Here is a 57671-nt window from a genome sequence, read left to right as displayed (position 1 = left end):
CCGCGCATTGGGTGTGTCTCCTGGGCTTCCAGTTTTTCGGGCCGGTCTCCCTGGCGACATCTGAAGATTAGCACGTCGCGGACCGTCGATTCACATCCGTTTGTTTGGACCCCGTCTCCGCCGAACAGGACCAGCGTCAGGAGGGGCTGCGGGACACTGTCCTGAGGCCGCCTCTACGATCCGTGTGAGAGGTGACACTCGTCCACAGGGCAGAGAAGGGGAACCAGCCGATTTCCCGACGCGTGGATACGATCAGTAAGCAGTACCAGGACGGCAACGACGGAGGAGGTGCCCCATGGGAGTCCTGAAGCGGTTCGAACAGCGACTCGAAGGTCTGGTCAACGGCACCTTCGCCAAGGTCTTCAAGTCCGAGGTCCAGCCCGTCGAGATCGCCGGCGCCCTCCAGCGCGAGTGCGACAACAACGCGACGATCTGGAACCGCGAGCGGACGGTCGTCCCCAACGACTTCATCGTGGAGCTGAGCGCGCCCGACTACGAGCGCCTCAGCCCTTACTCCGGCCAGCTCGGCGACGAGCTCTCCGGCCTGGTCCGCGACTACGCCAAGCAGCAGCGGTACACCTTCATGGGCCCGATCAAGGTCCACCTGGAGAAGGCCGAGGACCTCGACACCGGCCTGTACCGGGTCCGTAGCCGTACCCTTGCTTCCAGCACCTCGCAGCCGCAGCCGCCCCAGGGCGGCCCGGGCCACGGCCAGACGCCGCCCGGCCAGCAGCCGGCGCGCCCCGGCTACGGCTATCCGCCGACCGGCGCGCCGCCGATGCCGGCCGGTCCGCCGCCCGGCGGACGCCCGGCCGGTCCCGGTCCGGGCGCGCTGCCCGGCGCGCAGGTGCGCCGCTGGATCGAGATCAACGGCACCCGCCATCAGATCTCCCGTCCGACGCTGGTGCTGGGCCGCAGCACCGACGCCGACGTGCGGATCGACGACCCCGGCGTATCCCGCCGGCACTGTGAGATCCGGACCGGAACGCCCTCGACGATCCAGGATCTCGGATCCACCAACGGCATCGTGGTAGACGGGCAGCACACCACCCGCGCTACGCTCCGCGACGGCTCGCGGATCGTCGTGGGCAGCACCACCATCGTTTACCGGCAAGCCGAAGGGTGAAGCGGGGGCAATGTCAGAGCTGACCCTCACGGTCATGCGGCTGGGTTTCCTGGCCGTACTGTGGCTGTTCGTGATCGTGGCCGTGCAGGTCATCCGTAGCGACCTGTTCGGCACGCGTGTCACGCAGCGCGGCTCCCGCAGGGGAGAGGCGCGGTCGCAGCAGGCCGCCGCCGGCCGTCAGGCCGCCGCGCCGCCGCCGCAGCGCGGCCAGCAGGCCGGCGGGCGGCAGCGCCGTGGCGCCCCCACGAAGCTGGTCGTGTCCGAGGGCACTCTCACCGGCACCACGGTCGCGCTGCAGGGCCAGACCATCACCCTGGGCCGTGCGCACGACTCCACGATCGTGCTGGACGACGACTACGCCTCCAGCCGGCACGCCAGGATCTACCCGGACCGGGACGGTCAGTGGATCGTCGAGGACCTCGGGTCCACCAACGGCACGTATCTCGACCGGACCCGCCTCACCACTCCGACGCCGATTCCGCTGGGCGCGCCGATCCGCATCGGCAAGACCGTCATCGAGCTGCGGAAGTAGTGCTACATCATGATTAGGCGCGAGCGGAGCGAGCGGGACCGGCTCCCGACCGGAGGGTGGGCAGTGTGGCTCGAGACCGGCTGTACCCCGAGGCAGCAGCGACAGGGCAGGTCGGCATGACACTGTCACTGCGTTTCGCCGCGGGCTCGCACAAGGGCATGATCCGCGAGGGCAACGAGGATTCCGGTTACGCCGGGCCGCGGCTGCTCGCCATCGCCGACGGCATGGGCGGCCAGGCCGCCGGCGAGGTCGCCTCCTCCGAGGTGATCTCGACCCTCGTGCAGCTCGACGACGACATCCCCGGCTCCGACATCCTCACCTCCCTCGGCACCGCGGTGCAGCGCGCCAACGACCAGCTGCGCATGATGGTCGAGGAGGACCCGCAGCTGGAGGGCATGGGCACCACGCTCACCGCCCTGCTGTGGACCGGCCAGCGCCTCGGCCTGGTCCACGTCGGCGACTCGCGCGCGTATCTGCTGCGCGACGGCGTCCTCACCCAGATCACGCAGGACCACACCTGGGTGCAGCGGCTCGTCGACGAGGGCCGGATCACCGAGGAGGAGGCGACGACGCATCCGCAGCGCTCGCTGCTGATGCGCGCGCTGGGCAGCGGCGACCACGTCGAGCCCGATCTCTCCATCCGCGAGGTGCGGGCCGGCGACCGGTACATGGTCTGCTCCGACGGCCTGTCGGGCGTGGTGTCCCACCAGACTCTGGAGGACACCCTCGCCAGCTACCAGGGCCCGCAGGAGACCGTGCAGGAGCTGATCCAGCTCGCGCTGCGCGGCGGCGGCCCCGACAACATCACGTGCATCGTCGCCGACGTCCTCGACACCGACTCGGGCGACACCCTGGCGGGCCAGATCAGCGACACCCCGGTCGTCGTCGGCGCGGTCGCCGAGAACCAGGTGCAGCTCGGCGACGGCGGCGCCATGCAGACGCCGGCCGGCCGCGCCTCCGGTCTGGGCCGCCCGCAGGCCGCGCAGCCGCCGGCCGGCGGCTTCGGCCCGCCCGGCAGCGGCGACCACCAGTACGGCGGCATGCCGCCGCAGGGCTCCTTCGGCGCGTACACCGACGAGGACTTCGTCAAGCCCCGCACGGGCCGCAAGTGGCTCAAGCGGTCGTTCCTGTTCGTCCTCACCCTGGGTGTGGTGGGCGGCGCGCTGTACGGTGGCTGGCGCTGGACACAGACCCAGTTCTACGTGGGCTCCAAGGACGAGCACGTGGCGCTGTACCGGGGCATCAGCCAGGACCTGGCCTGGGTGAAGCTTTCGGCGGTCGAGAAGGACCACCCCGAGATCGAACTCAAGTACCTGCCGCCTTACCAGCGCAAGCAGGTCGAGGAGACCATCGCGGGCGGCAGCCGCGGCAAGGCCGAGACCAAGATCCAGCAGTTCGCGACGCAGGCGGCGGCCTGCAAGAAGCAGGAGCAGCGCAAGGCTGCCGCCGACGGCGCGGCCGACAAGGCTCCGCAGCCCGCCAAGGGCACCGCCACCCCCGAATCCAAGCCCACCACAGCCGCTCCCTCCCCGGGCCCCACCCTCTCCGAGGAGGAGCAGAAGCTGGCGTCGAACTGCGGCAAGCAGTAACCGGCCCGTAGGGGGGCCTTCACCACCATGAGCGTTGTCACCAACACGACCACCATCGGCGCCATCGAGGCGCCGAGCCGCCGCAACACCGAGCTGTGGCTGCTCGGCTTCGCCGTCGCCATCCCGGTGTTCGCCTATCTCAACGTCGGCCTGGCCATCGACGGCAAGGTCCCGGCGGGCATGCTCGGCTACGGCGCGGGGCTGACCCTGCTGGCGGGCGTGGCCCACCTCGTGGTGCGCAAGTGGGCGCCGTACGCGGACCCGCTGCTGCTGCCGCTGGCGACCCTGCTGAACGGCCTGGGCCTGGTGCTGATCTGGCGGCTGGACCAGTCGCCGCGGATCATCGCCCGGTATGCCACGTTCACGCCGGACGCGCCGAAGCAGATGATGTACTCGGCGATCGGCATCGCGATGTTCGTCGGCGTGCTGATGCTGCTCAAGGACCACCGTGTCCTGCAGCGCTACACGTACATCTCGATGGCCGCAGCCCTCGTGCTCCTGCTGCTGCCACTGGTGCCGGGCCTCGGCGCGGACGTCTTCGGCGCGAAGATCTGGATCAGCGTCGGCGGCTTCTCGATCCAGCCCGGTGAGTTCGCCAAGCTCGTCCTGGCCGTGTTCTTCTCCGGCTATCTGATGGTGAAACGCGACGCGCTGGCACTCGCCAGCCGACGTTTCATGGGCCTCTACCTGCCCCGCGGCCGCGACCTCGGCCCGATCCTCACCATCTGGGCGATCAGCCTGCTCATCCTCGTCTTCGAGAACGACCTGGGCACCTCGCTGCTGTTCTTCGGCATGTTCGTGATCATGCTGTACGTGGCGACGGAGCGGACCAGCTGGGTCGTCATGGGTCTGCTGATGTCCACGGCGGGCGCGGTCGTGGTCGGCTCGACCGCCAGCCACGTCAAGTCCCGTGTCGCCGCCTGGCTCGACCCCTTCGGCTGTCTGAAGACGGCCCCCGAGGGCTCCAACATGGCCGCCGCGTGCGACCAGATGTCCCAGGTGCTCATGTCGTTCGGCTCCGGCGGCATCCTCGGCACCGGCCTCGGCCAGGGCAACTCCGACCTGATCGGCTTCGCCGCCAACTCCGACTTCATCTTCGCCACCGTCGGCGAGGAGCTCGGCCTGGCCGGCGTGATGGCGTTCCTGCTGCTGTACGGCCTGATCATCGAGCGCGGCGTGCGCACCGCGCTGGCCGCCCGCGACCCGTTCGGCAAGCTGCTCGCCATGGGCCTGTCCGGCGCCTTCGCACTGCAGATCTTCGTCGTCGCCGGCGGCGTCATGGGCCTGATCCCGCTGACCGGTATGACCATGCCGTTCCTCGCGTACGGCGGTTCCTCCGTGATCGCGAACTGGGCCCTGATCGGTGTGCTGATCCGGATCAGCGACACCGCGCGCCGCCCGGCGCCCGCCCCCGCCCCGTCCCCCGACGCCGAGATGACCCAGGTGGTCCGTCCGTGAACAAGCCCCTGCGCCGGGTCGCGATCTTCTGCGGCCTGCTGGTCCTCGCGCTGCTGATCCGCGACAACTGGCTCCAGTACGTCCGCGCCGACGAGCTGAACTCGCACCCGAAGAACAAGCGGGTCACGATCGAGCGGTACGCGCACGAGCGCGGCAACATCATCGTGGACGGCAAGCCGATCACCGGCTCGGTCGACACCAAGGACCCGTACTACGCGTTCAAGCGCACGTACGTCAACGGCCCGATGTGGGCCCCCGTCACCGGGTACGCCTCCCAGGCCTTCGGCGCGACGCAGATCGAGTCGATCGAGGACGGCATCCTCACCGGCAACGACGACCGGCTGTTCTTCGACCGCACCCTGTCGATGTTCACGGGCGAGAAGAAGACCGGCGGCGACGTCATCACCACCCTGAGCGGCGCCGCGCAGAAGGCCGCGTTCGAGGGCCTCGGCGACAAGAAGGGCTCGGTCGTCGCGATCGACCCGCAGACGGGCAAGATCCTGGCGCTGGCCTCCACCCCGTCGTACGACCCGGCGGCCTTCGCCGGCTACCACGACAAGGACGCCAAGGCCTGGCAGGCCCTGGAGAAGGACCCGGACAAGCCGAAGCTGAACCGCGCACTGCGCGAGATCTACCCGCCCGGTTCCGTCTTCAAGGTCGTCACCGCGGCCGCCGCGCTGGAGAACGGCAAGGTCACCAACATCGACGCGGCGACGGACACCCCGGAGCCGTACAAGATCCCGCTCTCCACGAAGAACATGAAGAACCACGCCTCGGGCTGCGAGAACGCCAGCCTGAAGCGGGCTCTCGAGGTCTCCTGCAACTCGGTCTTCGCCAAGCTCGGCGACGAGGTCGGCCGCGACAAGATGGTCGAGATGGCGGAGAAGTTCGGCTTCAACAAGGAGCAGTTCATCCCGGTCCGCGCCGTGGGCTCCGTCTACGACAAGAACATGGACCGCGGCGGAAACGCGCTGTCCTCCATCGGCCAGTTCAACACCGCCACCACACCGCTGCAGATGGCCATGGTCGCGGCCGCCGTCGCCAACGACGGCAAGTTGATGAAGCCGTACATGATCGACCAGCTGCGCGCCCCGAATGTGGACATTGTCACGCAGAACGAGCCGGAAGAGCTGAGCCGGCCGGTCTCGGCGGAGAACGCCCAGCTGCTGCAGACGATGATGGAGAGCGTCGTCAGCGACGGCACCGGCGGCAAGGCCGATGTGAACATGGAGGGCGTGCGGGTCGGCGGCAAGACGGGTACCGCGCAGCACGGCGAGAAGAACAAGGCCCGCCCCTACGCGTGGTTCATCTCCTACGCCAAGACCGACCAGGGCTCGCCGGTGGCCGTCGCCGTCGTCGTCGAGGACGACGCGGGCACCAACCGCGAGGACATCAGCGGTGGCGGCCTGGCCGCCCCGATCGCCCGGGATGTGATGAAGGCGGTCCTGAAGAGCAGGGGCTGACCCGACCGGCCGGCCGGGCACAGTCGGATACCGGTCCTGTATCAGGTACCGGTCACGGGCGGAACGTCTTCCCGAGGCCGGTACCGTATGCGCGAACAGCTATACCGCCGGACCACGCACGGGTGCGGTCGGGACAGACGGAGAGGGCTGGTAAGGCTATGGAAGAGCCGCGTCGCCTCGGCGGCCGGTACGAGCTGGGCTCGGTGCTCGGCCGTGGTGGCATGGCTGAGGTCTACCTCGCGCATGACACCCGGCTCGGCCGCACCGTCGCCGTGAAGACGCTGCGGGCGGATCTCGCCCGTGACCCGTCCTTCCAGGCCCGGTTCCGCCGGGAGGCCCAGTCCGCCGCCTCGCTGAACCACCCGGCGATCGTCGCCGTCTACGACACCGGCGAGGACTACGTCGACGGGGTCTCCATCCCGTACATCGTGATGGAGTACGTCGACGGCTCCACCCTCCGTGAGCTTCTTCACAGCGGCCGCAAGCTGCTGCCCGAGCGCACCCTCGAGATGACCGTCGGCATCCTGCAGGCGCTGGAGTACTCGCACCGCGCCGGCATCGTGCACCGCGACATCAAGCCGGCGAACGTCATGCTGACCCGCACCGGCCAGGTCAAGGTCATGGACTTCGGCATCGCCCGCGCCATGGGCGACTCCGGCATGACCATGACGCAGACCGCCGCGGTGATCGGCACGGCCCAGTACCTCTCCCCGGAGCAGGCCAAGGGCGAGCAGGTCGACGCCCGCTCCGACCTGTACTCCACCGGCTGCCTGCTGTACGAGCTGCTGACCGTGCGGCCGCCGTTCGTCGGCGACTCCCCGGTGGCCGTCGCGTACCAGCACGTGCGCGAGGAGCCGCAGCCGCCGAGCACGTACGACCCCGAGATCACGCCCGAGATGGACGCCATCGTCCTCAAGGCGCTGGTCAAGGACCCCGACTACCGGTACCAGTCCGCCGACGAGATGCGCGCGGACATCGAGGCCTGCCTCGACGGCCAGCCGGTCGCCGCCACCGCGGCGATGGGCGCGGCCGCGTACGGCGCCGGGGCCGGTTACGGCGGCTACGGCGCGGACGACCAGCCGACGACGGCGCTGCGGCAGTCCGACCCGGCCGGGCAGACGTCCATGCTGCCGCCGATGAACCCGGACGACGGCGGCTACGGCTACGACGACCGCCCGGACCGCCGCCGCCAGAAGAAGTCCAACACCTCGACGATATTGCTGGTCGTGGCGGGTGTTCTGGTGCTCGTCGGCGCGATCCTCATCGGACGCTCGGTGTTCGACCAGAACAACGGCTCCGACCAGGTACCGGTGCCGCAGCTCGTCGGCAAGACGCTCCAGGAGGCGAACACCAGCGCCACCAATGTGGGCGTGAAGGTCACGCAGGGCGGCACGGCCCGCTGTGAGCAGCCCAAGGGCGCCATCTGCACGCAGAACCCCGCGGCGGGCGAGGGCGCGAAGATGGCCAAGGGCAACACCATCACCGTCGAGGTCTCCGAGGGCTCCCCGCTGCAGGAGGTCCCGGACGTCACGGAGAAGTCCCAGCAGAGCGCGACGGAGCAGCTGGAGAACAAGGGCTTCAAGGTCGCGGTCAAGGAAGAGGAGTCCGACGAGGACCCGGGCACCGTGCTGCGCCAGGACCCCAAGGGCGGCAGCCAGGCGGAGAAGAACTCCGAGATCACGATCTTCGTGGCGAAGCAGCAGAAGTCGCAGCTTCCGAACGTGACCGGTCGGGACGTGAACCAGGCGATCCAGCAGCTCAGCCAGCTCGGCTTCACGAACGTCGCGCAGCAGCAGGTCGACTCGAACCAGCCCGCGGGCTTCGTCGTCGAGCAGAGCCCCAAGGGCGACACCCGGCAGCCCAAGGAGGTCCAGATCACCCTGAAGGTCTCCAAGGGCCCGGCCCAGCAGCAGACCATCCCGGGTGACATCGCGGGCAAGAAGTTCAAGGACGTGAAGCAGCAGCTGGAGGGCATGGGCCTGGTCGTCCAGCTCGCCCCCGGCTCGTCCGACAAGGACAACGCCACGGTCGTCAACAGCAACCCCGCCCCCGGTTCCCCGGTGACGGCGGGCCAGACGGTCATGCTGTGGACCGTGGGCGGCGACGACGGCGACAACGGCGGCGGCTTCTTCGGCGGCACCAACGGCTAGCCGAACCGACGAAGGAGGGCCCCCGGCATCCGCTGATGCCGGGGGCCCTCTCGTTTCCCTCATGATCAAAAACTCGGGGACGGCTTGGCATGTACCGACTAATCTCGGGAGGAGTTCGATTCATCCATCCCAGGAGTCACATAGATGCGCAAGTTCATCTCCACGCTCGCATGCCTCTCGGCCGTGGCGGCCGGAAGCCTCGCGTTCGCCCAGCCGGCAAGCGCCGGCGGGTACGGCTGCAGCGGATCCGAGATCGGCAAGTACGGAGTGGGACTTCCCATCTCGAGCCCTTCCCCCAACCACGTCGGGGACATCCGCGTCTACTACGACGCCTCCACGGGAATGAACTGCGCTGTCGCCGTGAAGAACGCCAACAGCGGCTACGGCGAAGCGACTTACGTCCAGATCGGCATCGACAGATGCGTGGCGGGAACGCGCCCGGGCACGAGGTGCACGGTCGACGGAACCGACGACTACGACAACGGCTGGTTCAAGTACTACGCCGGCCCTGTGTCGATCAACGCCGCCGGCCGTTGCATCGTGATCTACGCGGAGATCTTCAACACCAAGGGGGAGAGCGGCTACCGCAACACCTACGCGGTCCACTGCGGCTAGGCCCTTAGTGGCTGACCGGGCTCCCGCAAGGAGCTCGGTCAGCGCAGTTCCGCCGGCGGGGTGCGGGTGTTGTCGACCTTCTCGGTGCGCTCCAGTTCGCCCCAGACGATGAAGCGGTAGTCCGAGGTGTACATCGGCGTGCACGTCGTAAGGGTGATGTAGCGGCCGGGCTTCTTCTTGCCGGACTGCTTCGGGACCGGCTGCAGGACCTCGACGTTGTACTTGGTCGTCTGCGGCATGGTCTTGAAGACCTTGTAGACGTACCAGGTGTCCTTGGACTCGAAGACGATCGAGTCGCCCGTCTTCAGCTTGTGGATGTTGTGGAACTTCGCCCCATGGCCGTCGCGGTGGGCGGCGAGCGTGAAGTTGCCCTGCTTGTCCTCGGGGAGGGCCGACTTGACCGGGTCGGTGTAGTAGCCGGCGATGCCGTTGTTCAGGGTCTTGGAGTCGGTGCCCTGCTTGACGAGTATCTCGCCGTTGCCCATCGCGGGGACGTGCAGGAAGCCGATGCCGTCCTTGGTGTCGAGCGCCCCCGGGCCGCCGGCCCAGCGGTCGCGGACCTGGTCGCCCTCCTTGGCCGCCGACTGGTCGGCGAGCACGTTCGTCCACCACAGCGAGTAGACGACGAACAGACCGAGCAACACCCCCGCCGTGATGAGCAGTTCGCCGAAGACGCTGATCGCGGTGGCGATCCGCTCGCGCGCACGTGACACTGTGTCGGTTCCTCTCAGCCTACGAGCGCGTCCGGTTTCCCCTTGCTGCGCGGGCGTTCCTCGACCATCTTCCCCCACACGATCATCCGGTACGTGCTCGTGAACTCGGGGGTGCAGGTGGTCAGTGTGATGTATCGGCCGGGCCGAGTGAAGCCCGACCCCTTCGGAACGGGCTCGATCACGGAGACGTTCGACGGGGAGGTCTGCGGCAGGATGTTCGCCATCTCGTACGTGTAGTACGCGTCCGCCGTCTCCACGACGATCGGGTCGCCGGGTTCCAGCTGGTTGATGTACCGGAACGGTTCGCCGTGGGTGTTCCGATGGCCGGCCACCGCGAAGTTGCCCTGCTTGTCCTGCGGCATCGCGGTCTTCAGGTTGCCCTCGCCGTAGTGGCCGACCATGCCCCGGTCGAGGACCTTCGGCTTGTCGATGCCCTCCGCGATCGGCACCACCACGTCCAGCTTCGGGATGTACATGATCGCGAAGCCCTGTCCGGGCTCGAAGGCGTCCGGCTTGCGGCCCTTGGCCCAGTCCTCCGCGATCTGTTCCTTCGCGGTGTCGGCCTCCTGGCCGGCCCGGACGTTCGTCCACCACAGCTGGTACGCGACGAAGAGCAGCATCACCACGCCGAAGCTGATGAACAGCTCGCCCACCACCCGGCTGGCGACGACGCCCACGCTCTCCTTGCGGGCACGGGCGGCCCTGCGGGCCTCCACCCGGGACATCGGCCGGGACGCGTCCCGTTCGGGCGCGGGAGCGGCCGTGGCGGCCCCTCTGCGGCCGCGCGCCCTCTCCGCCCGGCGGCGCTCCGCCCGGCCCGGTCCGGGGACGGGAGCGGGCCTCGTGGGCGGTTCCTCGACCGTCCGCAGCGCCACCGTCTCGTCGTCGCGAGGGGGCGCGTACGGGCCGGGGCCCGGACCGGGGTCCGGCACCGGGTCCGGTATCGGCTCGTAGACGGCTGTCGGCTCGGGCTCGTACGCGGCCGTGGGCTGCGGCTCGTACGCGGCCGTCGGCTCCGGTTCGTACGCGTAGGCGGCGGGCTGTTGCGCGTACGCCGCGGGCGGCTCGGCGTACGAGGCGTGCTCGTCGTACGGCGCGGCCTGCTCCCCGTACGTCGCCGGCTGCTCCCCGTACCCGTACGGCTCCTGGCCCCGCTCCGCCTCCGGGTCCGGCGTGTTCGCCGCCCGGAACCAGGGCGACCCCTCCGTCACGCGACGGCCTTGCCCACCACCGGCGCGAGCCCTGCCGAGCGTGCCACCGCGCCCGTGTCACCGCACTGCTCCAGCCAGTTGGCGAGCATGAGGTGGCCGTGCTCGGTCAGCACCGACTCGGGGTGGAACTGCACGCCCTCCACCGCGAACTCGCGGTGCCGCAGGCCCATGATGATGCCGTCCTCGGTGCGCGCGGTGACCTCGAGCTCGTCCGGAAGGTCGGCCGGCTCCGCGGCCAGGGAGTGGTACCGGGTCGCCGTGAACGGCGAGGGCAGCCCGGCGAAGACGCCCTTGCCCTCGTGCCTGACCGGGGAGGTCTTGCCGTGCAGCAGCTCGGGCGCGCGGTCGACCACGCCGCCGTAGGCGACGGCCATCGACTGCATGCCCAGGCAGACGCCGAACACGGGAACGCCCGTGGCAGCGCAGTGCTTCACCATGTCGATGCAGACGCCGGCCTGTTCGGGAGCGCCGGGGCCCGGGGAGAGCAGGACGCCGTCGAAGCCGTCCTGGGCGTGCTCCAGGGCCACCTCGTCGTTGCGCAGCACTTCGCACTCCGCGCCGAGCTGGTACAGGTACTGGACGAGGTTGAAGACGAAGCTGTCGTAGTTGTCGACGACGAGAATGCGCGCGCTCACTGTCCGTCCACCGTCACATCGTTGAACGGAAGCAGCGGCTCCGCCCAGGGGAACACGTACTGGAAGAGCACGTAGACGACAGCGAGGACCAGCACGAGCGAGATGAGCGCCCGTACCCACGTGTTGCCCGGCAGATGCCGCCAGATCCAGCCGTACATGACGTCTGCCGGTCCTTCTCTCTCGACTGTGCTCCCGATGCCCGTCGGGGACCAGGGTAAGGGGCGGAGGTGACGTCGTGGGTCAGCTGTTCAAAGCTGCGGGTCTGCCGCTGGTCACGGGCCGGGTGGCGTCCAGGTGCGCCCAGACGATCAGGCGGTGGCTGCTGCCCCACTCCGGCTCGCAGGTGGTGAGCGTGAGATAGCGGCCCGGGCCGTCGAATCCGGACGCGCGCGGCACGGGGTCGATCACGCCGGTGTCGGTGGGCACGGTCCGGTACGGCCTGCCGGTGATCCGGTACGTGTACCAGGTCGTCCCGTCGGTCAGGACGACCGCGTCGCCGCGGCGGAGCTTCGGCACGTCCTTGAACGGGTCCCCGTACGTGCGGCGGTGGCCGGCGACGGCGAAGTTGCCGGTCGCTCCGAGGCGGGCGGTGCCGGCATAGTGGCCGAGGCCCTTCTTGAGCGTGCCGGTGCGCGTGCCCTCCAGGACGGGCCAGTCCCACTCGGGGCCGAAGCGGGGGATGTACATGACGGCGATGCCCTTGCCGTCGCGGTACGGCGGCGGGGGCGGCGCGGACGGCTTTGTGGACGGCTGCGTGGACGGCTGTCCGGGCTGCTGTGCGGGCGCCTCCGCGGGCGGCTGCTCGCGGGCGACCCACTCGTCCTGGAGAAGCCGGATCTCGCCGTCCATGGCGGCCTCGGCCTGCACGCCCGTCCAGAACATCACGTAGCCGACGAAGAGCACGATCAGGGCCCCGGCGGTGATGCACAGCTCGCTGAGCGTCCTGACGACCAGTCGTACCGACAGCACCACTGGCCTCCTCGGCCGCCCCTGCGGCTCAGCTGCTCGGCTTGGCGTAGTGGAGATCCACTGTGCCGGAGTACCCCGGCAGAGTCACCGTCTCGTGCTCGTCGACTTTCCAGCCGAGCCCGTAGGCCTTCACGTACAGCTGGTAGTTCTGCAGCGCCGGGGAGGCCTTCAGCGCCTTCTCCAGCGCACCCCGGTCGCCCACGGCGGTGATCTTGTACGGAGGCGAGTAGACGCGGCCCTGGAGGATCAGGGTGTTGCCGACGCAGCGCACGGCGCTGGTGGAGATCAGCCGCTGGTCCATGACCTTGATGCCGGTCGCGCCGCCCTTCCACAGGGCGTTCACGACGGCCTGGAGGTCCTGCTGGTGGATGACCAGGTCGTTGGCCTGGGGCTCGGGGTAGCCGGGGGCCGCCTGGGCGTTGGGCGGGGCGTCGTCGAGGGTGACGGTCAGGCCCGGTCCGGCGACCTTCGTCGTGCCGGCGGCGGCCTCCAGGGCGCGCAGCTCGGCGTCCTCGGCCTTGGTCGAGCCGTCGTCGCGGCGGGCGAGGGTGTCCACCTGGTCGCGTACGGCCGCGGTCGACTCGTCGAGCTGGGCGTTCTTGTGGCTCCGCTCCTGGATCAGGTCGGAGAGCCGCAGCAGGGAGTCGTCCGTGCGAATGTTCGTGCCCTTGGCGGTGTTGAAACTGGTGACGAAGATCAGCCCGGCGAGCGCGAAGACGGCAGCCGTGAGCACCCGGACGGGGCTCCAGCGTGTGCGTCGCCCAGGTCCGTCGGCGGAGTCGGCAGAATTGCTCAACGTACCCTGATCCCCTTCCGTGCCGCGGAAGCACTACGCTAACGGACGCCCCGGGGGGACGGTGGTCCTCCCACCCCGCCCGGTGCCAGCCCCCGTTCCCTGCGCGGTCACGCAGCGCATCGACAGGAGAGTTCCTCGTGCCGAAGTCACGGATCCGCAAGAAGGCCGACTACACGCCGCCGGCGGCGAAGCAGGCGACCAGCATCAAGCTGTCCAGCAGCAGCTGGGTGGCTCCCGTCATGCTGGCGCTCTTCCTCATCGGCCTGGTGTGGATCGTGGTCTTCTACGTCACCGACGGCACCCTGCCCATCAAGTCGCTGGCGAACTGGAACATCGTCGTCGGCTTCGGCTTCATCGCGGCCGGCTTCGGCGTCTCCACGCAGTGGAAGTGAGGCCCTGAGCGGCCGACGCGCCGCACAGGCAAGCTCACCCCAAAACTTATCCACAGAGTTGTCCACATCGCTGGGGACAAAGTTACGACGATCTGTGGATAACTCACATGAGGTTGACGCCGATGTGACTGGTGAGACCTCGACAGCTTCCGTCCACGCCCCTCGCCCAGCCTGGGAAATCCCAGGTCAGAGGCGAGGGGCGTGGGCTTTTCGCACACCGTGCACAAGATCCGGTACACGCTGTGGACAACTCTGGGGAAAGCTTGCACTGGCGGTGTCCGCCCGTACGGCCCAGCGGCCGGAGCCCCGGCCTCAGACCAGCGCGGCCGACCGGGCCAGCACAATCCCCAGGTCCACCGCGAGCAGCAGCCCGCAGGCCCCGTACTGCACCAGCCGGCGCCGCTCCCGCGGCGCGTGCACCATCGCCAGGGTCACCAGCGCACCGCCGACCAGACCGCCCACGTGCGCCTCCCAGGAGATCCCCTCCCGGGTGAAGGTCAGCAGCAGCGCCAGACCGACGAAGAGCGCCACCGGCCGCATGTCGTACCGGCGCCGCCGGGCCAGCACCGCGAACGCGCCGATCAGGCCGAAGACGATGCCGGAGGCCCCCAGCGACGGCTGGTTCGGCGCGGCCACCAGATAGACCAGCACGGACCCGGAGAGCCCGGAGAGCAGGCAGAGCAGCGCATACCGGGTCCGGCCCAGCTCGGGCTCGACGCTGCCGCCGATGATCCACAGGCCCAGCATGTTGAAGACGAAGTGCGGGATCTCCTGGTGCAGCACCGTGGACGTGAGCAGCCGGTACCACTCCCCGTCCGCGACCCCGACCACCTCGCCGAGCGGCGGGCTGTAGGCGTACCCGATCATCGACAGCTCGTCGACCAGCCGGTCGCCGGCCACCAGGACGGCGATGAACAGGGCCAGGTTGATCCCGATCAGGATCTTGGTCACGAAGCGCCCGTCGGGCGCGACCCGGCCGCCCGTGATGGTGCGCGGCTGGTTGGCCCCGGGCGCGTGGCCGGTGCCGGAGCCGTTGCGGACGCAGTCCGGGCACTGGAAGCCCACGGAGGCGCTGATCATGCACTCCGGGCAGATCGGCTTCTCGCACCGGGCGCAGCGGATGCCGGTCTCCACGTCCGGGTGGCGGTAGCAACGCGACAGACCCGACTCCATTGGAGGTCCCTCCCGAGGACGTGGACGGTGGGGGGTGAGGACAACACACCGCCCCGCCCATCCATACGGACGGGCGGGGCGAAAAGGTTCCCCGGCCGGGCGGGGGAGCCGCGCGCGGCGTCAGCGCGTCTCGATCACCACGGACTGGATGACCACGTCGTTGACCGGACGGTCGGTGCGCGGGTTCGTCTGCGTGGTGGCGATGGCGTCCACGACCTTCTTGCTGGCGTCGTTGGTGACCTCGCCGAAGATGGTGTGCTTGCCGGTCAGCCACGACGTCGGGGAGACGGTGACGAAGAACTGCGAGCCGTTGGTGCCCGGGCCGGCGTTGGCCATGGCCAGCAGGTACGGCTTGGTGAACGCCAGCTCCGGGTGGAACTCGTCGGCGAACTTGTAGCCCGGGCCGCCGGTGCCGTTCCCCAGCGGGTCGCCGCCCTGGATCATGAAGCCCTCGATGACGCGGTGGAAGACCGTGCCGTCGTACAGGGGGGCCGTGGACTTCTGGCCGGTGGCCGGGTCGGTCCACTCCCGCTCGCCCTTGGCGAGCTCGACGAAGTTCTTGACCGTCTTCGGGGCGTGGTTCGGGAACAGCTCGATCTCGATGTCGCCCTGGTTGGTCTTGAGGGTGGCGTAAAGCTTCTCGGCCACGATGTGCCTTCCGTGAGTCTGCGCTTACGTCAACCGATCCTCGCACGGAAGGGGCGCAGAGGCAGAAGCATGACCCGGATGGCTGCCCCGCATGCCGGACGGGGAATCTGCGGGCATGATTTCGCGAAGGGCGGATATGCGAACTGTGCCCTGTTCGGGACGTGCCGACGACCGGCGTGTCCCGGATCCCGCGATTACGCCACCGAGGAGGAGGATCCCGTGACCCGCATGGACAGCGTGCGCGCCGCGACCGGTTCGGCGAAGGACAGCGTGCGTCACGCCGCGGACGTGGTGGCGCCCTACGCAGACACGGCCAAGGAGCAGGCCGCGCATTATGCGCACGAGGCACGCGTCAAACTCGCGCCGAAGGTCTCCAAGGCCGCACATCAGGCCCGTGTACAAGCTCGCGTGCAGTACGGCACCTACGTCGCGCCGCACGTACCGCCGCGGGTGGACGCGGCCGCGCACATGGCGGCGGACCGTACCCGCAAGGCCGCCCGTATGGCAGCCGACTACACCGTGCCGCGTGTCGAGCACGCGGTCGCCGCGACCGGTCCCGTCCTGGAGGAGGCCGGTTCACGTTCCACCGCCGCCTGGGCCGCGCTGCGCGGTCAGGTGACGCCGAAGGAGATCGAGAAGCTGGTCAGGAAGCACAAGCGCCGGGCCAGGGCCGGAACCGTCGCCAAGGGGGTGGTGGTCGTCGGGCTGCTGTTCGGCGGGGCCGTCGCCGCGTGGAAGTGGTGGGACAAGCAGGCCAATCCCGACTGGCTGGTCGAGCCGCCGGCGCCCACCGAAGTCTCGGAGGGTTCTGAGGGGTCGGACGGTTCGGGTCGTTCCCCGTTGTCGTCCGTGGACGGCAGCTCCCTCGACGCCGATGTGGAGGCCAAGCAGGCCGAGGCCGATGCCGCCGATCGCGATCGAGACGAGCGCCGCTGACGCGTAGCCGTCGGACACGTGGATGTGGGGCATGTCGACGTCGGACACGTGGATGTCAGGCTCGTCGACGTCGGACGCGTAGAGGTCGGACACGGAGACGCCGTTCGGGGCGCGTCGGGCTGAGGACGCCGGGAGACTGTGCGCTCCCGGCGTCTACGCCGTGGCGGCACTGCCCGCGAGGGCGTGCTCGCCCTGCTCGCCGCGCCCGGCCCGCTCGTCCCGCTCCGTGTCCTCGACCGGGTCCGTCCCCAGTGCGGTGTCGGCGCGAAGGTGGCGTACGGAGGGCGTGGCGTTGTGCGCCTCGGCGCGGATGCGCTGCTTGATGGTCGGCGGCAGGGACGCCTTCCTCGCCTTCGGAGCGGCGGCGGAGGCCGGCGCTCTGCGGTCCGTCTGCGCGGGCACCTTCGCGAGCACACGGCGGGCGACGGCGTCGGCGGCGGGCTCCTCCGGGCGGCTGACGGCGGCCTGCTGGGCGGCGGTCGCGGGGGTCGCGAAGCCGAGGGCGCCCAGGAGGGCGACGAGTACGGAGACGAAGGCGGTCCAGAACTGCTTGACCTTGGCGGTTGCCATGGCTCCTCGCTTTCGGCGGTGCGCCGGGGGCTGGCGCGTCATTCGGACGGGTCTGGGTGGTTCATTTCGAGTTGCGCGATCTACATACCTTTCTCATGATGTGGACGGCGCCCGGGAAACCCAGGAGCGACGCCGTCGCCGCGCAGTTATTCCGATGAACACCACCCGTGCGGCTCAACCGCTCGACCGGCTCGCCCCTCTCCCGCCTGCCCTCTCACCGCGCCGGCGCGAAGTCCGGCCGGGCCGCGGCCGCTTCGGCCCACCGCGCCGGACGGAAGGCCGCAACTCCCAGGTCGAAGACCGCCGGGAACGCCTCCCTGCTGCCCAGGTGCAGCACCCGTGACGACCGGCCACTCCCGCCCCGGCGTCCCGCACTCCGAACAGCCCTCGGGGCTCCCACAGGGCGAAATGCATAATGACCGTCCCCCGCGGAGAGCGTCTCTGCACACGACGGAAGACCGCCCCGACGAGAGAGCTGCCATGACCATCGAGTGGCGATACACCATTCAGCCGGACCTGGGCGTGCTGTCCCTGGCCGGGTTCCTCGGCACCGACGCCGTGAGCCGGTTCGCGGGCGCGGTGGGCTGGGCGGTGGCCCGCGGCACGGGTCCGGTGATCCTCGACCTGACGAGCCTGCGCGGCTGGTCGGACGGCGGCCGCGCGGCGGTCGCCGAGGCGGCGGCCCGGCTGGCGACCCAGGGGCGGATCCTGGAGCTCGCCGCGGCGCCCGAGGGCGGCTGCCCGCCGATACCGGGGCACCCCGACCTGCCGGCCGCGCTCGCCGCCCACCGCGGCGGCAGCGGCGAGGAGCAGCGGGCATGGAGCACCGGCGACTGGCCCGTCGCGGATTCCTGACCCCCCGACGCATGATGTGACCCGCGCCACAAATTGTCACAGCCGTGGCCGGCCCGGTGTCTTGAGGCCGAACCCCCCGGGAGACGGACCCGGAGGCGACGGAGGAGACACACCATGGCTGAGGACAGGCACATCGTCGTGATCGGCGGCGGCTACGCCGGAGTCATGGCCGCCAATCGCCTGACGCAGCGCCACGACGTGACCGTGACCGTCATCAACCCTCGCCGGACCTTCGTCCCGCGCCTCCGGCTGCACCAGCTGGTCGCCGGCACCCACGAGGCCGTCGTCGACTACGCGACGGTCCTCGCCGACGGCGTCCGGCTGCTCGTGGACACGGTGTCCCGCATCGACGCGGCCGGCCGCAGCGTGACCCTCACGAGCGGCGGCACCCTCGCGTACGACTACCTGATCTACGCGGCCGGCAGCGGCAGCACCGTCCCCCAGGTGCCCGGCGCGGCCGCGTTCGCGCTGCCGCTCGACACCCTGGAGACGGCCCGGCAGTTGCGGTCGGTCCTCGAGGACACGCCTCTGTCGGCCCCGGTGACGATCGTCGGCGGCGGCCCCACCGGTATCGAGACCGCCGCCGAGCTGGCCGAGCAGGGCCGCAGGGTCACCCTGGCCTGCGGCGGCACCCTCGGCCCGTACCTGCACCCCCGTGCCCGGCGTACGGCCGCCAAGCGGCTGGCCGAGCTCGGCGTGACCGTGCTCGAGGGCCCCGAGACGAGGGTGACCGCCGTGAGCGCGGACACCGTGCAGCTCGCCGACGGCCGCCGGCCGGCCAGTGACGTCACCATCTGGGCCACCGGCTTCGGCGTGCCCGACCTGGCCGCGCGCAGCGGGCTCAGCACCGACGCAGTCGGCCGGCTGCTCACCGACGAGACGCTGACCAGCGTCGACGACGAGCGCATCCTCGCCGCCGGCGACTCGGCCGCTCCCTCGGATCTGCCGTTCCGGATGAGCGCGTACGGCGCGGGCTGCCTGGGCGCGCACGCCGCCGACACGATCCTGGCCCGCATGGCCGGGCAGCGGCCCGAGCCCGTCAAGCTGTCGTTCCCGGCGATGTGCGTGAGCCTTGGCCGGCGCACCGCGATCTTCCAGCTCGCCCACAAGGACGACACCGCGATGCGGCTGTTCGTGCCCGGCCGGCCGGGCGCGAAGCTCAAGGAGGTGTCCTGCGAGTTCAGCGTCAAGCACCTCGTGAACGAGGCCGGGAAGCCCGGTTCGCACAGCTGGCGCAAGGACGACTCGCACCGGCGTGCGCAGTTGGCCGGACGGGGCGGTGCGGCGGCGGCCACCATGAGGGCCGGCGCCGCCGAGGCGGCCGCCGAGCACGCGGCCTGACGGCCGCAGAGGAGGGGAACGCGCCATGACCGACCACACCGACCCGGCGACCGGGACCTTCGTCGCCCACCGGAATCTGCTCTTCACCGTCGCGTACGAGGTGCTGGGCTCCGCCGCCGACGCCGAGGACGTCCTGCAGGAGACCTGGCTGCGCTGGGTCAAGGTCGACCTGGACCAGGTCGCCGACCACCGCGCCTACCTGGTGCGGATCACCACCCGCCAGGCGCTCAACCGGCTGCGCACCATGAAGCGCCGCAGGGAGGCGTACGTCGGGCAGTGGCTGCCGGAGCCGATGCTCACCACACCCGACGTCGCCGAGGACGTCGAACTGGTCGAGAGCGTGTCGATGGCGATGATGCTCGTCCTGGAGAGCCTCTCCCCGACCGAGCGGGCCGTCTTCGTGCTCCGCGAGGTCTTCGAGATCGACTACGACGAGATCGCCGAGGCCGTCGACAAGAGCCCCGCGGCCGTCCGGCAGATCGCCCACCGCGCCCGCCGGCACGTCGACGCCCGCCGCCCGCGCCGGACGGCGTCCCCGGGCGTGGCCCGGGCGGCGCTGGAGTCCTTCCGGCGCGCGCTGGAGACCGGGGACCCGCAGGAGCTGCTCGACGTACTGGCCCCGCAGGTCGTCCTGGTGAGCGACGGCGGCGGCGTGAAGCGGGCCGCGCTGCGGCCCGTGATCGGCGCGGAGAAGGTGGTCCGCTTCTACTTCGGCGGCACCGCCAAACACAGGGCGACGGTCGCCTGCGAGCCGACCGTGGTCAACGGCAGCCCGGCACTGGTCGTGCACGTGAACGGCGAACTGGACGGCGTGATGGCCCTGCGCGTCGAGGACGCCCTCATCACCGGCCTCTACTACGTCCGCAACCCCGAGAAGCTCACCCACGTCGCCGCCGAGACGCCGCTCACCCTGCGCTGAGGTTTCGGACGCCGACCGCCGCCAACAGCCCACCACGCCCACCCCGAGGTGTAGACACCATGGCACGACAGAAGACGGCGGCAACGCCGCGCACGACCGCCTTCCTGAAGATCTCCGTCGCCCTGCAGACCGTCTCGCTGTTCTTCCAGGCGGTGACCGCCGGGGCGCTGCTGACCTCGTCCACCGGCGCGCTGCTGCACGACGTCGGCTCGCGCGTGATGTACGGCGCGGCCATGCTCTACGTGCTCGCCGCGATCCTCGCCTGGCGGCCGGGCGGCGGCCCGACCCGCCCGATCTGGTACGCGACCGGCTTCCTCGCCCTCGCCTCGGTCCAGGTCGTCCTCGGCATCGCCCACATACCCGAGTTCCACGTCCCGCTCGGCATCCTGATGTTCGGCCTCAGCACCCTGGCCCTGGGCCAGGTGCTGGTCTCGCGGCCCGCGGTCCTGGGCGCCCGCGCCTAGGGACGGGGACGCGCAAATGCCCTCCGACCCGGAGTCTTCCCAGGTCGGAGGGCATTTGAGAAGTGGAGCCTAGGGGAGTCGAACCCCTGACATCTGCCATGCAAAGACAGCGCTCTACCAACTGAGCTAAGGCCCCGAAAGACGTCGGCGACCGGTCGATCTCCGGACCGGGCCGCGCCGCAGACCAGAGTACCGGGTCACCCCCCGGGTACGGCAAAAACATTGGGGCTCCCGGTGCGCGAGCGCTCTCCGTAAGATGCTTGGCGAGGTTCGCAGTGGCGAACCGCAGGGATGGGGAGAAGCAATGGATGCAGCGCAGCAGGAAGCCACGGCCAGAGCCAGAGAGCTTCAGCGCAGTTGGTACGGCGAGCCGCTGGGGGCGCTGTTCCGCCGGCTGATCGACGATCTCGGGCTGAACCAGGCCCGGCTCGCGGCCGTACTCGGCCTGTCCGCGCCCATGCTCTCCCAGTTGATGAGCGGCCAGCGGGCCAAGATCGGCAATCCGGCGGTCGTCCAGCGCGTCCAGGCCCTCCAGGAGCTCGCCGGCCAGGTCGCCGACGGCAGTGTCAGCGCGGCCGAGGCCACCGACCGCATGGAGGAGATCAAGAAGTCGCAGGGCGGCTCGGTCCTCACGACCACCAGCCAGACGACGAACAGCTCGGGCGCGCCGACCGTGCGCCGGGTGGTGCGCGAGATCCAGTCGCTGCTGCGCTCGGTCGCGGCGGCCGGCGACATCATCGACGCGGCGGACTCCCTCGCCCCGACGCATCCGGAGCTGGCAGAGTTCCTCCGGGTGTACGGCGCGGGCCGTACGTCCGACGCGGTCTCGCACTACGAGTCGCACCAGAACTGACGCCGACACGGCACGACGGGAGCGGGCGCAGCGCATGGGTGAGGTCTTCGCGGGCCGGTACGAACTGGTCGACCCGATCGGACGCGGCGGGGTGGGCGCGGTGTGGCGTGCCTGGGACCACCGGAGACGGCGCTATGTCGCCGCGAAGGTGCTCCAGCAGAGCGACGCGCACACCTTGCTGCGTTTCGTCCGCGAGCAGGCCCTGAGGATCGACCACCCGCACGTCCTCGCCCCGGCCAGCTGGGCCGCGGACGACGACAAGGTGCTGTTCACCATGGATCTGGTGAGCGGTGGCTCGCTGGCGCACCTCATCGGCGACTACGGCCCGCTCCCGCCGCGCTTCGTCTGCGTCCTGCTCGACCAGCTGCTCGCCGGGCTGGCCGCGGTGCACGCGGAGGGGGTCGTGCACCGCGACATCAAGCCGGCCAACGTGCTGCTCGAGGCGACCGGAACCGGGCGGCCGCATCTGCGGCTGTCCGACTTCGGCATCTCCATGCGCAAGGGCGAGCCCCGGCTCACCGAGACGAACTACGTGGTCGGCACGCCCGGTTACTTCGCGCCCGAGCAACTGATGGGCGCGGAGCCGGACTTCACCGCCGACCTGTTCGCCGTCGGCCTGGTGGCGCTGTACCTCCTCCAGGGGACCAAGCCCGACTCCCAGGCCCTCGTGGACTACTTCACCGCGCACGGCACTCCCGGGGCCCCTCAGGGCATCCCTGAGCCGCTGTGGCAGGTGCTCGCCGGGCTGCTCCAGCCCGATCCGCAGGCCCGGTTCCGTACCGCCAACGGCGCGCGCAAGGCGCTCGCCACGGCCATGGAGCTGCTGCCGGACGCCGGTCCGGACGAGGAGCCGGTCGAGGTCTTCGACCAGCTCGGCCCGCTGCCGGGCGGTTTCGGCCCGGAGGGGCCGGCGGGCGCCGGCCCGGCTCCCGCGGCGCAGGAGGCCGGGCAGCAGGCCGGGCAGGGCCCGAGCCCGTCCGAGCCGGGCGGCTTCCCTCTGGCGCCGCCGCACCAGGCATCCCCCATGGCGCCGCATCAGGCTTCCCCCACGCCGCCCCCACAGGCGGTGCACGCCCCCGCGCAGCCGCCGGCCCCGATGCCCGCGTACCCGGTGGCTCCTCACCTCGCGGCAGCCCCCTACCCGGCTGCCGCAGCCGACTTCGGGCAGGTCCCCACCTCGGGCCAGGAGTTCGCCCAGGCCCCCACGTCCGCCGTGCCGTACGAGCAGCCGGCGACCCGTCACTACACGGCGCACGCCCCCGTGCGGACCCCGACGACCGCCGTGCCGGCGCAGCCGCAGCCGGCGGCGCCCCCGGCCCCGCGTACGCGACCGGGACCGCCCCCGAAGGTGGCGGTCCCGGTGCTGATCGTCGCGCTGCTGTGCCTGGCGGTCGGCGTCTGGGCCCTCACGCAGGTCTGAGCCCGAGGTTTACCCGGCCGCCCGGCGCAAAGGGCTGCCAAAGGGCTACCAGGCCGGCGGCGGCCCGTACTGCGTCGGCTCCTGTGTCCGGGCGGGCAGCCTGGCGGCCTCCTGCGCTGCCCGCCGCCGGGCGACCAGCGTCCAGCCGCCGAGCCCGAGCAGCAGAACCGCGCCCGCGCCGAGCCCGGCCGCCGCGACCAGCTTCATCGTCCCGCCGGTGGACGCGTCGGAGCCGCTCTGCCCGTCGGCGGCCGCGTCCCGGTCGTCGTCGGTGACCGTGAACGGCCCGGGGTCGCCGACGTACCCGGGGCCCTCCTGCGCCTGGCCGGTGACGTTCAGCCGCAGCGTCAGCGGGAGCGCCTTGTCGCCGTACTCCTTCGCCATGTCCGGGCTGAGCGTCGCCGACAGGTAGTACCAGCCGGCGAACCGCATGGCGCTGGAGCTGGTGTCGGAATCGAACCGGTTCTCGTAGGCGACCGGCGGCTGCGGTTCGAGCCCCATCGTCGCCTGCTTGCCGTTGTACGAGAGCCTGTCGTCGTCGACGTGGCCGCCGGCCGGGTTGGCCAGCGTCAGCGTCAGCGCGTTGCTCACGAAGTCGTCGCCGGTCGGGCTGCTGCCCAGCTCGGCGCCGACGAACACCTGCTGCCCCCAGTCGACCGGCACCCGGTAGAACAGCGTCTGCCCCGGCTCGATGTCGTCCCGCCACTCGCCCTCTCCCAGGCCGGTGGCTTCGAAGAGGCTGGTGCCGCCGTGACGCTTCGTCGGGCCGCCGGGCGGCGGCTGCGGCGAGGCGGACGGCCATTCCTCCGGGGCCTGGGTCGGCCCGGCGGCCTTCAGCGCCGGCTCGGTGACGTGCCGGAGCTCCAGGCCCCAGTCCGTGGGCGTGGATGTCGCCGCGCTGGTCCGCTCGACGAGCACGTAGTACGCGCCGGGCGACGCGCAGCTGTCGTTGTCACCGGCCTGGTCGACCTCGCGCACGGCGTACGCGGTGATCGGCCGCGTGTAGCCGCCCGACCCGAACTGGGTCTCCTGCGAACCGCACCGGGAGCCGGAGCCGTCCTGCAGGGTCACCTTGATCCCGTCGGCGTACTCCGCCTTCCCGCCCGACGGCGGCACGGCCACGACCGACACGTAGGCATTGTGCTGACCGTCCAGGTCGACCCGGTAGTACTGCTTGCCGGTCTGGGAGATGGTGTCGCGGTAGACCGAACCCGGCTTCAGCTGCGCCGAGTTCGAGGTCGTCGCCGCGCCCTTCACCTGCTGCGCCGCACTGTCGTACGCGTACGGGGCGTCGCCGGCCGCCCAGGCCGGCCCGGGCAGCGCGGCCACCGCGCACAGCGCCGCCACGGCGGCGGCCGTCGCGCGGCCCGTGCCGCGCACTGTCCGGATGCGCTGCGTCGTCACGCGCTTCTCCTCGTCGTCTCCGTGGTCGCCGACCGGGTCGCCGCCCTGCGCCGCACCAGTACGAGCACCGTGCCCGCGATCAGGACGACGGCGCCGCCCGCGGCAGCGGCGGCCGCGGTGCCGGTCCATCCTGCCCCGCCCGTCCCTCCGCTGTCTGCGCGGCCGGGCGAATCGTCCCGATCAGTCGCCTTGGGTTCGGCCACCGGGGCGCCGTGCTGCGGCCCGGCGAGCTCGTCGCCGAGCACCGCCACCCGCAGCACCACACCGATCTGGGGGTTCTCGGCGATCTCGGCGGCCCGCGCCCCGAGGGTCACGGCGATGTAGAAACCGCCCTTGGTGTGCACCGGGATGACGTTCGGGTGGTGCTCGTGCCGGTTGGTCCAGGCGACCGGCACGGTGCCCAGGTTCAGCTTCGCCGGGCGGCCGTTGTAGACGGTGCTCGGGTCGAACTCGCCCGTCCCGCCGCCGACCGGGTGCCGCGACGGGGTGTACACCTGGCTCGCCCCGTACGAGTTCGCGCCGCCGTACCCCTTCACGGTCGGCTCGTTGGCGAACTCCACGTCGTAGCGCAGCTGCTGGCCCCAGCCGACCGGGACGCGGTACCAGAGCGTCTGGGACGGCAGCAGCCGGTCCCGCCACACGCCGGACCCGATCTCGCGGGCGTCGTTGAAGCCGGTGCCGCCGCGCACGTCCTTCGGGTCGCCGGCCGGCACCGCGGCGTCCTTGTCGCCCTTGCCGTACTCCGGCTGCGACTGGGCCGCCGTCGTCCCCTTCGGCAGCGGCGCCTCGAGGCCGAAGGTGAGTTCCACCGGCCAGCGCGCCGCGTCGGAGTCCTCCTGGCTCTTGCGCTCGACGACCAGGTGGTAGCGGCCCGCCTCGTCACAGGTGCGGCCGCCCTTGTCGCTCGGCACGCGCAGCACCGCGGAGGTGAGCGGGGTCGCGCCCTCGTGCTGGGAGAAGAACTCGGTGTGGAGGTCGCAGCGGCTGTCGTCGCGCTCGACGCGGGTGCTCAGCGCGTCGAGCATGTCGACCTTCGCGCCGGGCTGCGGCACCGCCGTGGCGGAGAGGCTCGCGGTGGAGACGGCGTCGAGGTCGAGGGCGTAGTGCCGCTGCTCGCCGGGCCCGATGGTGTCCAGGTACTGCCCGGGGACGAGCTTCGGGGCCCGGTCGCGGGTCGCGGCGCCCTCGACGCGCGTGCCCTTCAGCCGGTAGCCGTCGACGGACAACTGCGAGGCGCGCTGCAGCTGTCGGGCGAGGGAGGCGGCGTCCGGGGCGTCGTAGTACCGCCCGTTGCCGGCCTCGGCGATGCACTCCAGCTGCTCGCGGGCCCGGCCCCGTACCTGGAAGCCGACGGTGTCGACGCGCAGCCCCACACCGTCCTTGGCGAGCTGCTCGGCGACCTCGCAGGGCTTGGGCGTGCCGCAGCTGTCCTCGCCGTCGGAGATCAGCAGGATCGTCCGCGTCCCGATCGCCCCGGCGGGCGCCTGCGGCAGGTCGGCGGCGGCCTTCTGCAGCGCGTAGCCGATCGGCGTGTCGCCCTTGGGCTTCACGGAGGCAACGGCCTGCTTCAGCCCGGACCGGTCCAGCGGTTCGACCGGGGTGACGAGCCGGGTGTCGGTGCAGCCCCGGTCACGGTCCGCGCCGTACACCCGCAGTCCGGTCGGGTAGCCGTCCGGGAGGCTGTCGACGACCGTGCCCACCGCGGAGCGGGCGGACTCCATGCGGGTGCGGCCGGAGCCGTCGCCGTCGGCCATGGAGCCGGAGGAGTCCAGCACCATCACCAGACTGTTCCGGCCGGTCCCCTCGGCGGCGGGCGCGGCCGTCGCACTGCCCGCGGGCGTCGTCAGCATCAGGGCGAGCACCGCCCCGACCGTCATGCCCACCGCCGTCCGGCGGCGTGTCGTTGTTCTCATCTTCCGTGTCCCCCTTGGCCATGACCACGCAACTTTGCTCTTGCAAGCTAGTGATTTGCGTAGGCGAACTCAAGGGGATCGCTGTCACGGTCCTGAAACAGCGAGAAGCCCCGGCCGCATCAAGCGACCGGGGCTTCGTCGTCAGACTGTGCGCGTCTCACACACCCGAACCTGCGGGCACGGAGTCGGTCGCCTCCGTCCACAGATCCTGCTCGGCGCGATCCGCCTGGATCTGGCGGTACACGAGGAGCCCGCCGATGGCGGCCAGTGCGACCAGGAGAAGCTTCTTCACCGCGCGACCTCGTCTTTCCTTGACGTATGAGGACTTCTGGCGCCCGACTATACACACCGACCGATATCGATTGGTGACCTGCCTCGAGGCAATCCATCACCTCTCCGCACGGGCCCACGGCAGTAAAACGATCGGCCCGGACGGGAAGTTCCGTCCGGGCCGATCGAAGCTGTGGGGCTAACAGGATTTGAACCTGTGGCCTCATCCTTATCAGGGATGCGCTCTAACCAACTGAGCTATAGCCCCGCCGCGCTCTGCGGGGTGACCCGCGCGCTGACTCCTGAAGATTAGCGCACGTGGGGGCCAGTCCCAAAATCGGTTACCCGCGGCCCTCCGAGGAGCCGCGGGCCGGCCCCCGCGCAGGTCACTCGTCCTCCGCCAGCGTCAGCTCGACACCGCCGACGAAACCCGCCGACAGGTTGTAGATGAACGCGCCCAGCGTCGCCAGCGCGGTCATCAGGACCACGTCGATCACCGCGATCACCGAGGTGAACATCAGCACCCGCGGCAGCGACAGGAACGACTGCAGGTCGAAGCCGTTGGACTCGTTCGAGCCCGTGGCCTCGCTGATCGTCCCGCCGACCGTCGAGAAGACGCCCATGGCGTCCATGACCATCCACAGCACCGCCGCCGCGACGACCGTGCAGATGCCCAGCGCGATGGAGAGCAGGAAGCTCACCTTCATCACCGACCACGGATCGGCCTTCGCCACCCGCAGCCGGGCCTTGCGCGTCCGGGGCGTCGTGCGTGCCCCCGTACGCGGCCGCCGCACGGCCGAGTTGCCGCCCTGGCCCTGCTGGCCCGGGTACGCCTGCGGCGGGTGGTACGGCTGCGCCGCCTGCGCGCCCGCGGGGCGCTCACCCGGCAGCGGGCCGTTGTTGCCGTATGACACGCCCACCCCCTGGGAATCCGTGGCGGGGCCACGGGCGCCGTTCTCTCCAGCAGCAGCTCCAGCAGCGGCCGATCCGGCGCCCATGGCTCCACTCACGCTCTACTCCTCGTGCTCCCCGGCCGAGGACTCCGTGTCCCCGGCCGTCTCGACCGTGGCAGCGGCCTCGACACCGTCGACGGCCACGACGCCCTCGGCGTCGTCGTCCTCGACCTCGTCGGCCTCGCTGCCCGCCTCGGCGTTCCGCGCGATGCCGACGACGGCATCCCGCTTGCCCAGATTGATCAGCTGGACGCCCATGGTGTCACGGCCGGTCTCCCTGACTTCATTGACGCGCGTACGAATCACACCGCCGGACAGCGTGATGGCGAGGATCTCGTCGGTCTCCTCGACCACCAGCGCGCCCACGAGCGAACCGCGGTCCTCCACGATCTTGGCGGCCTTGATGCCGAGGCCACCGCGGCCCTGGACGCGGTACTCGTCGACGGCGGTCCGCTTCGCGTACCCGCCGTCGGTGGCGGTGAAGACGAACGTACCGGGCCGGACGACGTTCATCGAGAGCAGTTCGTCGTCCTCGCGGAAACTCATGCCCTTCACGCCCGACGTGGCCCGGCCCATCGGCCGCAGCGCGTCGTCCGTGGCGGTGAACCGGATCGACTGCGCCTTCCTGCTGATGAGCAGCAGGTCGTCCTCGGCCGAGACCAGCTCCGCGCCGATCAGCTCGTCGTCGCTGCCGTCCTCCCGCTCACGCAGGTTGATGGCGATGACGCCGCCCGAGCGGGGCGAGTCGTAGTCCTTCAGCGCCGTCTTCTTCACCAGACCGGCCTTGGTGGCGAGCACCAGGTACGGCGCGGCCTCGTAGTCGCGGATGGCGAGGATCTCGGCGATCTGCTCGTCCGGCTGGAAGGCCAGCAGGTTGGCGACGTGCTGGCCGCGCGCGTCCCGGCCGGCGTCCGGAAGCTCGTACGCCTTGGCCCGGTAGACCCGGCCCTTGTTGGTGAAGAACAGCAGCCAGTGGTGGGTCGTGGAGACGAAGAAGTGGTCGACGATGTCGTCCTGCTTCAGCTTCGTGCCGCGCACGCCCTTGCCGCCGCGCTTCTGCGAGCGGTAGTCCTCGGTCTTCGTCCGCTTCACATAGCCGCCACGCGTGATGGTGACGACGATGTCCTCCTCGGCGATCAGGTCCTCGATGGACATGTCACCGTCGAAGGGCACCAGCTTGGAACGGCGGTCGTCGCCGAACTTCTCGACCAGGGCCGCCAGCTCCTCGCTGACGATGGTCCGCTGCTTCTCCGGCGAGGCCAGGATCGCGTTGTACTCGTTGATCTTCGCCTGCAGCTCGTCGTGCTCGGCGATGATCTTCTGGCGCTCCAGGGCGGCGAGCCGGCGGAGCTGCATCTCCAGGATGGCGTTGGCCTGGATCTCGTCGATCTCCAGCAGGCCCATCAGGCCCTCGCGCGCCACCTCGACCGTGTCACTGCGCCGGATGAGCGCGATGACCTCGTCGATCGCGTCCAGCGCCTTGAGCAGACCGCGCAGGATGTGGGCGCGCTCCTCGGCCTTGCGCAGCCGGAACTTCGTCCGGCGCACGATGACCTCGATCTGGTGCGTCACCCAGTGGCGGATGAACGCGTCCAGCGAGAGGGTGCGCGGCACGCCGTCGACGAGCGCCAGCATGTTGGCGCCGAAGTTCGTCTGCAGATCGGTGTGCTTGTACAGGTTGTTGAGGACGACCTTGGCGACGGCGTCGCGCTTGAGCACGATGACCAGGCGCTGTCCGGTCCGGGACGAGGTCTCGTCGCGGACGTCGGCGATGCCGCCGATCTTGCCGTCCTTCACCAGGTCGGCGATCTTCTGCGCGAGGTTGTCCGGGTTGACCTGGTACGGAAGCTCCGTGACCACCAGGCACTGGCGGTTCTGGATCTCCTCGACCTCGACCACCGCGCGCATCGTGATGGAGCCGCGGCCGGTGCGGTACGCCTCCTCGATGCCCTTGCGGCCGACGACCAGCGCGCCGGTCGGGAAGTCCGGGCCCTTGATCCGCTCGATGAGCGCGTCGAGCAGCTCCTCGTGGGTGGCCTCGGGGTTGGCCAGGTACCACTGGGCGCCCTCGGACACCTCGCGCAGGTTGTGCGGCGGGATGTTGGTCGCCATGCCGACGGCGATGCCGGCGGAGCCGTTGACCAGCAGGTTCGGGAACCGGGCCGGCAGGACCGTCGGCTCCTGGTTGCGGCCGTCGTAGTTGTCCGTGAAGTCGACGGTCTCCTCGTCGATGTCGCGGACCATCTCCATCGACAGCGGCGCCATCTTGCACTCGGTGTAGCGCATGGCGGCGGCCGGGTCGTTGCCCGGGGAGCCGAAGTTGCCGTTGGAGTCGACCAGCGGCATCCGCATCGACCAGGGCTGGGCGAGGCGGACGAGGGCGTCGTAGATGGACGAGTCGCCGTGCGGGTGGTACGTACCCATGACGTCGCCGACGACGCGGGCGCACTTGTAGAAGCCCTTCTCGGGCCGGTAGCCGCCGTCGTACATCGCGTAGAGCACGCGCCGGTGCACGGGCTTCAGGCCGTCCCGTACGTCGGGCAGCGCGCGGGACACGATGACGGACATCGCGTAGTCGAGGTACGAGCGCTGCATCTCCGTCTCGAGCCCGACGGGCTCGACCCGCAGCTGCGGTCCCTCTTCTTCTTCGGTGGTCACAGGGGTGTTTTCGTCGGCCATTGCTGGTCGTCAGTCCTTTCGTACGGTCAGCTGAGACCGACTCAGATGTCGAGGAAGCGAACGTCCTTGGCGTTGCGCTGGATGAACGAGCGGCGCGCCTCGACGTCCTCGCCCATCAGCACCGAGAACAGGTCGTCGGCCTGGGCGGCGTCGTCCAGGGTGACCTGGCCGAGCACGCGGTGCTCGACGTCCATGGTGGTGACGCGCAGCTCCTCGGCGTTCATCTCGCCGAGACCCTTGAAGCGCTGGATCGAGTCTTCCTTGATCCGCTTGCCGTTCTGCTTGCCCAGCTCGACCAGGGCGTCGCGCTCGCGGTCCGAGTACGCGTACTCGAAGTCGTCCCGGCCCCACTTGATCTTGTACAGCGGGGGGCGGGAGAGGTAGACGTGCCCGGCCTCGACCAGCGGCCGCATGAAGCGGAACAGGAACGTCAGGAGCAGGGTGTTGATGTGCTGACCGTCGACGTCGGCGTCCGCCATCAGGATGATCTTGTGATAGCGGAGCTTCTCGATGTCGAAGTCCTCGTGGACCCCGGTGCCGAAGGCCGAGATCAGCGCCTGGACCTCGGTGTTCTGCAGGATCTTGTCGATCCGGGCCTTCTCGACGTTCAGGATCTTGCCGCGGATCGGCAGGATGGCCTGGTACATCGGGTTCCGGCCGGACTTGGCGGAGCCGCCGGCGGAGTCGCCCTCGACGATGAAGATCTCGCACTTCGTCGGGTCGTTCGACTGGCAGTCGGAGAGCTTGCCCGGGAGGGACGCCGACTCCAGGAGGCCCTTGCGGCGGGTCAGGTCGCGGGCCTTGCGCGCGGCCACGCGCGCGGTGGCGGCCTGGATGCCCTTGCGGACGATGTCCGCGGCCTCGTTGGGGTTGCGGTCGAACCAGTCGGTGAGGTGCTCGTGGACGACCTTCTGTACGAAGGTCTTGGCCTCGGTGTTGCCGAGCTTGGTCTTCGTCTGGCCCTCGAACTGCGGCTCGCCCAGCTTGACCGAGATGATCGCGGTCAGACCCTCGCGGATGTCGTCGCCGGTGAGGTTGTCGTCCTTCTCGCGGAGCAGCTTCTTGTCGCGCGCGTACTTGTTGACCAGCGTGGTCAGCGCGGCGCGGAAGCCCTCCTCGTGCGTACCGCCCTCGTGGGTGTGGATCGTGTTCGCGAAGGAGTACACGCCCTCGGTGTAGGACGAGTTCCACTGCATCGCGATCTCGACCGAGAGCATGCGCTCCTTGTCCTCGGCCTCGATGTCGATGACGGTGGGGTTGATCAGCTCGCCCTTGCGCGAGTTGAGGTACTTCACGAAGTCGACGATGCCGCCCTCGTAGTGGTACTTCACCGTGCGCGCGGCCGGCTCGGCGGCGGCCTCGGCGTCCGGGTCGTCGGCGCCGACCGTGGCCTTGGCGGACTCGCGCTCGTCGGTGAGCGTGATCGTCAGACCCTTGTTGAGGAAGGCCATCTCCTGGAAGCGCCGCGAGAGCGTCTCGAAGGAGTAGTCGGTCGTCTCGAAGATGTCCGGGTCGGACCAGAACGTGACCGAGGTGCCGGTCTCGCCGGTCTCCTCGTGCTGGGCGAGGGGCGCGGTCGGGGCGCCCATCTTGTAGTCCTGCGTCCAGCGGTGGCCGTCGGTCTTCACCTCGACGGCGACCTTCGTGGACAGGGCGTTGACCACGGAGACGCCGACGCCGTGGAGACCACCGGAGACCGCGTAGCCGCCGCCGCCGAACTTGCCGCCCGCGTGCAGCACGGTCAGCACGACCTCGAGGGCCGGCTTGCCCTCGGACTCGACGATGCCGACGGGGATACCGCGGCCGTTGTCGACGACGCGGACGCCGCCGTCGGCCAGGATCGTCACGTCGATGGTGTCCGCGTGACCGGCCAGGGCTTCGTCGACCGAGTTGTCCACGACCTCCTGCACCATGTGGTGCAGGCCGCGCTCTCCGGTCGAGCCGATGTACATGCCAGGGCGCTTGCGCACCGCATCCAGACCCTCGAGGACCTGGATGTTGCTGGCGGTGTACTGGTTGTTCTCGTTGGGGTTGCCGGAATCGGCCACGAAGCGCCCTTTCTGGCACAGCACAGGCCGTCTCCTGGCATGCGGGAGCGGCTGCGTCGTTCGACATGTTCCGCAGGGTGGCGGGATTGTCTCCCAGTCTACCGGTACCACTGACACTCATGGGGGTTTGCCGGTACCTGAATGCTCATGTGCCGCCCTGAGCGGGAGCGAGACGACTCCCCATATACAGACAGGGGCTCCAGAGGGCTCTGACGGCCACCTAGCGCTTCGAGCGGTCACACCCCGCTGTGGGGGCTCGCCGTCGGCGTTGTGGGCCATCGTTCGTTCCGCGGTGGGGGTGCCCCCTGGACGAAGTCCTTGAGGGAGGGACGGGTGGGCACAACGCCGCCCACGCGCGCGGCGCCCATGTCCGGACCCGCACCACGTGAGCCTGCAGTCGCCCTGCTACCCGTACGTATCCCCAGGCCCCACAGACCCCGGCGCCCGCAACGCCCCATACCGCCGAGCCGGCCCCGCAGACGGCCCGAGCACCTTGATCACCCGCACCGTCCCGTGCCCCAGGTCCTCGTTGAGCCGCGCAACCAGCCGCGGCGCCAGCAGCCGCAACTGCGTCGCCCACGCGGTCGAGTCGCACTGCACCGTCAGCACCCGCGCATCCGGCTCCTCGTCGTACCGCAGCGGCACACAGTGCTTCGCCAGGTCCTCGCCCACGATCTGCGGCCAGCGACCCATCACGCCGCCGACCGCCGCCGGCGTCTCCCAGCCCCGCTCGGTGATCAGCCGGTTGATCGCCGAGCCGAGCGCCATCGGATCGCGCCCGTCGGCGTGCGCGCCGGACCGCAGCCCGCCCCCGCGCCGCGCCTGCTTCTTCTGCTGCGCCGCCGCGCCCCGTGCCCGCGCCGCCTCCTTGGCCGCGCGCAGCGCGACCCGGGCGAGATCCACACCCGAGGGCTCGGGAACCGCCTGCTTGTCCCCACCCTGGGGACGGAGCTCCTCGGTCATACCCGCCGCACCTCTCCGCCGGCCACTTCGTACCGCACCCCGGCCAGCACGTCCGGCACGTCGTCGTCCACCGCCGCCGTCACCAGCACCTGCTCGCCCGGCGCGACCAGCTCCGCCAGCCGCTCGCGGCGCCGCGCGTCGAGCTCCGCGAACACGTCGTCCAGGACCAGCACCGGCTCGTTGCCCTCGGCGCGCAGCAGGTCGTACGAGGCCAGCCGCAGCGCCAGCGCGTACGACCAGGACTCGCCGTGGCTCGCGTACCCCTTGGCCGGCAGGTCGCCCAGCTTCAGCAGCAGGTCGTCGCGGTGCGGGCCGACCAGCGTGACCCCGCGCTCGATCTCCTGCTTGCGCACGTCCGCGAGCGCGGCGATCAGCTGCCCGTACAGCTCCTCGCGGGTCTGCCCGGAGCCCGGCGCGGAGGGCTTGTACTCCAGCAGAATCGGTCCGCCGCCGGGCGCCAGCTGCTCGTACGCCTTGTCCGCCAGCGGCTGCAGCGTCGCGATCAGGTCCAGCCGCTGCGCCAGCAGTTCCGCGCCCGCGCGGGCGAGGTGCTGGTCCCACACGTCGAGCGTGGACAGGTCCATGGAGCGGCCGCCGTGCCGCCGGGCCATCGCCGCGGACTTCAGCAGCGTGTTGCGCTGCTTGAGCACCCGCTCGTAGTCGGACCGCACGCCCGCCATCCGCGGCGAGCGCGCCGTGATCAGCTCGTCCAGGAACCGCCGGCGCTCCCCGGGGTCGCCCTTCACCAGCGCCAGGTCCTCGGGCGCGAACAGCACGGTGCGCACGATCCCCAGCACGTCACGCGGCTTGACCTGCGAGGACCTGTTGATGCGGGCCCGGTTGGCCCGGCCCGGGTTGAGTTCGAGCTCGACCAGCTGGGAGCGCTCGCCCTGGGTGACGGCGGCCCGGATGACCGCCCGTTCGGCGCCCATCCGCACCAGCGGTGCGTCGGAGGCGACCCGGTGGCTGCCGAGGGTGGCGAGATAGCCGACCGCCTCGACGAGATTGGTCTTGCCCTGTCCGTTCGCCCCCACGAACGCGGTGACGCCCGGGTCGAGCGGAACCTCGACCCGGGCGTACGAGCGGAAGTCGGCCAGCGACAGATGCGTGACGTGCATGGTGTGCGCCGACCTTCCCCCGGCTGCTGTGCACCGCCGGGTGCACAGCCTGTGGATTACTTCTTGGTCTCGACCGCGTGGCCACCGAACTGGTTGCGCAGCGCGGCGATCATCTTCATCTGCGGGGAGTCGTCCTGACGCGAGGCGAACCGCGCGAACAGCGAGGCGGTGATCGCCGGCAGCGGCACCGCGTTGTCGATGGCGGCCTCGACGGTCCACCGGCCCTCGCCGGAGTCCGCCGCGTAGCCGCGCAGCTTGTCCAGGTGCTCGTCCTCGTCCAGCGCGTTGACCGCCAGGTCCAGCAGCCAGGAACGGATGACCGTGCCCTCCTGCCAGGACCGGAAGACCTCGCGGACGTCGGTGACCGAGTCCACCTTCTCCAGGAGCTCCCAGCCCTCGGCGTAGGCCTGCATCATCGCGTACTCGATGCCGTTGTGGACCATCTTCGCGAAGTGGCCGGCGCCGACCTTGCCCGCGTGCACCGCGCCGAACTCCCCCTCGGGCTTCAGCGCGTCGAAGACCGGCTGGACCCGCGCCACGTGCTCGGCGTCGCCGCCGTACATCAGCGCATAGCCGTTCTCCAGGCCCCAGACGCCGCCGGAGACGCCGCAGTCGACGAAGCCGATGCCCTTGGCGGCGAGCTCCTCGGCGTGCTTCTCGTCGTCCGTCCAGCGGGAGTTGCCGCCGTCCACCACGATGTCGCCGGGGGAGAGCAGCTCGGCCAGTTCGTCGATCGTCGACTGGGTCGCCGCGCCGGCGGGGACCATGACCCACACGACGCGCGGGCCCTTGAGCTTGCCCACAAGCTCCTCGAGGCTGTGGACATCCGCGAGGTCCGGGTTGCGGTCGTATCCGATGACGGTGTGGCCTGCGCGGCGGATGCGCTCACGCATGTTGCCGCCCATCTTGCCGAGACCGACGAGACCGAGCTCCATCAGAGATTCCTTAAGCGTCGTGTGCGGTTGTACCCGGGTCCGAGCCTACGCCCGGACCCCCGTGCACACCTGTGGGGTCAGCCGCTCAGTCGACGCCGTCAGCCCGAGAGACGAACGGGCATGATCAGGTACTTGTACGCCTCGTCCGCCTCGGCGTCGAGCGCCGGCTTGCCGCTCAGCAGGGCGGGCTTGGTCGACGTGGTGAACGAGAGCTGGGCGACCGGGGAGTCGATGGCGCTCAGACCGTCCAGCAGGAAGGTCGGGTTGAAGGCGATCGAGATGTCGTCGCCCTCCAACTGCGCGTCCAGACGCTCCACAGCCTGTGCATCGTCGCTGGAGCCGGCCTCCAGGATCAGCACGCCCTGCTCGAAGCTCAGCCGCACCGGGGTGTTCCGCTCTGCGACCAGGGCCACACGCTTGACGGCCTCGACGAACGGGGCGGTCTCGATCACGGCGACGGAGTTGAACTCGGTCGGGAAGAGCGTGCGGTACTTGGGCAGGTCGCCCTCGAGCAGGCGGGTGGTGGTGCGCCGGCCCGCGCCCTCGAAGCCGATCAGGCCCTCGCCCGCACCGGAGCCGGAGAGCGCCAGGGTGACCGTGTCGCCGCTGGTCAGCGCCTTGGCCGTGTCCAGCAGGGTCTTCGCCGGCACCAGGGCGACGGCGGAGGCGTCCGGGGACTCCGGCTTCCACAGGAACTCGCGGACCGCGAAGCGGTAGCGGTCGGTGGAGGCCAGGGTGACCGTGTCGCCCTCGATCTCGATGCGCACACCGGTCAGCACCGGCAGCGTGTCGTCACGGCCGGCGGCGATGGCCACCTGCTGGGCGGCGGAGGCGAAGACCTCGCCGGGGACGGTGCCGGTCGCGGTCGGCATCTGCGGCAGCGCCGGGTACTCCTCCACAGGCAGGGTGTGGAGGGTGAAGCGCGAGGAGCCGCAGACCACGGTCGCCCGTACACCGTCTGTGGAGATCTCGACGGGGCGGTTGGGGAGGGCGCGGCAGATGTCGGCGAGCAGCCGGCCGGAGACCAGGACCGTGCCGTCCTCCTCGACCTCGGCCTCGACGGAGACGCGGGCCGAGACCTCGTAGTCGAAGCTGGAGAAGCTCAGCGCGCCGTCCTCGGCCTTCAGCAGAAGGCCCGCGAGCACGGGCGCCGGCGGACGGGCCGGGAGGCTCCGGGCCACCCAGGCCACCGCCTCCGCGAGTACATCGCGCTCCACCCGGATCTTCACCGGAACCGCCTCCTGCATGTTGCTGGCTCTTCGTCGACTGGCAGGGATCCAGTCTGACGTACGCCACCGACACTCGGTGCGGCTCGGGGTCAAGTCGTGACGAGCCGCGCCCGACGGCCCGGCCTCGAGTTGTGCACAGCACCGACTTCGAAGCGGATTTCCCGGTAACTCTGAGTGGGAGTAGTAGTAGGGCCTGTGGAAACCGTGGATAACGGTATCTGAGCAGGTCAGGCCCAGTTTTTTGTCCACCGGCCCTGTGGGCGACAGCGGTGGACAACCAGGGGTTTCTGTGGACACCCGAAAGTTCTGCACACCCCATGCACAGGCGACAGCGACTTCTCCCCAGTGCTGTCCCCAGCTTTCCCCACGTTCCCCACAGCCAAACCCGCGCCCTCGATGTGACGCCTTTCACTCGACCCGGTGATGGCGGGTGTTTCCTTGCCGAACAGTGGACAGGGATGTGGGAAACCTGGGGACAACGGGCCCTGCCCTGTGGGCTGCCCGTGGACAACTCCTCGGGCCTCCTGTGGACGGCAGATTCATCCACAGTCTGTGGAACGCGGTTGATCACAAATCCACAGGGGTGTGACCTGCTGTGATGATCATTCCCCCAGGCTTGCTGTGGACACAAACTGGACAACTTGGGAGTCCCCAGGCTGTGGACGGAAGATCCTCCCCAGATCTGTGGAGAACCGCGTCCGACCAGCCGGTATTCGAACAGCCCACTTTCGTACACAGGTGCCCACAGGCCCGTGCGCAGGCGCCGACGGTCGCTGCACCGAGCCCCCGGCGGGGTCCGAGAGCCGTGCCGGCCCACGAAAAAGCGCCCCGGGACGGTGTCCCGAGGCGCTCTCCGCGCGGTGCCGGCGGCCCGCGTCAGCCGTTCTTGATGCGGTTGGTGAGCTCCGTGACCTGGTTGTAGATGGAGCGCCGCTCCGCCATCAGCGCGCGGATCTTCCGGTCCGCGTGCATGACGGTCGTGTGGTCGCGGCCGCCGAACTGCGCCCCGATCTTCGGCAGCGACAGGTCCGTCAGCTCCCGGCACAGGTACATGGCGATCTGGCGGGCCGTCACCAGGACCCGGCTGCGCGAGGATCCGCAGAGGTCCTCCACCGTCAGCCCGAAGTAGTCGGCCGTCGACGCCATGATGGCGGGCGCGGTGATCTCCGGCGCCGAGTCCTCGCCGCCCGGGATCAGATCCTTCAGCACGATCTCGGTGAGCCCGAGATCGACCGGCTGCCGGTTGAGCGAGGCGAACGCGGTCACCCGGATCAGCGCCCCCTCCAGCTCGCGGATGTTCCGCGAGATCCGGGAGGCGATGAACTCCAGCACCTCCGGCGGGGCGTTGAGCTGCTCCTGCACCGCCTTCTTCCGGAGGATCGCGATCCGCGTCTCCAGCTCCGGCGGCTGCACGTCGGTGGTCAGACCCCACTCGAAGCGGTTGCGCAGCCGGTCCTCCAAGGTCATCAGCTGCTTGGGCGGCCTGTCCGAGGAGAGCACGATCTGCTTGTTCGCGTTGTGGAGCGTGTTGAAGGTGTGGAAGAACTCCTCCTGCGTCGACTCCTTGCTCGCAAGGAACTGGATGTCGTCGACGAGCAGGATGTCCACATCGCGGTAGCGCTTGCGGAACGCGTCGCCCTTGCCGTCGCGGATGGAGTTGATGAACTCGTTGGTGAACTCCTCCGAGCTCACGTACCGCACCCGGGTGCCCGGGTAGAGGCTCCGCGCGTAGTGCCCGATCGCGTGCAGCAGATGGGTCTTGCCGAGGCCCGACTCCCCATAGATGAACAGGGGGTTGTACGCCTTGGCGGGCGCCTCGGCCACGGCGACGGCGGCCGCGTGCGCGAACCGGTTCGACGAGCCGATGACGAAGGTGTCGAAGAGGTACTTGGGGTTCAGCCGGGCGTGCGGCTCCCCGGGACCCCCGGCCGCGGACGGCTGACCGCCGCCGGCGGCGTGCCGGGGCCCCGGGCCGGGCTGGGCGACGGACGGGCCGGGGCCCCGCTGCGGCTCGGGAAGCTCTCCGCGCTCCGGCCGCTGCGACTCGTACGGCGCGGGGCGCTCGTCGTAGCGCGGGGGGGCGGGCTGCCGGTCGCGGCTGCCGTACGGCTCGTGCCACTGCTCCGCGGGGGCCTCGCGGTCCTGGTAGCCGCCGAGCCGCGGCTGCTGCCAGGAGAGGTCCTCCTGGGAGCGCGGCCAGACGCCGGGGTCGGGCCGCTGCTGCTGGTACTCGGGGTAGGCGGGGCGCACCGGCGGCAGGTCGTCGCCGCCCGGCCGGTGGCCGTAGCCGCCGCCGTCGTACTTCTCGTAGGAGTCGGCGGGCCCGCGGTCGTCGTAGCGGGGGTGCTGCGGCTGGGGGGCCGGGGGCGCCGGAGGGGCGGGCTCGCCGGCGGAGTCGTCGACGGTGATCGCGATCCGGATGGGGCGGCCGCACTCACGGCTGAGGGTGTCGCTGATCAGTGGCGCGAGCCGGCCCTCGAGCACCCGCTTGCCCCACTCGTTGGGCACGGCGAGGAGTGCGGTGTCGGCGACCAGTGCGAGAGGCTGGCACCGTTCGATCCACTGCTTGTCCTTGGGCTCGATGCCCTGCTGTCCCTCTCCGAGAAGCTGCTCGAGCACGCGTGGCCACACTGCGGCAAGATCAGCAGGTACGTCAGCCACGGGGCACGCTTCCTCGTTGGTCCCACGAATGTGTGGTTCTCGGGACGGTGGGTCGGGGTCCGTTCGCGGTCCGTCAGGACAGGTAAGGACAGAACGGAAAAAGATTCAGGAGTTCAGCCACGGTAGTCGGGGCGGCTGACGTGGTTCAAGTTGTTGTCCACAGCCTGTGCATACAAGGGCCCGCCGTGGGGCCGGTTTGACCGGATGGCGTAGCCGCGCGTACCGTAACCAGGTCGAGTTGTCGATGGCTGCTGCCGCCTGCCTCCGATGGGCAAAGATCACGGTCAGTGATCGTGTAGCGGTGCCACTCGGGCGTATTGCGAGCTTCTCGTGGGCGCACGGTGACAGCCAGGCGATGTCCCGCCACACCACGAATCATTTCTGGAGCCCCCGAGTGAGCAAGCGCACCTTCCAGCCGAACAACCGTCGTCGCGCGAAGACCCACGGTTTCCGCCTGCGCATGCGTACCCGTGCCGGTCGCGCCATCCTGGCGAACCGCCGTGCCAAGGGTCGCGCGAGCCTGTCCGCCTGATCCGCGCCAGGTCATGACGTGCTGCCTACCGAGAATCGGCTGAGGCGGCGCGAGGACTTCGCGACCGCGGTACGCCGAGGACGCCGGGCCGGACGCCCGTTCCTCGTCGTCCATCTACGCAGCGGTGCAATGGACCCGCACGCGCCTGGGGAGAGCGCTCCTCCGGCTCGTGCGGGTTTCGTCGTGAGCAAGGCAGTGGGTGGAGCGGTCGTCCGCAACCAGGTGAAGCGGCGTCTTCGCCATCTGATCCGTGATCGGCTGTCCGAGCTGCCCCCCGGTAGCCTGGTGGTAGTACGGGCGCTGCCCGGAGCGGGCGACGCCGATCACCTTCAGCTGGCCCGAGACCTGGATGCCGCTCTCCAGCGGTTGCTGGGAGGGGGCACGCGATGAAGTACCCGCTGCTGGCCCTGATCAAGCTGTACCAGTGGACGATCAGCCCGCTGCTGGGCCCGGTGTGCCGGTACTACCCGTCGTGCTCGCACTACGGATTCACGGCCATCGACCGGCATGGCGCGATCAAGGGAACGGCCCTGACCGCCTGGCGCATCCTGCGGTGCAACCCGTGGTCGCCCGGAGGCGTGGACCATGTCCCCCCGCGTAAACGTCCCCGCTGGCACGAAATGCTGCGGAACGCCCTCCGCGGCGAGAAGGGCGGGTCCTCCGCCGACACGAGCCCGGCCGCAGAGACCACGCCCAATGCTCAAGGAGCCTGATTAGTGGACACGATTGCCAGTCTGTTCGCCTTCATCACCACACCCGTCTCATGGGTGATCGTCCAGTTCCACAGTATGTACGGGGCGATCTTCGGTCCTGACACGGGTTGGGCCTGGGGCCTGTCCATCGTGTCCCTGGTGGTGCTGATCCGGATCTGTCTGATCCCGCTGTTCGTCAAGCAGATCAAGTCGACCCGGAACATGGCCGCCCTTCAGCCGAAGATGAAGGCGATCCAGGAGCGCTACAAGAGCGACAAGCAGCGCCAGTCCGAAGAGATGATGAAGCTGTACAAGGAGACGGGTACCAACCCGCTCTCCTCGTGCCTTCCCATCCTGGCGCAGTCCCCGTTCTTCTTCGCGCTGTACCACGTGCTGAGCAAGATCGCCTCGGGTGAGGAGATCGGTGTTCTCAACCAGACCCTCGTGGACAGCGCCCGTCAGGCCCACATCTTCGGCGCCCCGATCGCCGCGAAGTTCACCGACAGCCCCGAGAAGGTCGAGGCGCTCAACGCCTCCCTGACCGATGTGCGCATCGTGACGGCGATCATGATCGTCCTGATGTCGGCCTCGCAGTTCTTCACGCAGCGCCAGCTGATGACGAAGAACGTCGACCTGTCGGTGAAGACCCCGTACATGCAGCAGCAGAAGATGCTGATGTACATCTTCCCGGTGATCTTCGCCGTCATGGGTATCAACTTCCCCGTCGGTGTCCTCATCTACTGGCTGACCACCAACGTGTGGACCATGGGCCAGCAGATGTACGTGATCAACCAGAACCCCACCCCGGGATCCAAGGCCCAGGACGCGTACCTGCAGCGCCTGCTGAAGAACGTCACCCAGCACGGTGAGGTCCGCGGCCGGCGCCGGAAGAACATCGTCAAGCTGATCGTGGCCAAGGGCGGCGACCGCAACGAGCAGGAGCGCCGCTTCTTCACCGGTCTGGCCAAGGCCGGCTTCGCGCCCCAGGCCGACGGCACGGTGGAGAAGAGCGACACGGTCACCGCCGAGGCCGAGGGCGGCACCGTCACCAAGCGGCAGCAGCCGAAGCGCCAGTCCAAGTCCCAGCGCCAGTCGGGCACCGGAGCGGCGGGCGGCCAGCACAAGGGCGACGAGGCCTCCTCCGAGCCCACCTCGCTGGAGAAGAAGCCGAAGGAGTCGGTCGAGGAGTCCAAGCCCGACCGCCCGAGCCGCGCCAACTCCGGCAACACCTCCCGCCAGGCCAAGTCCGGGCAGCGCAAGGGCCAGCAGCGCCCCAAGCACCCGTCGTCCAAGAAGTAGTAAGGAGCCCATCCGTGACGGAAGGCACCACCTCCGCCGCCGCCGAGGGTGGCGACACCCTGACCCGCCTGGAGCAGGAGGGTGAGATCGCGGCCGACTACCTCGAGGGTCTGCTCGACATCGCCGACCTGGACGGCGACATCGACATGGACGTCGAGGCGGACCGGGCCTCGGTCTCGATCGTCAGCGATTCGAGCAGCCGTGATCTGCAGAAGCTGGTGGGCCGGGACGGCGAGGTGCTGGAGGCGCTCCAGGAGCTCACGCGTCTGGCCGTGCACCGTGAGACCGGTGACCGCAGCCGTCTGATGCTGGACATCGACGGCTTCCGCGCCAAGAAGCGCACCGAGCTCGCCGAGCTGGGCGCCAAGGCGGCGGAGGAGGTCAAGACCACCAAGCAGCCGGTGAAGCTGGACCCGATGACGCCGTTCGAGCGCAAGGTCGTGCACGACGCGGTCGCCGCCGCCGGTCTGCGCAGCGAGTCCGAGGGCGAGGAGCCGCAGCGCTTCGTCGTCGTACTCCCTGCCTGACCCCTTCTTGTTGTGTCGGCCCCGTCTGTTCGCAGGCGGGGCCGATCTTTGTCAGCCTGATAGTCAGCCCACCCAGCGTGGTGGCGCGGTACGGAAGGACGGTTCCCGTGACGGAGTCAGCGGAACTCCCCCAGGCGCCCGAGCAGGCGCGGACGGTTTTCGGCGAGTACTTCCCGGAAGCCGTGCGCTACGCCGAGCTGCTCGCGGACGCGGGAGTGAAGCGTGGGCTGATCGGCCCGCGCGAGGTGCCGCGCCTGTGGGAGCGGCATCTGCTGAACTGTGCGGTGCTCTCCGAGGTGGTGCCCGAGGGCGTCACGGTCTGCGATGTGGGCTCGGGCGCGGGTCTGCCCGGGATCCCGCTGGCCCTGGTGCGGCCTGATCTGAAGATCACCCTTCTTGAGCCGCTGCTGCGGCGGACGAACTTCCTCCAGGAGGTCGTCGAACTGCTGGGCCTGGACCATGTGACCGTCGTGCGCGGCCGTGCCGAGGAGGTACTGGGCACGCTGCAGCCGGTGCACGTGGTGACGGCCCGCGCGGTGGCGCCCCTCGACCGGCTGGCCGGCTGGGGCGTACCGCTGCTGCGTCCCTACGGCGAGATGCTGGCGCTCAAGGGCGACACCGCCCAGGAGGAGCTGGACGGCGCCCGGGCCGCGCTGTCGAAGCTCGGCGTGGTGGAGACGTCGGTGCTCCAGGTCGGCGAGGGCATCGTGGATCCGATGTCGACGGTGGTCCGGGTGGAGGTCGGGGAGAGCCCCGGCGGGGTCCGGTTCGCCGCCAAGCGTGCCAAGGCCGCCCGTCCCAGCCGGACGCGACGCCGGCGCTAGTGCCGGTCGTTACGTCACGCGAACATCCATACGTACCCATTTCGGAGTGTCGGGCGGTCGTGGCGGGGCGGCGAGTGCATCGTGTTTCACGTGAAACGTCGCTCACTGCTGCAGGGGATCATCAGCCGCGGCCGCGCGGCCGCCACGCCCCGAGACCGCAAGCCCAAAAGCCCGCCGGCGAAGCCCCCCGCGAGGGTTGCGGAGTTGTCCACAGAGGTGGATTCATCCACAGAACCACGGGCCTCGCTGGTTCACGACCCCGAAAGCATGGCAGGCTCTGTTCATCGCGAGCCTGAAGCCGAGGAGAGTGAATCCTTGCGGTCCGACGCCAACATCGCGGGACCGATGACCGACCCGGTCCCCGGTCCCCGAACCGAATCGGCGGGGTCCGATGTTTCACGTGAAACATCGCCCCCGATGGACGACACCCCCATTGGTCGTGCTGCCCAACTGGCAGTCGAGGCTCTGGGGCGTGCGGGAGAGGGACTTCCCCGGCCTCCGCAGACCCGCATCATGGTGGTCGCCAACCAGAAGGGCGGCGTGGGCAAGACGACCACGACGGTCAACCTTGCCGCCTCGCTGGCGCTGCACGGCGCCCGAGTCCTGGTGATCGACCTGGACCCGCAGGGCAATGCCTCCACGGCGCTGGGCATCGACCACCATGCCGAGGTCCCCTCGATCTACGACGTCCTCGTGGAGAGCAAGCCGCTCTCCGACGTGGTGCAGCCCGTCACGGACGTGGAGGGGCTCTTCTGTGCCCCGGCGACGATCGATCTGGCCGGTGCGGAGATCGAGCTCGTGTCGCTGGTGGCACGCGAGAGCCGGCTGAAGCGGGCGATCGAGTCGTACGAGCAGCCGCTGGACTACGTCCTGATCGACTGCCCGCCCTCGCTCGGTCTGCTGACGGTCAACGCCCTGGTGGCGGGGGCCGAGGTGCTGATCCCGATCCAGTGCGAGTACTACGCGCTGGAGGGGCTGGGTCAGCTCCTGCGGAACGTCGACCTGGTGCGCGGGCATCTGAACCCGGCGCTGCATGTGTCGACGATTCTGCTCACCATGTACGACGGCAGGACGAGGCTCGCCTCCCAGGTCGCCGACGAGGTGCGCAGTCACTTCGGCGAAGAGGTGCTGCGGACCAGCATTCCGCGGTCGGTGCGCATCTCCGAGGCCCCGAGCTACGGCCAGACCGTGCTCACCTACGACCCGGGTTCCAGCGGTTCGCTGTCGTACCTGGAGGCGGCTCGCGAGATCGCGCTGAGGGGCGTCGCTCTGCACTATGACGCCCAGCACGCCCATGTGGGCATCCAGAACAACCAGCACAGCATGTCGGAGGGGATCCAGTGAGCGAGCGACGTAGGGGGTTGGGGCGTGGGCTCGGTGCGCTGATTCCTGCGGCTCCCCAGGAGCGGCCGACGCCGGCGGTCGGTGCCACGGTGGGTTCGGCCTCGCCGGGGGCGATTCCGGCGCTGGCGCCGGACCGGGGTGTGGCGGCCGCGAAGGTGGCGACGCTGCCGGCGAGCTCACCCGCGCCGGACGCGGTGATCCCGGTGGTCGAGGCCGAGACCGTGGTGGAGCCGGAGGCCGCGGCCGGGGCGCACTTCGCGGAGCTGCCGCTGGACTCGATCACGCCGAACCCGCGCCAGCCGCGTGAGGTCTTCGACGAGGACGCGCTGGCGGAGCTGGTCACCTCCATCAAGGAGGTCGGTCTGCTGCAGCCGGTCGTCGTGCGGCAGCTGGGCGCCGAGCGCTACGAGCTCATCATGGGCGAGCGGCGCTGGCGGGCCTGCCGCGAGGCGGGCCTGGAGCGGATTCCGGCGATCGTCCGGGCGACGGACGACGAGAAGCTTCTCCTGGACGCCCTCCTGGAGAACCTGCACCGTGCCCAGCTGAACCCGCTGGAGGAGGCCGCCGCCTACGACCAGCTGCTCAAGGACTTCAACTGCACGCACGACCAGCTGGCCGACCGGATCGGCCGTTCGCGGCCGCAGGTGTCGAACACGCTGCGACTGCTGCGGCTTTCGCCGCCGGTGCAGCGCAGGGTCGCGGCAGGGGTGCTCTCGGCCGGTCATGCGCGGGCGCTGCTGTCCGTGGATGACGCGGAGACCCAGGACAAGCTGGCGTACCGGATCGTCGCCGAGGGGCTCTCGGTGCGGGCGGTCGAGGAGATCGTGGCGCTGATGGGCTCGGAGCCCGAGGCCGCGAAGAAGCCGCGCGGCCCGCGGGCCGGCGCCCGGGTCTCCCCGGCGCTGACGGATCTGGCGTCCCGGCTGTCGGACCGCTTCGAGACCCGGGTGAAGGTCGACCTGGGGAAGAGCAAGGGCAAGATCGTCGTCGAGTTCGCCTCGATGGAGGACCTGGACCGCATCCTGGGCACGCTGGCGCCGGGCGAGGGACGGGTGATGGACCGCCCGCTCTCCGAGCCGGGCGAGGAGGAGGACGAGGGCTGAGAGCCCTGGGTCTTCCGTTCGTCTTGGGGCGGACCGTCGCCGGCGTGAGCCGGACACGGTCCGCCCTTTGCCATTGCTCGGTATCCGCCCGAGTGTCCGATGGATACGATGCGTTCAGGTATGGCATATCCACCGTGATCCGGCTCAGAGAGGGGCGGGGCCATGCGAGAGGTGAGCCGCGGCCGATGGGTGACGGCGGGCTTGGGCCTGGGTGTGGTCGGCGGCTTCCTCGGCAGTCTGCTGAGGGAGCGCAGCGCGCTGGCACAGGCTCGCGGTGCGGCACGTGAGGGAAGTGAGGACCTGTGGGGCGTCGACTCGTACCGCTCACCCTGGACAACCTTCCGGACCTCCCGAAGCGCTGTCGCTCGTGTGTCTTCTGGGAGCTCGACGCGGTCAGCGGAGAAGCCGCGGTAAGAGCGGGCCGGCCGGAGCTGGAGAAGGAGGCCTGGATCTCCGCCGTGCTCCTGGAGTGGGGTTCGTGCGGCCGGGTCGTCTATGTCGACGAACTGCCGGTCGGCTTCGTGCTCTACGCTCCCCCCGCCTATGTGCCGCGCTCGATGGCGTTCCCCACGAGCCCGGTGTCGGCGGACGCCGTCCAGCTGATGACGGCCTGGATCATGCCGGGCTATCAGGGACAGGGACTGGGCCGGGTGATGGTGCAGACGGTCGCCAAGGATCTGCTGCGGCGCGGCTTCCGAGCGATCGAGGCCTTCGGTGACGCGCGCTGGAAGGAGCCGGCCTGTGTGTTGCCGGCGGACCATCTTCTGGCCGTGGGGTTCAAGACCGTACGGCCACATCCGGCGCATCCGCGGTTGCGGTTGGAGTTGAGGACGACGCTCTCCTGGAAGGAGGACGTCGAGATGGCCCTGGACCGGCTGTTGGGGGCGGTGCAGAAGGAGCCCGCCCTGCGGCCCCTGTAGCGGCTCGGTACGACGACGGCCCGCCCCCGAGTGGGGGCGGGCCGTTCGTGTTTCACGTGAAACATGCGGAGGCAGGAGCCTCTGCGTTCACTCCCCGATGAAGTCCGCGAGGTCGCGCACGATGGCGGCCTTCGGCTTGGCGCCGACGATCGTCTTCACGACCTCGCCACCCTGGTAGACGTTCATGGTCGGGATCGACATGACGCCGTACTTCGCAGCCGTGTCCGGGTTCTCGTCGATGTTCAGCTTGACGATCTCGATCTTGTCACCGTGCTCCTTGGCGATGGCCTCGAGCGAGGGCGCGATCTGGCGGCAGGGGCCGCACCAGGCAGCCCAGAAGTCCACCAGGACGGGCTTGTCGCTCTTGAGGACGTCCTCGTCAAAGGTCTTGTCGGTCACGTTCTTCAGATCGGCCACGGCGGCCTCCTTCTACTTCGCGGGGTGTGGGGGTGGGGAGGGAGGGCCTCAGACGGCGGTGGTCCGGGCGGGCTCTCCGGCCTTCTCGCTGTCGGCGAGAGCTGCGAGGAAGCGCTCGGCGTCCAGGGCGGCGGAGCAGCCCGTGCCCGCAGCGGTGATCGCCTGGCGGTAGGTGTGGTCGACGACGTCGCCGGCGCCGAAGACACCGGTCAGGTTGGTACGGGTCGAGGGGGCCTCCACCTTCAGGTAGCCCTCCTCGTCCAGTTCCAGCTGACCCTTGAACAGCTCGGTGCGCGGGTCGTGGCCGACGGCGATGAACAGACCGGTGACGGGCAGCTCGCTGGTCTCGCCGGTCTTGGTGTTGCGCAGGGTCAGACCGGAGAGCTTCTGCTCGCCGTGGATCTCGGCGACCTCGCTGTCCCAGGCGAACTTGATCTTCGGGTCCGCGAAGGCCCGATCCTGCATCGCCTTCGAGGCGCGCAGAGAGTCACGGCGGTGGACGATTGTCACCGACTTGGCGAAGCGGGAGAGGAAGGTGGCCTCCTCCATCGCGGTGTCGCCGCCGCCGACGACGGCGATGTCCTGGTCCTTGAAGAAGAACCCGTCGCAGGTGGCGCACCAGGAGACGCCGCGGCCCGAGAGCACGTCCTCGTTGGGCAGACCCAGCTTGCGGTGCTGGGAGCCGGTGGTGACGATGACGGCCTTGGCGCGGTGCACGGTGCCGGCGGTGTCCGTGACGGTCTTGATGTCGCCGGTGAGGTCCACGGCGACGATGTCGTCCGGGACCAGCTCGGCGCCGAAGCGCTCGGCCTGGGCGCGCATGTTGTCCATCAGGTCCGGGCCCATGATGCCGTCACGGAAGCCGGGGAAGTTCTCCACGTCGGTCGTGTTCATCAGCGCGCCACCGGCGGTGACGGCACCCTCGAAGACCAGCGGCTTCAGCGACGCGCGCGCCGTGTAGAGCGCGGCGGTGTATCCCGCGGGCCCGGAGCCGATGATGATCACGTTACGGACGTCGCTCACGGGTTTCTTCCTCGTCTCTGCAGACTGCCTACTGCCAACGGTGGTGGGTTCGGTGACTCTCACCCCACCCAACGGATCCTAAGGGTGATGCATTCCCGGATCCGCCCCGCGGCACGGCGAAGCGTCAGGTACGAGGGTAGGCGTGGGTCAGCAGTACGTCCGCCTTGGCGGCACCGCCGCCCTCGGCGCAGGAGGCGTCGAGCACGTACGCCTGGACCTGGGAGCTGTCCGTGGCATGCGGGAGCACGACGAGATACGCCCGGGTGCCCTGGTAGTCGCCGGGCTGGAAGGCGAGTACGGGGTCGGGGCGGTCGATGCCGGCGCGTACGCAGCCGGGGAGAGCGGCGTCCGCGCTGCGCATCGGGGTGTTGCCCTCGGACTCGGTGTTCATCGACTCGGGCGTCGTGCCCTTGGGGACGTTCCGGGCCCCGTCGCGGCCCAGGAGCTCCTGTACGCGCTGGTCGATGCCGGCGCCGGAGAAACGGGAGTCCGCCGCGCTCGACGCGGCGTCGACCTTCTTGTCGCCGCTGTCCGCGGCGTTCTGCAGTCCGCCGGACTGGAGGAGCAGCGTGCCCAGACCGAGGACGGCGGCGCCGAGAACACCACCGAGCACAGCGACACGGCGGCGTCGGCGGCCGGACGGCCGTCCGGGGCCCGTGGTGGCCCGGGGGCGCCCTGCGGGCCGGTCGGCGGTCGTGGAGGGCGTGGAAGAGGCTTCGGCGGCGGGTGTGCTGTCCGCGGTCGCGGCGGGTGTTTCACGTGAAACATGGGCCGCGGTGTCCGGCGCGGTGGCGCTGAGGAGTGCCTCGGCGGCGAGTGCGGCGTCGATCCGGCCCGCGATGTCGGCCGGCATCCGGGTGGGTCCGGGCAGCGTGCCGAGAAGGCCGCGGATCTCGTCCAGGCTGGTGCGCACGTCCGCGCACAGGGCGCAGCCGTCGAGATGTCTGCGCACGGCGGCGGTGCGGGCCGGCGGCAGCAGGCCTTCGGTGAGGTCGGAGATCTCCGAGACGTCCGGGTGTTGTGTCGTGTCGGCACTGCCGGTCGTGGATGTCACGCGCGCCCACCTCCGCCCTTCACAGCAGCTGGACCGTTCGGTCCCGTATCCGATCGCCTCGACACCGGTGGGACGGATGTCCCTGGCGTCCGGTTCCTTCCCCCGTCGGGTGGCTCGTTACCCCCCGTGTCCGTGCGCAGATGAGTGAGCAGCGGCACCAGCCGGGCCCGGCCACGTGCACAGCGGCTCTTCACGGTCCCGGTGGGGACGTCGAGGATGCGGGCGGCCTCGGCCACCGGGTAGCCCTGCATGTCCACCAGGACGAGCGCGGCGCGCTGGTCGGTGGGGAGCGTGGCCAGCGCGGCGAGCAGCTCCCGGTGCAGGTCCTGCCGTTCGGCGGGGGCCTCGGCGGACTCGTGGGGTTCGAGGAGCTGTTCCAGGCGGGTGGTGTCGTCGACGGGCGAGGTCTTGCGGGAGGCGGCCTTGCGGGCCCGGTCGAGACAGGCGTTGACGGTGATCCGGTGGAGCCAGGTCGTGACGGCCGACTGGCCCCGGAAGGTATGGGCGGCCCGGAACGCGGAGACGAGGGCGTCCTGGACGGCGTCGGCGGCCTCCTCGCGGTCGCCCAGGGTGCGCAGGGCGACCGCCCACAGCCGGTCCCGGTGCCGGCGCACGAGCTCGCCGAAGGCGTCCGGGTCCCCGGCCACATGGCGTGCCAGGAGGTCCTGGTCGCTGAGACCGCCTTGTTCGTCCACCGGTGAGCCCCCTCCCCTGTGACGTCAGCTCGTGATCTTGATGTCCGCGATCTGGCCGCGGTAACCGCCGACGGCGCTCGGCAGCTCGGTCAGCCAGACGAGGACGTAGCGCGTCTTCACCGGCTTGTCCGGGCTGAGGGTCACGTGGGAGCCCTTCTCCGATGCCTGGGTGGCGTATTCGCCGGGTGCGCCGGGCCGGGAGTCGGCGCTCTCGGGCGCGGTGCGCAGCTCGACCGAGGTGGCGCCCTGGAAGGTGACCTCGACCTTGCCGACCTGCTGGACCTTGCCGAGGTCCAGGACGAGGCCCACGCCCTCCTTCAGATTGCCGAACTTGGGGTAGTCCCGGTAATTGCTGGTCGGCCACGAGGTGCTGGGGTCGCCGTCGTAGGCGCTCTCTATCTGGGAGTGGTTCTCCGAGCCGTCGCCGAGCGGGTCGAAGTCGTACGCCTCGACGATCTTCACCGGCTGCCCCGAGTTCTCCGGCTGCTTGTTCTCGGTGGTCTCCGGCTGTGTGGTCCGGGGCGGTTCCTTGTCCTTGTTCCGGTCCAGGAGCTTGTCGGCCACCTGCCAGCTGCCCAGCCCGAGCGCGGCGATGAGCAGCGCCGACACGGCCCACTTCAGGGCCCTGCCGGTCCGGGACTGCAGCGGGGCGGGCGGCTGTGGCAGTGGCTGCGTGACGGACGGCCGGGTCTGCTGGCGGCCGTACGTGCCCTGCTGGTAGGTGGTGCGCTGGTACTCGGCCGGGGCCGGGAACTCCGGCTCCGGAGGCCGGATCCGCGGCATCGCCGCGACGGCCTTGGCGAGCTCGTCCGGCGTGGTGCAGGGCGGCTCCTGGCGCGAGGCCGTGGCGCCGTCGTTGGCGAGGGCGCGCATGGCGATCTCGGAGAGCCCGCGGTGCACGCCGGCCCGCACCTGGTCGGGGGCGATCAGACCGACGTCCTTGGGGAGTCCGGTCAGCCCGTAGGCGTCGCTGTCGTAAGGCCAGCGTTGCGTGAGCGCGGCGTACAGCAGCGCGCCGATCGCCTCCGTGTCCGTGCGCTGGGGGCGCTCGGCGCTGATGCCGCGCAGGGCGGCGTTCACGGCCAGGCCGCGGATCCGGTATTGGCCGGTGGAGCTGCGCAGTACGGCGCTCGGGGTGAGCCGGAGGTGGGCCAGACCCTCGCGGTGGGCGGCGGCCATGGCCTGGGAGACCTGCGAGACGAGCTGGTAGGCGTCGTGCGGCTCCATCGGCCCGGCGGCGAGCAGAGCGGTCAGCTCGGTGGAGTCCGGGAGCCACTCGTGCACCACGTAGACCAGGTCGTTCTCCTCGACGGCGTCGAGGACCTGGACGAACCGGGGATCGCCGAGCAGGGCGGCGGACCGTGCGGCCGCCAGCACCGACCGGGCGCGGGGGTGGTCGGCGGGCAGCACATGGACGCCGACGGCGCGGCGGAGTTTCTCGTCGACGGCACGCCAACTGCTGAAACCGTCCAGACGAGTGACGCACTCCTCCAGTCGGTACCGTTTGGCCAGCTTGTGGCCGCTGTGGAGATCGGGCGCCTCGATGACCGGGTGTACGTCGCCCTTCTTCCCGTCGTCGCCGCCGTCCTTGTCCGGCGCGGACGCCTGTTCCGCCATGTCCTGCGTGTCCGCCACCCCGTCGGTCGCGGCCGTGTCCGCCTGGGCGGTCAGCGGGTCGTCTCCGCTGTTGTCGGCCACGTCGACGGCAGCCGTGCTACGTTCCGCCACCGTCGTTCCTGCCTCCCCATCCGTTGCGCCACATCCAACAGCCATGCCAATTGTGCCCACAGTCCGGCGCTATGCACGACACGCGGCGGCGGACGATGGTTGTGCGGGACCGTCCGACTAGCGCCCGAGACGGCCGCGCACCATGCCGACCATGGAGTTGAGCTCCGCGATCCGCATCCGCCGGGCCGCGACGAAGAACAGTCCGAACAGCACGGCACTGCCGACGATCAGGGCGACCAGCGAGCCGAACGCTCCGTTTCCGAGTGCCTTCAGAAGGCCGAAGCCGACCGCGCCGGCCACCACCGCGGCGGGCAGCGACGCCAGGCTCAGCCGGGCGTAGGTGCGCAGCACGTGCACGCCGTCCAGGTCGCCGCCGAGCCGGTTGCGCAGCCGCCGCCAGGCGATGCCGACGCCCACGGCGTAGGCGAGGCCGTAGGACGCGGCCATGCCGACGACCGCCCACTGCGAGGGGAGCACGAAGTAACAGGCCGCCGAGGCGGCCGCGTTGACGCCGGCGACGATGACCGTGTTGTAGAAGGGCGTCCGGGTGTCCTCGTAGGCGTAGAACCCGCGCAGGACGACGTACTGGACCGAGTACGGGATCAGGCCGAGGCCGAAGGCCATCAGGATGAAGCCCATGCCCTGAGCGGCCTGGACGCCGCTGGAGGCGTACAGCAGGGTGCACATGGGGACGCCGAGCGCCAGGAAGGCGAAGGCGACCGGGACGATCGCCACGGCGGAGTTGCGCAGGCCCTGCGAGATGTCGTCGCGGACCGCGCCAGGGTCGTCGTCGTGGGCGGCGCGGGAGATGCGGGGCAGCAGTGCCGCCATGACGGAGACCGTGATGATCGCCTGCGGCATGCCCCAGATCAGCTGGGCGTTGGAGTAGGCGAGGAAGCCCGCGCCGTCCTTGCCGGAGGCCTCGCCCGCGGCGGTGGCCAGCTGGGTCACGACGAGCACGCCGGCCTGGTTGGCGAGGACGAACAGGACGGTCCACTTGGCCAGTTTGACCGTCTTGCCGAGGCCGTGGCCCTTCCAGTCGAACCGGGGCCGGAAGCGGAAACCGGTCTCGCGCAGGTACGGGATCATCGCCAGGGCCTGGACGACCAGACCCAGCAGGGTGCCGATGCCGAGGAGCCGGATGCCCTCGTCGGGGATCGTGGTGACGCCCATCCGGGACTCGGCGGACGAGCCGTAGACCCAGATGAACAGGCCGAACGTCACGATCATCACGATGTTGTTGAGGACCGGGGTCCACATCATCGCGCCGAACTTCCCGCGCGCGTTGAGGATCTGACCCATCACCACATGCACGCCCATGAAGAAGATCGTGGGCAGGCAGTAGCGGGCGAAGGTGACGGCCACGCTGTTGGCGCCGGGGTTGTCGGCGATGGTGTTGGACATCAGCCGGATCAGCAGCGGGGCCGCGAACACGGCGACGGCCACGATCGCGCCGAGCGCCACCATGACGAGGGTGAGCAGACGGTTGGCGTACGCCTCGCCGCCGTCCTCGTCGTTCTTCATCGCCCGAACCAGCTGCGGTACGAAGACCGAGTTGAGGCCGCCGCCGACGGTGAGGATGTAGATCATCGTCGGCAGCGTGTACGCGACGGTGAAGGTGTCGCCGAGCAGGGCGGCGCCGAGCGCGCCGGTGATGACCAGGCTGCGGACGAAGCCGGTCAGCCGGGAGACGAGGGTGCCGGCCGCCATGACGGCGCTGGACTTGAGCAGCCCGGAGGCCCGGCCTCCCGGCTTCTTCGGTGCGGGGGCGGGCATCGGATCCGGCTCCGGAGCGGGGGGCGGCACCTGGCCGCCGGGGGTCTGCTGGTCCCGGTACAGGTGCGCGAAGGCGTCCGGCTCGGGGGTCTCCTCGCCGGCCCGGGTCACCAGGTCGTCGACGCCGGTGAACTGGACCGTGCGGGCGTCGTCCCCGTACGGCAGGTGCCGGGACGGCCCGTCGGGCTCGGGAGCCGGGGTCTGCGCCCACACCCGCGGGTCGGGCGCGTGCTGCGGAGCGGCCGGCTGCTGGTACAGCGGCTGCGGCTCGGCATAGGTGCCCGGCGGGGGCGGGGGGTGCGCGGCCCGGTCGTAGAGCGCCTCCGACACCGGGTCCTGGGCGGACAGGTCCTGCGCCCGGTACGGGTCGTGGTCGTAGGCGTCCTGGACGTAGGGGTCCTGCGCGTACGGGTCCTGCCCGGCCGGGGTCCCGGGCTGCGGCGCCTGGTCCTGGCCGGGCCCCGGCGGCGGTGCGGGCGTCTCGCCGGACGGCGCAGCTGCGCTGCCCGCGCCCTGGCCGCGGTCACCGTCGTACGGCGCGTTCATGCTTACCCCACCTCATCGTCCCCGGCCGACCGGCCACGACATCGCTCAACGGTCCACCTTCTCACCCGTGCCCGACGGGTCGCCGCTTTCGGGACCGGTGTCAGGCGTCGGGTCACTCGGCTGCTCGGGATCGTCGCCCTCCGCAGCCTCCGTCCCGCTCTCCGCCCCGTCCTCGGCGCCCTCGGAGTCCTCAGTGTCCTCGGACTCCGCCTTCGCCTCCGCCTCGGCGTTCCTCGCCGCGGCGCGCTTGCGCTGGCTGTACATCCGGACGCCGGCGAGCACCAGGAGCAGGACGCCGCCCGCGATGACCAGCATCACAGTCGGGGTGATCTCGGAGACCTTCACGGTGAAGGTCATCGGCCGGCCGTACGGCTTTCCGTCCTCCGTGTACAGCTGGGCGGTCATCGAGACCGGCCCGTTGGCGTTCGCCGCGGCGGTGAACTTCACCGACTGGCTGTGTCCGCCGTCGATCTTCACCGGCGCCTCGGCCATCGCGGCGCCGTCGTTGAGCTGCAGACGGGTCGGCTTGGTGGAGGTGAGCCGGAGCACCAGATTGTCCACGCCCTGCAGCAGCTTGTTCTGCACGGTGACCGGGATCGTCGCGCTGCGGCCGGAGAGGGTGAGGTCGGACTTGTCGATCAGCCGGACCTGCTCGGTGAGGCCCTGCAGATAGTCGAGGACCTCGATCCGGTAGAGCGCGGCTGCCGGGGCCTGACCGCGCCAGGAGGTCGACATCATGCGGCTGATCGCGTTGCCGAACGGCGTCACCACCCGGTACGGCATGGTGAGGATGACCTCGAAGCCGTCCAGCTCCTCCTGGGTCTTCTTCATGTCGCGGAACGCCTCGACCGGCAGCTCCCGCTTGCGCAGCTTCTGCGGGTACTGCGAGGTGCTCGGCACGTCCGTCTCCGCCCGGGGGTCCGGGCGGACCGCGGAGGCCGCGATCAGGTCCAGCGACTGGGACCACCGCTGCGGGGCCAGCCCGCGCAGCGCGGTGGCCATCGTCTGGGCCTGCGCGGCGGTGGGCATCCGCTGCGGGGCGACCACGATGCTGCGGGCCTTGTCCGGCGCCTGCAGGGTGATGGCCAGCGTCTGGGCGAGGAAGCGCTGCACCGCGAGCGTGGAGTTCTCGGCGCGGGACAGGTCGCTCTGGAAGACCGTGGAGAGCGTCGCGTCGGCGACGACCGCGGTGGTGCCGCCGCCGATCGGGCGGGCGGCCGTGGGGGTGTAGCTGAGGTCGTCGCGGAGGCTGTCGCTGCGGGCGATGACCTTGCGGGCGCCGGCCGAGGTGGCGACGTCCACGATGGCCGGGTCGACCGCGCCCTCGACGGGCCAGGCGAAGTCCGTGTTCGGCGTCACATGGAGGATCGTCTCCACGGTGGTCCTGGCGACCTCGGTGGCCGGCTTCAGCTGGCCGAGCGAGCCGGAGACGTCCTTGCCCCGGTGGGCCAGGGAGGCCAGGTCGGGGTCGGCGAAGGGGAGCGCGACCACCTTCTTGCCGGCCACCGCCTTCTCCAGGGAGCTCAGCCACTGCTCGGCGACCGCCTGGTTCTTGCCCGGCTCCGTGTCGGTGCCGCTCTTGACGCTGTAGCTGCGCGTCATGGCGTCCACGGTGGCGAGCAGGTCCGGGTCGACGACCCAGGTGACCGGCAGTTCCTTGCCGAGTGCGACCATGCGCTCCAGCCGGCCGCCGGGGGCGAGCTCGGCGGCGAGGTCGTCGTTCTCGAAGACCGGCGTCTGCTGGTCGTCGGGGCCGGTCTCGGCGGAGACGCGGGCCGAGGAGATCAGCGGCCACAGGAAGGTGAGCTGGGTCTTCTTGGTCGTGGCCTCGGGCTGCCAGGGCAGGAAGGTCCGCTCGATGCCGAGGACCCGGTCGTACGCCTGGGACGAGGTGCGCCCGGTGAGGGAGACGCCGAGCTGGTAGACGCCGGGGTCGTCCAGACCGAGCTTGGCGACCGGCACGGAGAAGGTGAAGTCCGTGCTCAGCCCGGAGCCCAGCCGCGGGATCTTGACGGTGTAGGCGCCGCCGAGCGGGGCCGGGTCACTGTCGGCGCGGTAGCCGGTGCGGCCCGCCGCCTCGTCGATCGAGCTGCGGTTGTCGAGCGGGGGACCCACCCGCAGGTCCACCGTCGCGGCGGTGACGGCCTGGCGACTGTTGTTGGTCACAGTGCCGCTGATCGTGAGGGTGTCGCTCTCCAGCGGGGCGCTCGGCGTCATGGTGTCGAGCGACACATCCACCGTCCGCGAGCCGGAGGGCTCCTTCTCGGCGACGGCCCCGGTCGCGGGCGCCGCCGACGCGACGGGCACCTGGAGCAGGCCGGCCAGCAGCGGCGCCGCGGCCGCCAGCGACGCCGTGCGCCGGAGCCACCGGCGGGCAGGTGAGGGAGCGGTCCCCTGGATGTCTGCCGCCTCGGCCACGCGTTCGCCCGTCCTCGTCGTTGTCTGTGGTGTCGGTGCTTGCCCGTGCTGTGTCCACGCATGGTAACGAGGCACGCTGTGGCGAAGTGCTGCGGACTGCTCCAGCAGTTGTGATCATCATCGGTGGCCGGGCGAAAACGGGGACGCTCCGGGCGGTGCGGCCACGTACCCTTTTCTGTTGTGCCGAACGCCAACGAAGACAACCCGACTGCACTGAGCCAGGTGCAACGCCGCGCGGTCAGCGAGCTGCTGCGCGTCTCCCCTGCCGCCGACGACCTCGCGCGCCGTTTCCAGGAGGCGGGTTTCCGCCTCGCGCTGGTCGGCGGCTCGGTTCGGGACGCGTTGCTCGGGCGGCTCGGCAATGACCTCGACTTCACCACCGACGCCCGTCCCGAGGACGTGCTGAAGATCGTCCGTCCGTGGGCGGACGCGGTCTGGGAGGTCGGGATCGCCTTCGGGACGGTCGGCTGCCAGAAGGACGCCCGTGTCGGGGACACGGTGCAGCGCTTCGAGATCGAGATCACCACGTACCGCTCGGAGGCGTACGACCGGACCTCGCGCAAGCCCGAGGTCTCCTACGGCGACTCCATCGAGCAGGACCTGGTGCGCCGGGACTTCACCGTGAACGCGATGGCGGTCGCGCTGCCGGAGAAGGAGTTCATCGACCCGCACGGCGGCCTGGAAGACCTCGCCGCGCGTGTGCTGCGCACCCCCGGCACCCCCGAGGAGTCCTTCTCCGACGACCCGCTGCGCATGATGCGGGCCGCGCGCTTCGCCGCGCAGCTCGACTTCGAGGTGGCGCCCGAGGTCGTGACGGCCATGAAGGAGATGGCCGAACGCATCGAGATCGTCTCCGCGGAGCGCGTCCGGGACGAGCTGAACAAGCTGGTGCTCGCCGCGTACCCGCGCAAGGGCCTCGGCCTGCTCGTGGACACCGGTCTCGCCGATCACGTGGTGCCCGAGCTTCCGGCCCTGCGCCTGGAGAGCGACGAACATCACCGGCACAAGGACGTCTACGAGCACTCGCTGACCGTGTTGGACCAGGCGATCGCGCTGGAGGAGGCGGGCCCCGACCTTGTGCTGCGGCTCGCTGCCCTGCTCCACGACATCGGCAAGCCGCGCACTCGCCGCTTCGAGAAGGACGGCCGGGTCTCGTTCCACCACCACGAGGTGGTCGGGGCGAAGATGACGAAGAAGCGCATGGCGGCACTCAAGTACTCAAACGAGATGATCAAGGACGTCTCCCGTCTCGTCGAGCTGCACCTGCGCTTCCACGGCTATGGCTCCGGAGAGTGGACCGACTCCGCCGTGCGGCGCTATGTGCGTGACGGCGGCCCTCTGCTGTCGCGGCTGCACAAGCTGACCCGCTCGGACTGCACCACGCGGAACAAGCGCAAGGCCGCCGCCCTGTCGCGGACCTACGACGGCCTGGAGGAGCGGATCGCGCAGCTCCAGGAGCAGGAGGAGCTGGACGCGATCCGGCCCGACCTGGACGGCAACCAGATCCAGGAGATCCTCGGGATCCGGCCCGGGCCGGCCGTCGGCCAGGCGTACAAGTTCCTGCTGGAGCTGCGTCTGGAGAACGGGCCGGTGGAGCACGACCAGGCAGTCGCCGCCCTCAAGGAGTGGTGGGCGGCTCAGAACTGAGTCGTGGCGGGGGGGGGTGTGTTGTTGGGAAAAAAAAGCCGGGCGGGGGGGGGGGGGGGGGGGGTGTGGGGGATAAATAAGCAAACCAATATAACGCGCGCGGACGACGGCCCCCCCCCCCCCAA

Annotated in this window: 52 protein-coding genes and 3 tRNA genes (1 of these 55 cut by a window edge); 25 read left to right on the top strand and 30 right to left on the bottom strand. The window is 70.3% G+C overall.

Going from position 1 to position 57671, the window contains the following annotated elements; all coding sequences use genetic code 11:
• Nucleotides 1-6 (bottom strand) — tRNA-Leu (locus ACGFMM_RS09795) (it extends 81 nt beyond the left edge of the window).
• A 289-nt stretch (nucleotides 7-295) separates the two neighbouring features.
• Here ACGFMM_RS09795 and ACGFMM_RS09790 point away from each other — a divergent pair.
• From ACGFMM_RS09790 to ACGFMM_RS09760, 7 genes are all read left to right on the top strand, one after another.
• On the top strand, nucleotides 296-1126 hold the full coding sequence (locus ACGFMM_RS09790; RefSeq protein WP_393644890.1) for an FhaA domain-containing protein: 831 nt from the start codon (nucleotides 296-298) through the stop codon (nucleotides 1124-1126).
• A 10-nt stretch (nucleotides 1127-1136) separates the two neighbouring features.
• On the top strand, nucleotides 1137-1658 hold the full coding sequence (locus tag ACGFMM_RS09785; RefSeq protein WP_393644889.1) for an FHA domain-containing protein: 522 nt from the start codon (nucleotides 1137-1139) through the stop codon (nucleotides 1656-1658).
• Between the two features lie 116 nt (nucleotides 1659-1774).
• Nucleotides 1775-3247, top strand: coding sequence for a PP2C family protein-serine/threonine phosphatase (locus ACGFMM_RS09780; protein WP_393644888.1), 1473 nt, complete (start codon nucleotides 1775-1777; stop codon nucleotides 3245-3247).
• Between the two features lie 27 nt (nucleotides 3248-3274).
• The gene (locus ACGFMM_RS09775) at nucleotides 3275-4705 is read left to right on the top strand and encodes an FtsW/RodA/SpoVE family cell cycle protein (protein ID WP_393644886.1); all 1431 of its coding nucleotides are present in this window, start codon (nucleotides 3275-3277) and stop codon (nucleotides 4703-4705) included.
• A complete protein-coding gene (locus tag ACGFMM_RS09770; protein ID WP_393644884.1) occupies nucleotides 4702-6168 on the top strand; it encodes a penicillin-binding transpeptidase domain-containing protein in 1467 nt (488 codons plus the stop codon). Before ACGFMM_RS09775 ends, ACGFMM_RS09770 begins: the two co-directional genes overlap by 4 nt.
• Nucleotides 6169-6326: 158 nt before the next feature.
• A complete protein-coding gene (gene pknB, locus ACGFMM_RS09765; RefSeq protein ID WP_393644882.1) occupies nucleotides 6327-8318 on the top strand; it encodes a Stk1 family PASTA domain-containing Ser/Thr kinase in 1992 nt (663 codons plus the stop codon).
• 144 nt (nucleotides 8319-8462) lie between these two features.
• Nucleotides 8463-8933 (top strand): hypothetical protein, encoded by a 471-nt coding sequence (locus tag ACGFMM_RS09760; RefSeq protein WP_393644880.1) that lies wholly within the window; start codon nucleotides 8463-8465, stop codon nucleotides 8931-8933.
• Between the two features lie 38 nt (nucleotides 8934-8971).
• Here the strand turns inward: ACGFMM_RS09760 and ACGFMM_RS09755 are convergent, their stop codons facing one another.
• The 6 genes from ACGFMM_RS09755 to ACGFMM_RS09730 form a co-directional block, all read right to left on the bottom strand.
• On the bottom strand, nucleotides 8972-9646 hold the full coding sequence (locus ACGFMM_RS09755) for a class E sortase (RefSeq protein ID WP_393644878.1): 675 nt from the start codon (nucleotides 9644-9646) through the stop codon (nucleotides 8972-8974).
• Between the two features lie 14 nt (nucleotides 9647-9660).
• A complete protein-coding gene (locus ACGFMM_RS09750; protein WP_393644877.1) occupies nucleotides 9661-10857 on the bottom strand; it encodes a class E sortase in 1197 nt (398 codons plus the stop codon).
• A complete protein-coding gene (locus tag ACGFMM_RS09745) occupies nucleotides 10854-11492 on the bottom strand; it encodes an aminodeoxychorismate/anthranilate synthase component II (protein WP_393644875.1) in 639 nt (212 codons plus the stop codon). The genes ACGFMM_RS09750 and ACGFMM_RS09745 overlap by 4 nt, the downstream gene beginning before the upstream one ends.
• A complete protein-coding gene (locus ACGFMM_RS09740; RefSeq protein WP_393644873.1) occupies nucleotides 11489-11650 on the bottom strand; it encodes a hypothetical protein in 162 nt (53 codons plus the stop codon). The genes ACGFMM_RS09745 and ACGFMM_RS09740 overlap by 4 nt, the downstream gene beginning before the upstream one ends.
• Nucleotides 11651-11732: 82 nt before the next feature.
• Nucleotides 11733-12458, bottom strand: coding sequence for a class E sortase (locus ACGFMM_RS09735; RefSeq protein WP_393645499.1), 726 nt, complete (start codon nucleotides 12456-12458; stop codon nucleotides 11733-11735).
• Between the two features lie 31 nt (nucleotides 12459-12489).
• Nucleotides 12490-13257 (bottom strand): DUF881 domain-containing protein, encoded by a 768-nt coding sequence (locus ACGFMM_RS09730; RefSeq protein WP_393644871.1) that lies wholly within the window; start codon nucleotides 13255-13257, stop codon nucleotides 12490-12492.
• 137 nt (nucleotides 13258-13394) lie between these two features.
• Between ACGFMM_RS09730 and crgA the strand changes: the two genes are divergently transcribed.
• Complete coding sequence (gene crgA, locus ACGFMM_RS09725; protein WP_393644869.1) at nucleotides 13395-13649, top strand: cell division protein CrgA; 255 nt, start codon at nucleotides 13395-13397, stop codon at nucleotides 13647-13649.
• 312 nt (nucleotides 13650-13961) lie between these two features.
• On the opposite strand, the gene ACGFMM_RS09720 is transcribed toward crgA, so the two are convergent.
• Entirely contained in the window at nucleotides 13962-14822 is an 861-nt protein-coding gene (locus ACGFMM_RS09720) for a rhomboid family intramembrane serine protease (RefSeq protein WP_393644868.1), read from the bottom strand.
• Nucleotides 14823-14942: 120 nt separating this feature from the next.
• Nucleotides 14943-15470, bottom strand: a complete 528-nt coding sequence (locus ACGFMM_RS09715; protein ID WP_393644866.1) for a peptidylprolyl isomerase — start codon at nucleotides 15468-15470, stop codon at nucleotides 14943-14945.
• A 219-nt stretch (nucleotides 15471-15689) separates the two neighbouring features.
• Between ACGFMM_RS09715 and ACGFMM_RS09710 the strand changes: the two genes are divergently transcribed.
• Complete coding sequence (locus ACGFMM_RS09710) at nucleotides 15690-16406, top strand: DUF5324 family protein (RefSeq protein ID WP_393644864.1); 717 nt, start codon at nucleotides 15690-15692, stop codon at nucleotides 16404-16406.
• A 153-nt stretch (nucleotides 16407-16559) separates the two neighbouring features.
• Here the strand turns inward: ACGFMM_RS09710 and ACGFMM_RS09705 are convergent, their stop codons facing one another.
• Nucleotides 16560-16976 (bottom strand): DUF6344 domain-containing protein, encoded by a 417-nt coding sequence (locus ACGFMM_RS09705; protein ID WP_393644862.1) that lies wholly within the window; start codon nucleotides 16974-16976, stop codon nucleotides 16560-16562.
• Nucleotides 16977-17456: 480 nt separating this feature from the next.
• Between ACGFMM_RS09705 and ACGFMM_RS09700 the strand changes: the two genes are divergently transcribed.
• From ACGFMM_RS09700 to ACGFMM_RS09685, 4 genes are all read left to right on the top strand, one after another.
• Nucleotides 17457-17831, top strand: a complete 375-nt coding sequence (locus tag ACGFMM_RS09700) for an anti-sigma factor antagonist (protein ID WP_393644860.1) — start codon at nucleotides 17457-17459, stop codon at nucleotides 17829-17831.
• 114 nt (nucleotides 17832-17945) lie between these two features.
• On the top strand, nucleotides 17946-19172 hold the full coding sequence (locus ACGFMM_RS09695) for an NAD(P)/FAD-dependent oxidoreductase (protein ID WP_393644858.1): 1227 nt from the start codon (nucleotides 17946-17948) through the stop codon (nucleotides 19170-19172).
• A gap of 25 nt (nucleotides 19173-19197) precedes the next feature.
• Nucleotides 19198-20091 (top strand): RNA polymerase sigma-70 factor, encoded by an 894-nt coding sequence (locus ACGFMM_RS09690; RefSeq protein WP_393644856.1) that lies wholly within the window; start codon nucleotides 19198-19200, stop codon nucleotides 20089-20091.
• A 59-nt stretch (nucleotides 20092-20150) separates the two neighbouring features.
• Nucleotides 20151-20555, top strand: coding sequence for a hypothetical protein (locus ACGFMM_RS09685; RefSeq protein ID WP_393644854.1), 405 nt, complete (start codon nucleotides 20151-20153; stop codon nucleotides 20553-20555).
• Between the two features lie 63 nt (nucleotides 20556-20618).
• On the opposite strand, the gene ACGFMM_RS09680 is transcribed toward ACGFMM_RS09685, so the two are convergent.
• Nucleotides 20619-20691 (bottom strand) — tRNA-Ala (locus tag ACGFMM_RS09680).
• Between the two features lie 168 nt (nucleotides 20692-20859).
• On the opposite strand from ACGFMM_RS09680, the gene ACGFMM_RS09675 reads away from it, so the two are divergent.
• Both ACGFMM_RS09675 and ACGFMM_RS09670 read left to right on the top strand, forming a co-directional pair.
• Nucleotides 20860-21408 carry a helix-turn-helix domain-containing protein gene (locus tag ACGFMM_RS09675; protein ID WP_393644852.1) on the top strand — a complete coding sequence of 183 codons (549 nt, stop codon included), beginning with the start codon at nucleotides 20860-20862 and terminating at the stop codon, nucleotides 21406-21408.
• Nucleotides 21409-21442: 34 nt separating this feature from the next.
• On the top strand, nucleotides 21443-22828 hold the full coding sequence (locus ACGFMM_RS09670; protein WP_393644850.1) for a serine/threonine-protein kinase: 1386 nt from the start codon (nucleotides 21443-21445) through the stop codon (nucleotides 22826-22828).
• Between the two features lie 45 nt (nucleotides 22829-22873).
• Here the strand turns inward: ACGFMM_RS09670 and ACGFMM_RS09665 are convergent, their stop codons facing one another.
• The 12 genes from ACGFMM_RS09665 to dnaA form a co-directional block, all read right to left on the bottom strand.
• On the bottom strand, nucleotides 22874-24232 hold the full coding sequence (locus ACGFMM_RS09665; protein WP_393644848.1) for a hypothetical protein: 1359 nt from the start codon (nucleotides 24230-24232) through the stop codon (nucleotides 22874-22876).
• Complete coding sequence (locus ACGFMM_RS09660; RefSeq protein WP_393644846.1) at nucleotides 24229-26145, bottom strand: VWA domain-containing protein; 1917 nt, start codon at nucleotides 26143-26145, stop codon at nucleotides 24229-24231. The genes ACGFMM_RS09665 and ACGFMM_RS09660 overlap by 4 nt, the downstream gene beginning before the upstream one ends.
• A gap of 157 nt (nucleotides 26146-26302) precedes the next feature.
• Nucleotides 26303-26437, bottom strand: a complete 135-nt coding sequence (locus tag ACGFMM_RS09655; protein WP_003958712.1) for a DLW-39 family protein — start codon at nucleotides 26435-26437, stop codon at nucleotides 26303-26305.
• A 172-nt stretch (nucleotides 26438-26609) separates the two neighbouring features.
• Nucleotides 26610-26683 (bottom strand) — tRNA-Ile (locus tag ACGFMM_RS09650).
• A 118-nt stretch (nucleotides 26684-26801) separates the two neighbouring features.
• Nucleotides 26802-27425, bottom strand: coding sequence for a DUF3566 domain-containing protein (locus tag ACGFMM_RS09645; protein ID WP_393644844.1), 624 nt, complete (start codon nucleotides 27423-27425; stop codon nucleotides 26802-26804).
• Between the two features lie 3 nt (nucleotides 27426-27428).
• Nucleotides 27429-30047, bottom strand: coding sequence for a DNA gyrase subunit A (gene gyrA / locus ACGFMM_RS09640; protein ID WP_393644842.1), 2619 nt, complete (start codon nucleotides 30045-30047; stop codon nucleotides 27429-27431).
• Between the two features lie 41 nt (nucleotides 30048-30088).
• Nucleotides 30089-32119: a DNA topoisomerase (ATP-hydrolyzing) subunit B gene (gene gyrB, locus ACGFMM_RS09635; RefSeq protein ID WP_393644840.1), complete on the bottom strand. Its 2031-nt coding sequence runs from the start codon at nucleotides 32117-32119 to the stop codon at nucleotides 30089-30091.
• 381 nt (nucleotides 32120-32500) lie between these two features.
• A complete protein-coding gene (locus ACGFMM_RS09630) occupies nucleotides 32501-33058 on the bottom strand; it encodes a DUF721 domain-containing protein (protein ID WP_393644838.1) in 558 nt (185 codons plus the stop codon).
• Complete coding sequence (gene recF, locus ACGFMM_RS09625; RefSeq protein ID WP_393644836.1) at nucleotides 33055-34176, bottom strand: DNA replication/repair protein RecF; 1122 nt, start codon at nucleotides 34174-34176, stop codon at nucleotides 33055-33057. Before recF ends, ACGFMM_RS09630 begins: the two co-directional genes overlap by 4 nt.
• Nucleotides 34177-34232: 56 nt before the next feature.
• Entirely contained in the window at nucleotides 34233-35111 is an 879-nt protein-coding gene (gnd, locus tag ACGFMM_RS09620; protein WP_393644834.1) for a phosphogluconate dehydrogenase (NAD(+)-dependent, decarboxylating), read from the bottom strand.
• 98 nt (nucleotides 35112-35209) lie between these two features.
• Complete coding sequence (dnaN, locus tag ACGFMM_RS09615) at nucleotides 35210-36340, bottom strand: DNA polymerase III subunit beta (RefSeq protein ID WP_393645497.1); 1131 nt, start codon at nucleotides 36338-36340, stop codon at nucleotides 35210-35212.
• Nucleotides 36341-37216: 876 nt separating this feature from the next.
• Nucleotides 37217-39001 (bottom strand): chromosomal replication initiator protein DnaA, encoded by a 1785-nt coding sequence (gene dnaA / locus ACGFMM_RS09610; RefSeq protein WP_393644832.1) that lies wholly within the window; start codon nucleotides 38999-39001, stop codon nucleotides 37217-37219.
• Nucleotides 39002-39395: 394 nt separating this feature from the next.
• On the opposite strand from dnaA, the gene rpmH reads away from it, so the two are divergent.
• The 9 genes from rpmH to ACGFMM_RS09565 all read left to right on the top strand — a co-directional run bounded on the left by rpmH (nucleotide 39396) and on the right by ACGFMM_RS09565 (nucleotide 46242).
• The gene (gene rpmH / locus ACGFMM_RS09605) at nucleotides 39396-39533 is read left to right on the top strand and encodes a 50S ribosomal protein L34 (protein WP_015659252.1); all 138 of its coding nucleotides are present in this window, start codon (nucleotides 39396-39398) and stop codon (nucleotides 39531-39533) included.
• An 18-nt stretch (nucleotides 39534-39551) separates the two neighbouring features.
• Nucleotides 39552-39923: a ribonuclease P protein component gene (gene rnpA, locus ACGFMM_RS09600; RefSeq protein ID WP_393644830.1), complete on the top strand. Its 372-nt coding sequence runs from the start codon at nucleotides 39552-39554 to the stop codon at nucleotides 39921-39923.
• Nucleotides 39920-40246: a membrane protein insertion efficiency factor YidD gene (gene yidD, locus ACGFMM_RS09595; RefSeq protein ID WP_393644828.1), complete on the top strand. Its 327-nt coding sequence runs from the start codon at nucleotides 39920-39922 to the stop codon at nucleotides 40244-40246. The genes rnpA and yidD overlap by 4 nt, the downstream gene beginning before the upstream one ends.
• 3 nt (nucleotides 40247-40249) lie before the next feature.
• On the top strand, nucleotides 40250-41524 hold the full coding sequence (yidC, locus tag ACGFMM_RS09590; protein ID WP_393644826.1) for a membrane protein insertase YidC: 1275 nt from the start codon (nucleotides 40250-40252) through the stop codon (nucleotides 41522-41524).
• A 14-nt stretch (nucleotides 41525-41538) separates the two neighbouring features.
• Complete coding sequence (locus ACGFMM_RS09585; protein ID WP_393644824.1) at nucleotides 41539-42051, top strand: protein jag; 513 nt, start codon at nucleotides 41539-41541, stop codon at nucleotides 42049-42051.
• 107 nt (nucleotides 42052-42158) lie between these two features.
• Nucleotides 42159-42875, top strand: coding sequence for a 16S rRNA (guanine(527)-N(7))-methyltransferase RsmG (rsmG, locus tag ACGFMM_RS09580; protein ID WP_393644822.1), 717 nt, complete (start codon nucleotides 42159-42161; stop codon nucleotides 42873-42875).
• A gap of 267 nt (nucleotides 42876-43142) precedes the next feature.
• Nucleotides 43143-44219 carry a ParA family protein gene (locus ACGFMM_RS09575; protein ID WP_393644821.1) on the top strand — a complete coding sequence of 359 codons (1077 nt, stop codon included), beginning with the start codon at nucleotides 43143-43145 and terminating at the stop codon, nucleotides 44217-44219.
• A complete protein-coding gene (locus ACGFMM_RS09570; RefSeq protein ID WP_393644820.1) occupies nucleotides 44216-45322 on the top strand; it encodes a ParB/RepB/Spo0J family partition protein in 1107 nt (368 codons plus the stop codon). The genes ACGFMM_RS09575 and ACGFMM_RS09570 overlap by 4 nt, the downstream gene beginning before the upstream one ends.
• 302 nt (nucleotides 45323-45624) lie before the next feature.
• On the top strand, nucleotides 45625-46242 hold the full coding sequence (locus ACGFMM_RS09565) for a GNAT family N-acetyltransferase (RefSeq protein WP_393644819.1): 618 nt from the start codon (nucleotides 45625-45627) through the stop codon (nucleotides 46240-46242).
• A gap of 87 nt (nucleotides 46243-46329) precedes the next feature.
• Here ACGFMM_RS09565 and trxA read toward each other — a convergent pair whose 3' ends face one another.
• The 7 genes from trxA to ACGFMM_RS09530 form a co-directional block, all read right to left on the bottom strand.
• Nucleotides 46330-46659, bottom strand: coding sequence for a thioredoxin (trxA, locus tag ACGFMM_RS09560; RefSeq protein WP_393644817.1), 330 nt, complete (start codon nucleotides 46657-46659; stop codon nucleotides 46330-46332).
• Nucleotides 46660-46707: 48 nt separating this feature from the next.
• Nucleotides 46708-47682 (bottom strand): thioredoxin-disulfide reductase, encoded by a 975-nt coding sequence (gene trxB / locus ACGFMM_RS09555; RefSeq protein WP_393644815.1) that lies wholly within the window; start codon nucleotides 47680-47682, stop codon nucleotides 46708-46710.
• 124 nt (nucleotides 47683-47806) lie between these two features.
• The gene (locus tag ACGFMM_RS09550; RefSeq protein ID WP_393644814.1) at nucleotides 47807-48736 is read right to left on the bottom strand and encodes a zf-HC2 domain-containing protein; all 930 of its coding nucleotides are present in this window, start codon (nucleotides 48734-48736) and stop codon (nucleotides 47807-47809) included.
• Complete coding sequence (gene sigM / locus ACGFMM_RS09545; RefSeq protein ID WP_393644813.1) at nucleotides 48733-49431, bottom strand: RNA polymerase sigma factor SigM; 699 nt, start codon at nucleotides 49429-49431, stop codon at nucleotides 48733-48735. Before sigM ends, ACGFMM_RS09550 begins: the two co-directional genes overlap by 4 nt.
• 24 nt (nucleotides 49432-49455) lie before the next feature.
• Entirely contained in the window at nucleotides 49456-51159 is a 1704-nt protein-coding gene (locus ACGFMM_RS09540; RefSeq protein ID WP_393644811.1) for a protein kinase family protein, read from the bottom strand.
• Nucleotides 51160-51276: 117 nt separating this feature from the next.
• Nucleotides 51277-53481 carry a murein biosynthesis integral membrane protein MurJ gene (gene murJ, locus ACGFMM_RS09535; protein ID WP_393644810.1) on the bottom strand — a complete coding sequence of 735 codons (2205 nt, stop codon included), beginning with the start codon at nucleotides 53479-53481 and terminating at the stop codon, nucleotides 51277-51279.
• A gap of 45 nt (nucleotides 53482-53526) precedes the next feature.
• The gene (locus ACGFMM_RS09530; protein WP_393644809.1) at nucleotides 53527-55899 is read right to left on the bottom strand and encodes a DUF6049 family protein; all 2373 of its coding nucleotides are present in this window, start codon (nucleotides 55897-55899) and stop codon (nucleotides 53527-53529) included.
• A gap of 180 nt (nucleotides 55900-56079) precedes the next feature.
• Here ACGFMM_RS09530 and ACGFMM_RS09525 point away from each other — a divergent pair, with 180 nt between their 5' ends.
• Nucleotides 56080-57546, top strand: coding sequence for a CCA tRNA nucleotidyltransferase (locus ACGFMM_RS09525; RefSeq protein ID WP_393644808.1), 1467 nt, complete (start codon nucleotides 56080-56082; stop codon nucleotides 57544-57546).
• Nucleotides 57547-57671 lie beyond the last annotated feature (125 nt).

The sequence above is a fragment of the Streptomyces sp. NPDC048604 genome (assembly GCF_043199435.1).
Taxonomy (GTDB): domain Bacteria; phylum Actinomycetota; class Actinomycetes; order Streptomycetales; family Streptomycetaceae; genus Streptomyces.
This window is presented reverse-complemented; position numbering and strand designations above follow the sequence as displayed.

Bases quoted from the DNA above. Each gene is read 5' to 3' on its own strand.
- ACGFMM_RS09790 (WP_393644890.1), top strand. From the start codon at position 296: ATGGGAGTCCTGAAGCGGTTCGAACAGCGACTCGAAGGTCTGGTCAAC.
- ACGFMM_RS09785 (WP_393644889.1), top strand. From the start codon at position 1,137: ATGTCAGAGCTGACCCTCACGGTCATGCGGCTGGGTTTCCTGGCCGTA.
- ACGFMM_RS09780 (WP_393644888.1), top strand. From the start codon at position 1,775: ATGACACTGTCACTGCGTTTCGCCGCGGGCTCGCACAAGGGCATGATC.
- ACGFMM_RS09775 (WP_393644886.1), top strand. From the start codon at position 3,275: ATGAGCGTTGTCACCAACACGACCACCATCGGCGCCATCGAGGCGCCG.
- pknB (WP_393644882.1), top strand. From the start codon at position 6,327: ATGGAAGAGCCGCGTCGCCTCGGCGGCCGGTACGAGCTGGGCTCGGTG.
- ACGFMM_RS09760 (WP_393644880.1), top strand. From the start codon at position 8,463: ATGCGCAAGTTCATCTCCACGCTCGCATGCCTCTCGGCCGTGGCGGCC.
- ACGFMM_RS09740 (WP_393644873.1), bottom strand. From the start codon at position 11,650: ATGTACGGCTGGATCTGGCGGCATCTGCCGGGCAACACGTGGGTACGG.
- ACGFMM_RS09720 (WP_393644868.1), bottom strand. From the start codon at position 14,822: ATGGAGTCGGGTCTGTCGCGTTGCTACCGCCACCCGGACGTGGAGACC.
- ACGFMM_RS09705 (WP_393644862.1), bottom strand. From the start codon at position 16,976: ATGGCAACCGCCAAGGTCAAGCAGTTCTGGACCGCCTTCGTCTCCGTA.
- ACGFMM_RS09700 (WP_393644860.1), top strand. From the start codon at position 17,457: ATGACCATCGAGTGGCGATACACCATTCAGCCGGACCTGGGCGTGCTG.
- ACGFMM_RS09695 (WP_393644858.1), top strand. From the start codon at position 17,946: ATGGCTGAGGACAGGCACATCGTCGTGATCGGCGGCGGCTACGCCGGA.
- ACGFMM_RS09690 (WP_393644856.1), top strand. From the start codon at position 19,198: ATGACCGACCACACCGACCCGGCGACCGGGACCTTCGTCGCCCACCGG.
- ACGFMM_RS09685 (WP_393644854.1), top strand. From the start codon at position 20,151: ATGGCACGACAGAAGACGGCGGCAACGCCGCGCACGACCGCCTTCCTG.
- ACGFMM_RS09675 (WP_393644852.1), top strand. From the start codon at position 20,860: ATGGATGCAGCGCAGCAGGAAGCCACGGCCAGAGCCAGAGAGCTTCAG.
- ACGFMM_RS09670 (WP_393644850.1), top strand. From the start codon at position 21,443: ATGGGTGAGGTCTTCGCGGGCCGGTACGAACTGGTCGACCCGATCGGA.
- ACGFMM_RS09660 (WP_393644846.1), bottom strand. From the start codon at position 26,145: ATGAGAACAACGACACGCCGCCGGACGGCGGTGGGCATGACGGTCGGG.
- gyrA (WP_393644842.1), bottom strand. From the start codon at position 30,047: ATGGCCGACGAAAACACCCCTGTGACCACCGAAGAAGAAGAGGGACCG.
- ACGFMM_RS09630 (WP_393644838.1), bottom strand. From the start codon at position 33,058: ATGACCGAGGAGCTCCGTCCCCAGGGTGGGGACAAGCAGGCGGTTCCC.
- recF (WP_393644836.1), bottom strand. From the start codon at position 34,176: ATGCACGTCACGCATCTGTCGCTGGCCGACTTCCGCTCGTACGCCCGG.
- gnd (WP_393644834.1), bottom strand. From the start codon at position 35,111: ATGGAGCTCGGTCTCGTCGGTCTCGGCAAGATGGGCGGCAACATGCGT.
- yidD (WP_393644828.1), top strand. From the start codon at position 39,920: ATGAAGTACCCGCTGCTGGCCCTGATCAAGCTGTACCAGTGGACGATC.
- ACGFMM_RS09575 (WP_393644821.1), top strand. From the start codon at position 43,143: ATGGCAGGCTCTGTTCATCGCGAGCCTGAAGCCGAGGAGAGTGAATCC.
- murJ (WP_393644810.1), bottom strand. From the start codon at position 53,481: ATGAACGCGCCGTACGACGGTGACCGCGGCCAGGGCGCGGGCAGCGCA.